This is a genomic window from Vibrio sp. Isolate33, assembly GCF_022397895.1.
Classification (GTDB): Bacteria; Pseudomonadota; Gammaproteobacteria; order Enterobacterales; family Vibrionaceae; genus Vibrio; species Vibrio pomeroyi.
Window position 1 is genome coordinate 1 of the sequence record NZ_JAKEUP010000011.1, and the last position, 56828, is coordinate 56828.

Sequence of the window (56828 nt, forward strand, 5' to 3'; positions counted from 1 at the left end):
AGTGGGTAGTTTAACCTTTCGGGGAGGACGCTCACCACTTTGTGGTTCATGACTGGGGTGAAGTCGTAACAAGGTAGCCCTAGGGGAACCTGGGGCTGGATCACCTCCTTATACGAAGATATTCACGATAAGTGTCCACACAGATTGATATGTTTAAACAGTTAAGAGTAACCTATGTCCCGTTCGTCTAGAGGCCTAGGACACCGCCCTTTCACGGCGGTAACAGGGGTTCGACTCCCCTACGGGATACCATCTTTAAGTACATTTATTTAAGTGTCTTTAAAAATGGTTCATTTATTGAATCAAGCTCTTTAACAATTTGGAAAGCTGACTGATTGATTACTTACGAGTAATTCAATCAAATTTAAAAGTTCTCAATGTTTATCTGCTCTTATTTAATAAGAACGGTATAAACACAACAAACACATTCAAGTGTCTTGTATTCGAATCAAACTTAGTTTGATTCACATTGAGTCCGGCAAACAGTCATTRAGAATTAACCCTTCTTAATGACAACCAAAAACCTTGGTTAGTTGCCATACACAAGACCCTTTCGGGTTGTATGGTTAAGTGACTAAGCGTACACGGTGGATGCCTTGGCAGTCAGAGGCGATGAAAGGCGTAATAACTTGCGATAAGCCCAGATTAGGTAGTAATAACCTTTGAGTCTGGGATTCCTGAATGGGGAAACCCNAGACCCTTTCGGGTTGTATGGTTAAGTGACTAAGCGTACACGGTGGATGCCTTGGCAGTCAGAGGCGATGAAAGGCGTAATAACTTGCGATAAGCCCAGATTAGGTAGTAATAACCTTTGAGTCTGGGATTCCTGAATGGGGAAACCCACTTACATAAGTAAGTATCCTGTTGTGAATACATAGCAACAGGAGGCAAACCGGGGGAACTGAAACATCTAAGTACCCCGAGGAAGAGAAATCAACCGAGATTCCGAAAGTAGCGGCGAGCGAAATTGGATTAGCCCTTAAGCTTTTAATGAGACAGATGAAGGCTCTGGAAAGTGCCGCAATAAAGGGTGATAGCCCCGTAATCGACATCTCATCATCAGTGAAAACGAGTAGGGCGGGACACGTGATATCCTGTCTGAATATGGGGGGACCATCCTCCAAGGCTAAATACTACTGACTGACCGATAGTGAACCAGTACCGTGAGGGAAAGGCGAAAAGAACCCCTGTGAGGGGAGTGAAATAGAACCTGAAACCGTGTACGTACAAGCAGTAGGAGCACCTTCGTGGTGTGACTGCGTACCTTTTGTATAATGGGTCAGCGACTTAATTTTAGTAGCAAGGTTAACCGTTTAGGGGAGCCGTAGGGAAACCGAGTCTTAACTGGGCGTACAGTTGCTAGGATTAGACCCGAAACCAGGTGATCTAGCCATGGGCAGGTTGAAGGTTGAGTAACATCAACTGGAGGACCGAACCGACTAATGTTGAAAAATTAGCGGATGACTTGTGGCTAGGGGTGAAAGGCCAATCAAACCTGGAGATAGCTGGTTCTCCCCGAAAGCTATTTAGGTAGCGCCTCGGACGAATACTACTGGGGGTAGAGCACTGTTAAGGCTAGGGGGTCATCCCGACTTACCAACCCTTTGCAAACTCCGAATACCAGTAAGTACTATCCGGGAGACACACGGCGGGTGCTAACGTCCGTCGTGGAGAGGGAAACAACCCAGACCGCCAGCTAAGGTCCCAAAGTATAGCTAAGTGGGAAACGATGTGGGAAGGCTCAGACAGCCAGGATGTTGGCTTAGAAGCAGCCATCATTTAAAGAAAGCGTAATAGCTCACTGGTCGAGTCGGCCTGCGCGGAAGATGTAACGGGGCTAAGCTATACACCGAAGCTGCGGCTACRTACCTTAGGGTATGTGGGGTAGGGGAGCGTTCTGTAAGCCGTTGAAGGTGGTCTGTAAGGGCTGCTGGAGGTATCAGAAGTGCGAATGCTGACATGAGTAACGATAAAGGGAGTGAAAAACTCCCTCGCCGGAAGACCAAGGGTTCCTGTCCAACGTTAATCGGGGCAGGGTAAGTCGACTCCTAAGGCGAGGCCGAAAGGCGTAGTCGATGGGAAACGGGTTAATATTCCCGTACTTCTTACAATTGCGATGGGGGGACGGAGAAGGCTAGGTGGGCCTGGCGACGGTTGTCCAGGTTCAAGTAYGTAGGCGGAARGTTTAGGTAAATCCGGACTTTCWTAACGCTGAGATACGATGTCGAGCTACTACGGTAGTGAAGTCATTGATGCCATGCTTCCAGGAAAAGCCTCTAAGCTTCAGATTGTAAGGAATCGTACCCCAAACCGACACAGGTGGTCGGGTAGAGAATACCAAGGCGCTTGAGAGAACTCGGGTGAAGGAACTAGGCAAAATGGTACCGTAACTTCGGGAGAAGGTACGCTCTTATCAGTGAAGTCCCTTGCGGATGGAGCAGACGAGAGTCGCAGATACCAGGTGGCTGCAACTGTTTATTAAAAACACAGCACTGTGCAAAATCGTAAGATGACGTATACGGTGTGACGCCTGCCCGGTGCCGGAAGGTTAATTGATGGGGTTAGACTTCGGTCGAAGCTCTTGATCGAAGCCCCGGTAAACGGCGGCCGTAACTATAACGGTCCTAAGGTAGCGAAATTCCTTGTCGGGTAAGTTCCGACCTGCACGAATGGCGTAATGATGGCCACGCTGTCTCCACCCGAGACTCAGTGAAATTGAAATCGCTGTGAAGATGCAGTGTACCCGCGGCTAGACGGAAAGACCCCGTGAACCTTTACTACAGCTTGGCACTGAACATTGAACCTACATGTGTAGGATAGGTGGGAGACTWTGAAACCGCGTCGCTAGATGTGGTGGAGTCGTCCTTGAAATACCACCCTTGTAGTTTTGATGTTCTAACGTTGGTCCCTGAATCGGGATTACGGACAGTGCCTGGTGGGTAGTTTGACTGGGGCGGTCTCCTCCCAAAGAGTAACGGAGGAGCACGAAGGTGGGCTAAACACGGTTGGACATCGTGTGGTTAGTGCAATGGCATAAGCCCGCTTGACTGCGAGAATGACAATTCGAGCAGGTGCGAAAGCAGGTCATAGTGATCCGGTGGTTCTGAATGGAAGGGCCATCGCTCAACGGATAAAAGGTACTCCGGGGATAACAGGCTGATACCGCCCAAGAGTTCATATCGACGGCGGTGTTTGGCACCTCGATGTCGGCTCATCACATCCTGGGGCTGAAGTCGGTCCCAAGGGTATGGCTGTTCGCCATTTAAAGTGGTACGCGAGCTGGGTTTAGAACGTCGTGAGACAGTTCGGTCCCTATCTGCCGTGGGCGTTGGAAAATTGAAGGGGGCTGCTCCTAGTACGAGAGGACCGGAGTGGACGAACCTCTGGTGTTCGGGTTGTCATGCCAATGGCATTGCCCGGTAGCTAAGTTCGGAATCGATAACCGCTGAAAGCATCTAAGCGGGAAGCGAGCCCTGAGATGAGTTTTCCCTGACGCTATAAGCGTCCTTAAGGGTTGTTCAAGACTAGAACGTTGATAGGCAGGGTGTGTAAGTGCTGCGAGGCATTGAGCTAACCTGTACTAATTGCCCGTGAGGCTTAACCATACAACACCCAAGGGGTTTTGTTTCCGAATTTTAAAATTTGCTTGGCGACCATAGCATTGTGGACCCACCTGATTCCATGCCGAACTCAGAAGTGAAACACAATAGCGCCGATGGTAGTGTGGGGCTTCCCCATGTGAGAGTAGGACATCGCCAGGCTCCAAATTTATTTTCACTTTTCAAAAGTGAAGACAAAAAGTTTTCAGAATCGTTTTAAATGATTCTTGAACTGCTGATATAGCTCAGCCCGGTAGAGCGCACCCTTGGTAAGGGTGAGGTCCCCAGTTCGAGTCTGGGTATCAGCACCATATTTAGTTGATTTGATTATTCAAGTTAACAACAGAATTTGTTTGACGACCATAGCATTGTGGACCCACCTGATTCCATGCCGAACTCAGAAGTGAAACACAATAGCGCCGATGGTAGTGTGGGGCTTCCCCATGTGAGAGTAGGACATCGTCAGGCTCAAATTGCTTTAAGCTGAATAGACACTGCGGAGTGGTAGTTCAGTTGGTTAGAATACCGGCCTGTCACGCCGGGGGTCGCGGGTTCGAGTCCCGTCCACTCCGCCACTTATTAGAAAGCCTAGTCTTATGACTAGGCTTTCGTCGTTTGGGGAATCGATATTTTGGTCTTCGACCAACGAGCCCCGGTCGCCTGCGACCCCAGCCACTTCGCCATTTATAGAGAAGCCCTGCTAGAAATAGCAGGGCTTTTTTACATTTGAATCATTGTATATTATCCCTTCGGTCGAAAGAGTCCCGCTCGTACGCGAGTCCAATCACTTGTTAGAAAGCCTAAGTATTATTACTAGGTTATCGTCGTGTCTGAGCGTAGATATTTTGAGTTTCTACCAACTAGCCCCTGCCTCATGGAACCCAGCCACAACTCCGCATATAAGAAGCCCATTAGACATGGCTGAGCCTTTTGCAGTTGAATAATGGCTTGTCTTTCTCTGGACTTACCTACATCAGTTATTAGCCTATCTTACTTTGGAAACACTTGTTGCACCTCGATCAGCATACGTCTTGATCTGTGAGTAATGTTTTCTTGCTGCATGAGTCGTTAGCTATTTACTCATCATAAAAAATCTCCGTTGAGAGTTATTAGGCTTTTTGTACCTAATCTAATTATTCCGACTCCGTTGTTATTTTGAGGCTCGACTATTTAGTCACGGTTCTGAAAGCTCATTCGTAGAATTAGAATTAGAATTAGAATTAGAATTAGAATTAGAATTAGAATTAGAATTAGAATTAAATTTAGAGCGCTTCGTGCATATAGGTTTGGCATTCGACCACTTAATCCTACAAAGATTTTCCATGCCATTACAAAGCTCTGTTGAGAATATAAACATTTCGTTAGAGGGTATACAGTTCGACTCCGTTCCGGCCAGACAGAGCTGAGTGGCTTAAGAGGTTTATATGGAGCAAGTCTCGGATGGTTAACTATTAGATACGTTTCAATGCTTACGTAGAAGTCTTGCGATCAAGAATAGTGTTATTAGAAAGCGCGAGGTTATAGATACTTGTAAACAAAGCTTCAGCCTACTTTTATCCTCCGCTTCACTCTGTTTGTCGCTCACAATCAAGATCTGTAATGATTAGCCAGAGGCTTACCTTGAAATATCACAACCTCTAGGCTGGTATTGAGTGTTGAAATAATCTCGGTATGCAGTTGTCCTAGTAAGTACTTATCAAAAGTACCTTTGCTGAAGTGCTAGAGGCTATCGTGCTGATACTCAATAGTCTTTGTCACTAATCAGCTTGGAGTGCTCTGAAAGTCTTTAGGCGCCTCATAGGTACACTTTAAAGAATGGCTATCAACGTCATAAATTTGTTTGTATGAATGTAGAGATCGCCATTGAATAAGAGGGACATTCAAGATTTGAGAACACAATTAATGTTGAATTAAGCCGACATAATATCTCTGACACTGACGTATATAGAGTTGTTTGAAATCTAATGATTACAGTGGCTTAAGAGGAATTTTTTGCTTGTCGGTGGAGGTGTATTTTTTCCTCAACACTGGCAGTGGATATGTGAGGTTGGTGACCAGTGTCTTTGAGTTATTCATTTTACTGCTTATTAGTTCAAGCTTTGTTCTGACTAATGCGACTAATATTAGATGGTAATTAACAAATCCCCCTAAGATCATGAATTGATAGTTTTGGTAACTAGACACATTCCTAAGCCTTAAAGGTAGCTCGATGAAATTAAGTTTTAACTTTGAAGATGCTAGCCAGATTTTTGTTGGGTCTTTTGCTTTGGCCGTGCCGATTTCTTTTTCTGAAGAGGCCTGGAAACTAGGGGAGACTTTACCCACAGCTAACTTATTATTACTGTTCTTGTTGTCTGCGGTATTCCTTGGCTTTTATACCTATGAGAGCGTATTTCAGAAAGATATTGTTGCTCGCCTGCCGGTCTTTATTTTTCGAATCGTTATTGCTTATGTGATGACAGCGTTGGTTGTTGCGCTGGTACTGACTTGTTTGGACAAACTGCCTTTACTAAGCGATCCAATTGTATCGATCAAAAGAGTGATTGTAATTTCCATGCCTGCATCTATGGGAGCGATTGTAGTGGATAGTTTCGATAAAGAGTGACTCTGTGTCATTTCAATTTGAACAACCGACAGAGCCTTCCTAGAGCCTATTTGATTCGCTCTAAAGCTTGTTTCATTCCTAGAGAATTAATCAACAGTAACGTAACTAACAAGTCCGTTATAACTGACTCTCTGTACAAATGGATAATCTGTCGTTACTGGATCTAAAACGGAATTAAAGAGTAAAGCGTGATGAGCTTTGAAGGGGATTTAAAACTGTTAGTTTTTGGATTGAATGAGGCATTAGAAAGATGAAAGGGAGTTATGGAAAAGTTAGGAACTTCAGATGCAAAAAAGCCGCATCAATGATGCGGCTTTCTTTAATTGGCTCCCCTTGCAAGACTTGAACTTGCGACATACGGATTAACAGTCCGCCGTTCTACCAACTGAACTAAAGGGGAATTGATTGTTTAGTCTCTAATCAAGAGAATGGTGCCGACTACCGGAATCGAACTGGTGACCTACTGATTACAAGTCAGTTGCTCTACCTACTGAGCTAAGTCGGCATCATGAATCAAAAAGCTTATGCTTGATGATTAACTTGGCTCCCCTTGCAAGACTTGAACTTGCGACATACGGATTAACAGTCCGCCGTTCTACCAACTGAACTAAAGGGGAATTATTCTTAAAGCTTTAAAGAAATGGTGCCGACTACCGGAATCGAACTGGTGACCTACTGATTACAAGTCAGTTGCTCTACCTACTGAGCTAAGTCGGCACATAATATTTCTTTGTGCTTTACTGTTGTTGTCTAAGACACCAACAAATAAATTGTGGTGCCCGGAGGCGGAATCGAACCACCGACACGAGGATTTTCAATCCTCTGCTCTACCGACTGAGCTATCCGGGCGACGAGGTGTATTAAACGTGTTTTCGCGTTCTGGGTCAACATTAAATTGCAAAAAAAGTATTGTTTGATGTTTTTCTATACTTAGTGGGTTGTTTTTGTTCATTTGGCACGAAAAACCTAGGTCTAGCATGCCTTAAAAGAGAGCAAAACTTAGGTTAACTACACTGAATGGGTGCCGAAATAAAAAAAGCACGTATGAAAACGTGCTTTTTTACTTAAGAATTTTATCGAGAGTTTAGTGTTTTACTTCAAACCTATTAACCCAAGCTTCTAATTCGTTAGAAAGAGAGGCGAGGGTTTGGGTACTGTTGTGACTTTCTGTCACGACATTACTCAGTTGGTTGCCACTTTCTTCGATCATGTTGATGCGCTTTGAAATGTCATCGCTCACCTGAGTCTGCTCAGCAGCAGCTGTCGCGATTTGATGACTCATCGAGGAAATAGACTCCAGAGCGATAACAATCTGTTGTAGCGCTTCAGAGGCGTTTTGAGACTCGGTTACGGTGCTTTCACTGGTTGCTGCACACACTTCCATGGTTTGAATAGCGTTACGAGAGCCTTCTTGAAGGTTATTAATCATCAATTGGATTTCTTTGGTGCTTGATTGCGTTCGACCTGCAAGGTTACGAACTTCGTCAGCAACAACCGCAAACCCACGACCTTGTTCGCCAGCTCGAGCTGCCTCAATAGCTGCATTCAGTGCCAATAGGTTAGTCTGTTCTGCAATGTCACCGATAACGTCGAGTACTTTGACAATGTTGTTTACATCGTTGTCTAGGTTAGCGACAGCTTCACTTGCCGTGCCTAGTTGGCCTGCTAGCCCTTGAATGTTGTCCACTGTGTTGTGAATAAGACGTTGAGTATGTTGGCTCTGTTTGTCTGCTTCGTCGGTATTACGCGCTGTATCGCCCGCTGAATCAGCAACATTGTTAGCAGAAGAGGCCATCTCCGTCATTGCTGTTGCGATCATCTCAGTAGATTGCTGCTGAGTTTCGGTTAGTTGAGCGATAGAACCGGCACGATCTTCTACGCGCTGTAATTCGCCTCTTAATGCCAACATAGAAGCATTTAGGTTTGATACTAGTTCAGCTAACGATTTACTCATTTGCTGCACAGCGTGATAGATACTGCCTTTTATCGCTTGAGTTTCGAAAGAGGTTTGAATACGACCTTCTGCGACGGCTTGTACCGCTTCTCTTACATCTTTAGGCTCGCCACCAAGAAGTGCTAGCATGCGTTTAATAGATACGATTAAGCTCGATAGAATAAGGCCTGCAATCACGACACAAAGGAATAGCTGCCATTGAGCGGTAGACCAAAAACGCGCGTTAACTTCGTTGAAGCCGATACCTGTGCCGACAACCCAACCCCAGTGCGGGGTTTTCTCTGCAATAGACAGTTTTTCTTCAATGGTTCCGTCTGGCAGCTTTTGCGTCCAGGTGTATTCAACGATCTGTCCAGTACGATTGCCAAGCACTCTTTGTATAAGCTGGCCAACGCTATTTCCATCACCGTCTTTAAAGTCATTGAAGCTGGTTCCATGCAGCTGTGGATCTAGCGGTGTCGCGACAAACGTCATGTTTTCATCTGCAACGTAGACGTATTCATTGTCTTTATAGATGTTGTTACGCAGTAGGCGAGTAGCAAGTTGTTTCGCTTGTGGCTCTTCTAGAGTGCCATCAATAGCCATTTTCTCGACTTCAGTAAGAATGCTGTATGCACTCTTAAATAGCTCTGTAACGCGAGCTTTGTTGTCCATGTTGCTAGCGACTCTCAAGGTCCATAAACCAGTAGCAGTCAGCGCTAGCAGGGCGATCAAGATGATGCCCGATAATAAGTAAGCTTGCGTTTTTAATTTCATATTTCCCCGCGCAGCGATTCAATAATAAGTATTAGGTATATTTCATCGAATCTTAATCTAAGTCGTGTAGGGCAGATATCAGAAAGATATCAAAACATGATGAAGATTAAATTTACGAATAAAAAAAAGTAACAGAACGAAAGCTTGTTTATTTTTGTGTGACTATGAACGAGTTTTAAAAGTGTTGGTTTGGTGAATTGGCGGAGTTTGGGGGGCGAGTTCGTGAGAAGTTAATTAAGAAGAAGATATTGTCGAGAGAGTGAAGAGGGGCTTTAAAGGGATTGTTAAGGTTAGATGCTGTGATCGAATAGATTTAGCCTTTGTTCAAACGAAAAAAAGCCAAGTCTTTCGACTTGGCTTTCTTGAATGTGGCTCCCCTTGCAAGACTTGAACTTGCGACATACGGATTAACAGTCCGCCGTTCTACCAACTGAACTAAAGGGGAATTACTTGTCTCAACATCAGGTCTATTAAGACCATTATTTGTTAAGTATCAAATAATGGTGCCTCGAGGCGGAATCGAACCACCGACACGCGGATTTTCAATCCGCTGCTCTACCGACTGAGCTATCGAGGCAAAAGAATGGTGCCGACTACCGGAGTCGAACTGGTGACCTACTGATTACAAGTCAGTTGCTCTACCNCACCGACACGCGGATTTTCAATCCGCTGCTCTACCGACTGAGCTATCGAGGCAAAAGAATGGTGCCGACTACCGGAGTCGAACTGGTGACCTACTGATTACAAGTCAGTTGCTCTACCTACTGAGCTAAGTCGGCACACTAAATTCTTTGCTTGAAGAGTAAACTCTTCGTTAGAACCTCATTAAAATGAAGCCCTTTAAAATGGCTCCCCCTGCGGGACTCGAACCTGCGACATACGGATTAACAGTCCGCCGTTCTACCAACTGAACTAAGGGGGAATTACTTGTCTCAACATCAGGTCTATTAAGACCATTATTTGTTAAGTACCAAATAATGGTGCCTCGAGGCGGAATCGAACCACCGACACGCGGATTTTCAATCCGCTGCTCTACCGACTGAGCTATCGAGGCAAAAGAATGGTGCCGACTACCGGAGTCGAACTGGTGACCTACTGATTACAAGTCAGTTGCTCTACCNCACCGACACGCGGATTTTCAATCCGCTGCTCTACCGACTGAGCTATCGAGGCAAAAGAATGGTGCCGACTACCGGAGTCGAACTGGTGACCTACTGATTACAAGTCAGTTGCTCTACCTACTGAGCTAAGTCGGCACACTAAATTCTTTATGCTTTTGTCCGTGTTGCTACTCCCTGTTAAAGAGTATTGACACCAACAAATCAAATTGTGGTGCCCGGAGGCGGAATCGAACCACCGACACGAGGATTTTCAATCCTCTGCTCTACCGACTGAGCTATCCGGGCAACGGAGCGCTATTAAACGGATTTTCTGCATAACCGTCAACACCTTTTTTGAAAATAATTAAAAAAAACGTTCGTTAGTTGTTTTTTTATTCAAAAGTGAGGCTTACGTTTTACCTTGGTTAAAATCTTTCTTGAATTTTGTTACTTTTTCTAGATATCGGCGCGACTCTTTATTTGGGTGCTTCTTGGTAAGTGCCCAGTACGCTTGGCTAGGTTGCAACGAGTTTAGGTCTCGCATTGCTCGCTTTCTGTCCTTACTGAAGGTATTGAGTACGCCACCAGTGCCGCCGTTGTATGCAGAAATCATGCTGTACTCAAGCGTTGTTGGGTGCTGCACGTCTTTTAAATAACGATTTTTAAGGATGTAAAAGTATGCCGTGCCAGCATCAATGTTGTTTTCTGGATTGAATAAATACTCAGGAGTGGGTTCTCCAGGCTTGTTCTTTACCAGCTTAAATACATCTCGCCCTGCCGTTTTTGGCACGACTTGCATAAGACCATATGCATTCGCCCAACTCACCGCATATGGGTTAAAACTACTTTCTGTTTTGATGATCGCGTAAATCAAGTCTTCAGGAATGTCATAACGCTGAGAAGCTCTGCGGACAATATCGGCATATTGATAACTACGCTGACTCGCGTGATCGGCCACCATTGGTATCTCAACGTAGTAGGCTTTTTTGAAGTCGACTTCTTTGGTTTTGAGGTTATTAGCGATCAAGTAATCTGCGAATTGGTTGGCGCGCCATGTCCATTGAATGGGCTTTTTCTCTTGGTCGACGACCTGATTGTAGAGAAAAGGTTTACCTTCTAACTTGATGCTTTTTGAAGAGAATAGGTCGACATGCGCCGGATCATCTGGCGTCAAAAGCGTCGTCATTATCGCGTTTTTGAGGTGTTTTTTAGGCTCAGTTGAGGACACAGTTTCTACTGTGATCAGGCCTTCGCTAAAGTTTACTTCTGAGCGGCTCAAGTAATTGTCTATGTATTTCACATAGTTACTCTTACCGGCCATTTTTACTTCACTGCTGCCCCAGCGCTTTTGGATATTGCCAGAAAAGCTATTAATCAAAGCATCCAGTGCACCGGTGTCTTTTTCAAACTGACCAGGTAGCTCTGCCAAGTTGCTTACAAATCGGTTGGTCGGTTCGTAATTCACATCATAAATGCTTTCGACAAATTCACGGCTGCAGCCTGTTAATAACATGGCTGTTAGGAAGTAACTTAGCTTTTTCATAGTTCCTCATACAAAAATGACATCGCAGCGTTAACCATGATGTCATTAAAATTTGCTTAAATAAATGTCTTATTCGCTTGGTGGAGTATAGCCATCAATTACGACATCTTTACCTTCGAAAAGGAAGTTAACCATCTCAGTTTCAAGAAGTTTACGATGCTCAGGATCCATCATATTTAGCTTCTTTTCATTGATCAGCATTGTTTGCTTGCTTTGCCATTGTCCCCAAGCTTCTTTAGAGATGTTGTCAAAGATACGCTTACCTAAGTCACCTGGGTAAAGTTGAAAATCTAAGCCTTCAGCATCTTTCTGGAGGCGAGCACAAAATACAGTGCGGCTCATAGTGGTTCCTCTTATCGCGTTCGTTGATTCAAACGTCGTCGTTCAGTTCAAAGGGTAGGCTCTCAATAAGCTGCTTCACAGGAGCGGCTAGGCCAATTTCTTCCGGTTTTGATAAGTTATACCAGAGACCTTTGGTCCCTTCCATTATCAAATCTGGTTGTTTATCTAATTTTACTAATACAGGTGTGATATCTAAGTGGTAGTGGCTGAAAGTGTGCCTAAACGCAATCATGGTCTTAATTGAATCGGTTTCAGTGTCTTTGATCGAGCGAAGATCTAACTGATGTTCGATCTCTGCGTTTTCATTTTGAGGGAAACAGAATAAGCCTCCCCAGATACCAGACTGAGGACGCTGTTCAAGCCACACTTGATTGTCGTGATAAAGAATCACAAACCATGTTTCTTTGACTGGTTTTTCTTTCTTAGGTTTCTTGCCCGGGAAGTCGAGTTGTCTATCAAGCTTCTTGGCTTCACACATGGTTTCAATTGGACACAGAGTACATTTAGGTTTGCTACGAGTACAAACCATTGCACCCATGTCCATCATCGCTTGATTGTACTTATCGACATCTTTCTTCGGAGTATGAGCTTCTGCATGCTCCCAAAGTTGGTTTTCAACCTTCTTTTGTCCTGGCCAACCTTCAACGGCAAAGCTTCTTGCAAGCGTTCGCTTCACATTGCCATCAAGAATTGCATGAGGAAGCTTATGAACCGAAGACAGCACTGCAGCTGCAGTCGAGCGACCGATTCCCGGTAACGCGTTCATCTCTTCGATAGACAGCGGAAACTCACCACCATACTGCTCAGCGACGATTTTGGCAGCTTTGTGCAGGTTGCGAGCTCGAGCGTAATAACCAAGCCCCGTCCATAAGTGGAGCACCTCATCTTGTTCGGCGTTCGCTAGGTCAATAACCGTCGGGAAACGTTCCAAGAAGCGTTGGTAGTATGGAATCACCGTAGAAACCTGAGTCTGCTGAAGCATGATTTCAGATAGCCAAACGGTGTAGGCTGTTTTGTTTTGTTGCCAAGGTAATTCTTTACGCCCGTAGGCGTCATACCACTTTAATATGGCGGTTGCGAAAGGAGTCACGACATGCTCTATGCTTTGCTATTATTAGAAGCGAAATTGCACCACACTTAACGTTGGATGTAAAACAGACAAATTGTGTGGGAATTTATCCACGGAAAGACTTGCACCGAAGGCAATTCTTTGGATAATCCCCGCTTTGATTAATCAATGTGCAGGCAAAAATCAATGAGTGAAGTGACCACTAACGAATATACTGAAGACGGCAAACTGGTTCGTAAGATCCGTAGTTTTGTTCGCCGCGAAGGCCGCTTAACAAAAGGCCAAGAAAACGCGATGAATGAATGTTGGCCAACAATGGGTATCGACTACAACCCAGAGCTTCTTAACTGGAAAGAAGTATTTGGCAACGATAACCCAGTTGTACTAGAGATTGGCTTCGGTATGGGTGCATCACTGGTTGAAATGGCAAAGAACGCACCTGAGAAAAACTTCTTAGGTATTGAAGTTCACAGCCCAGGTGTTGGTGCTTGTTTAGGTACAGCGCGTGATGCTGGCGTAACTAACCTGCGTGTAATGTGTCACGATGCAGTAGAAGTATTTGAACACATGATTCCAGATAGCAGCCTGCATACACTGCAACTGTTCTTCCCTGACCCATGGCACAAAGCTCGTCACCACAAACGTCGTATTGTTAAGGCTGAGTTTGCAGAAATGGTTCGCGGTAAGCTTCAACTTGATACTGGTATTTTCCACATGGCAACAGACTGGGAAAACTACGCAGAGCACATGATTGAAGTGATGAACGTTGCTCCAGGCTTCGAGAATATCGCTGAAGATGGTGATTACATTCCTCGCCCAGATGAGCGCCCGCTAACGAAATTTGAAGCTCGTGGCCACCGTCTTGGTCATGGCGTTTGGGATATTAAGTACAAGCGTACTAAGTAATTCTCAAGCACAACAAGTGAAGGTAAACCTGCTTTAGGTTAAACCTTACACTTTGTGGGATTGATTAAAGCCAACATTATTGTAATGTTGGCTTTTTTGTCCTTAGGCTTTTATTGAAATAAAAGCCTAAGGACAGAAAGTAATGTTAGACCCCTACAAAAATAACAATATAGAAGTAAGCACACATGAAACCAACTCAAGCTATTTTGGCCGAGATTTTAGACGAAGTTCGTCCCCTAATTGGTCAGGGAAAGGTTGCTGATTATATCCCTGCATTGGCTCGCGTATCGAACCAGAAACTGGCGATTGCGGTATACACAAACGAAGGTGAGGTGATTCAAGCGGGTGATGCAGAGGAGGCCTTTTCTGTGCAATCCATCTCTAAAGCCTTGAGCCTGACGTTAGCTATGGTGTTATACAAGCCTGAAGAGATTTGGCAACGCGTAGGCAAAGAGCCTTCAGGACAAGCCTTTAACTCTATGATTCAGCTTGAGATGGAGCATGGCATCCCCCGTAACCCGTTCATCAATGCGGGGGCAATTGTCGTTGCAGACCTACTACAAAGCCGCTTGTCTGCGCCTAGACACCGCTTGTTAGAGTTTGTGCGTCAGTTATCGGGTGATACTCATATTGTGTATGACAAGGTGGTAGCGGCTTCAGAAATGATGCACAGCGATCGTAATGCTGCCATTGCTTATTTGATGCGTTCATTTGGTAACTTTGAGAATGATGTTATCCCAGTTCTGAATAACTACTTCCATGCTTGTGCGCTTAAAATGACGTGTGTGGATTTGGCGAAAACCTTTAGCTATTTGGCGAACAAAGGTGTGTCGGTTCAGACTAAGAAAGAGATCATCACGCCTGTTCAAACTAAGCAGCTGAATGCTTTGCTTGCAACATGTGGTTTGTACGATGGGGCAGGTGAGTTTGCTTACCGTGTTGGTATGCCGGGCAAATCGGGTGTGGGTGGCGGTATTATTGCCATCGTTCCGGGTGAGATGACCATCGCGGTATGGTCTCCAGAGCTTGATCCTTCTGGTAACTCGCTCGCAGGTACTAAGGCTCTGGAGTTGCTTTCAGAGCGAATTGGTCGTTCTATTTTTTAAAAGCGCTTTTAAGTTGGGGTTCTATATTTGCAAGAGATCCCCAACTCACTCGTCCCTCGTTCTTGAGGATGACGGTGTTGTTTGTAACTTTCGATGCACTCGCCTCTAACTTTTTTTGGATAAGACTTGTTTGATGTCCGTCATTCCCGATAGCGACGAGGGAGTGTAATCGGGAATCTATTATTTGTAGGCGTGTAAATTAGAAAAGGGTTGACCCTAAAGCCAACCCTTACGCAATACTTCTCGAATCTCGAATCTCGAATCTCGAATCTCGAATCTCGAATCTCGAATCTCGAATCTCGAACTACTCGTCTTCTTCTGCCATAAAGGCTTCTAGCAGATCATTTAGGAATAGCTTTCCTTTTTCAGTGATCTGCCAGTGAGTGTCGGTTTCGTTCAAGTAACCTAGCTCTTTTGCCCACTCAATCGTTGACTGAACAGCCTCAAAACCAAGCCCTGTCGTATCGATGAAATCTTGTTTTGGACACGCTTCCATTAACCTAAAGCGGTTCATAAAGAACTCAAAAGGGCGGTCTTCATTCGACACTTCAAACTCATCAGATAGATAAGGCTTCACCATGTTCTGGTAAGCCGCTAAATAGCCTCTAGGGTGTTTAACCTTAGTCGTACGAATGATGCGTCCATCAGCAAAACTTAGCTTGCCATGAGAGCCACAGCCAATACCCAGGTAGTCACCAAAGCGCCAATAGTTAAGGTTATGCTGACACTGATATCCCGGCTTGCTGTAGCCTGAAATTTCGTACTGCACATAGCCTGCGTCTGCGAGCTTCTTATGACCCAAATCGAAAATATCCCAAAGATCATCATCGTCAGGTAGCTTTGGCGTTTTGTAATAGAACATGGTGTTAGGTTCTATTGTTAGCTGATACCAAGATAAGTGTGGAGGGTTAAGCTCGATCGCTTTGTCTAGATCCGCCAATGCTTGATCTATGCTTTGATCCGGCAAGCCGTGCATAAGATCGAGGTTAAAGCTGTTCAGACCGATTTTATGTGCGAGGTGAGCAGCGTTGACCGCTTCATCTTGACCATGGATACGCCCAAGTCTTTCCAGCTTCTCTTGCTCAAAGCTTTGCACACCAACCGAGATTCGATTCACCCCTGCTTTTTGGTAACCTGCAAAACGTTCAGCTTCAATGGTGCCTGGATTAGCTTCCATGGTGATTTCGATTTCTGGTTTGAACGGGATGCGTTGCTCAATACCTTGGAGTAATCGACCTATCCCTTCTGGAGAGAATAGGCTCGGAGTACCACCACCAATAAAGATTGAGTGCAATGGACGAGGTGCGCCATTGAGTTGGTACTTTTCGATATCAGTATCGAGATCCTCAAGTAGCGCATCGATGTACTCTTTTTCAGGAATCTCGGCTTTCAGAGCGTGTGAGTTGAAATCACAATACGGACACTTTTGTACACACCATGGGATGTGTACATAGAGACTAAGTGCTGGTGGTATAAGCGCTGTATCGTGCATTACAGAGCTTGCTCCTTGATTGCTTCGAATAGAGAAGTAAGGGCTTTACCGCGGTGTGAAAGCTGCTTTTTACGTGTAGATTCTAGCTCAGCAGATGCGCAGTTATCTTCTGGTACAAAGAATACAGGATCGTAGCCAAAGCCATTCTCACCGTGCTCTTCCGTCAGAATGCGACCTTCCCATTTACCGTGACACACTAATGGTGTTGGATCGTTTTCGTGACGCATTAACACCAACACACAGTGGAAACGAGCGGTACGCTTTTCAGTTTCCACACCTTGCATGGCATCAAGTAGCTTTTCAATGTTTTGCTTATCCGTCGCCCCTTCACCTGAGTAACGCGCTGAGTAGATGCCCGGAGCACCCTTAAGGAAATCAACCTCTAAACCTGAGTCGTCAGCGATCGCTGGCAGCCCTGTCTCTTTCGCAGCATGGCGAGCCTTGATGATGGCATTTTCAATGAAAGTTGTTCCTGTTTCAGCGACTTCTGAAACGTTAAACTCACTTTGCGCGACAACGTCAAAACCAAACTCAGACAGAATATCTGCCATCTCGCGAACTTTACCTTGGTTGCCTGTGGCTAAAACAATCTTACTCATGGTGATGTGGCTCTAATAAGTTAGTGAACAGAAAAGTGACGGTTGAAGTTACTCTTCTATATAGAATTTTTGTGTGAATCGCAGTGGGCCTGTGCCTTTCAAACCTGCGTTAACATCGATATTAAAAGTGATGTTTTCTTCGTGTGTTACAGGGAACTCAGCTAGGTAATAAATCGCATCACCTTCCTTTATTTCGCGGAAGTTAAGCGTGCGAGTGTTACCTACAAGGTTCTTCGCTGTTCCCGTGATTTTAGCCGTTGTTGCTGGCTTGCCAAGGGAAGCTTTGTCTAACACGCTGATGTTCAGAATCGCCGAGTAGCCATTTCGCTTAAGTTTATATTGCTTAGCGACTTGAGCTGTTAGAAATGTCGAGTTAAAAGCCGAGTAGTGAACCTCGACATCCTTAATGTTTTTAAATTGTCCTGCTGAGCTTGGTAGGGCAACAAGAGCGGTGAGTAGTGCTGTAATCCATAGACGCATAGTGACTCCAATAAATAGCAAAAAGCCATCATAGGATGGCTTTGACTTCAGTGGGGATTTGGCTTGGCGAGCATATTCGAACTTGTTTGTGCCGGCCGAGCTCTCCCTTTTCAATTTTAATTTGCCCTTTCGCGACCTTAAACTGTTTCGCTAGGTATTTCGCTAAGTGGGCATTGGCTTTGCCATCTACCGGTGGGGCAGTGATGGCAATTTTTAGTTCCTCACCGTGCAAGCCAACAATCTTATCTCGGCTTGCTTTGGGTTGGATATAGAGCCTAAGAAGAATATCGTCTTCCTCGGCCCAAACCGCTTTTGGCATCGTCAAAGTACCTGATGTTTGTACTTGAATTATAGCTGATACCAAATAGGACCAATCATGTCGCCCATTAGGAAGTTCGCAAACTGCAGAACAATAAACAGAACCAGTACGCTTAAGTCGAAGCCACCCATATCAGGTAGGATACGGCGGATAGGCATTAGCATTGGCTCAGTCAGTTGATGGAACACGTACTCGATTGGGCTACGGCCTTGGCTAACCCAGCTTAGGATTGCGCGGATTAGTAGAACCCAGAAGATCAAACCGCCTGCCGCTTTTAGCAAAGATAGTGCACCAAATATCAGGAAGCTGATATCGAATACAGCTGCGCCGCCAGAGATAATCAGGTTTAGAGCAACGAACTTAAGTACACATAGCACATAAGCAAAAACAACCGTCGCAAGATCAAGGCTGCCGATAGATGGGATAACTCGGCGTAGTGGGGCAACAACCGGTTGTGTCGCTTTTACGATGAATTGTGAGAATGGGTTGTAGAAATCTGCACGTGAAGCTTGTAGCCAGATACGCAAGATCACAACCATGATGTAAAGATCAAAAACGGTCGAGATCAGAAAGCTCATCGAGTTCATATTGTTTCCTTTTTCGGATTTACTTGCCGCTTAGATATCACCCGAGCGACAAAATGCTTAAAACAGTTTTTCCATCTCTTCAGCTCGAGCGACCGCCGCTTGCATGGCTTTGGCTACGATGTCTGATAGTTGATGTTCATTGAACGTGCGTAATGCTTCTGCGGTCGTTCCGCCTTTTGAAGTCACTTGTTCACGCAGTGTCGATAATTCAGTGTTTGGATTCGCTACCACCATCTCTGCCGCGCCTAATGCAGACTGCTGCACTAATTTACGAGCGGTTTCTTGATCGAAGCCTTGGTTGATTGCCTCAGCTTGCATCGATTCCATAAATAGGAAGAAGTAAGCTGGAGCACTTCCTGCTGCCGCAATGATGTTATTGATACCAGACTCTTGTTCAACCCAGCTCACTTCACCTACAGCTTGCATCAGCTGAGATGCGAAGTCTTTATCATTTTGGCTGACCGTTGAATCGGCATAAAGACCGCTCATGCCTTTACCAAGCAATGATGGCGTGTTTGGCATCACACGAACCAGGTTCAGTTGGCAGTCTAACATCTCATTGAGTCGATTCGCATTAATACCTGCGGCAATTGAGATTACCAGTTTGTTACTAAAGTCGATGCTTTGTAAGGGGTTACATACGTCAGCCATCATTTGTGGTTTCACTGATAACACAACAACGTCTGCTTGCTCGGCTGCGGCAATATTATCGCTGGTGGTATTGATGCCATATTCTTGCTCTAACGGCAGCCTTCTGGTATCTGAAGGCGCTGTCGCAGTAATCTTTTGCGCTGGGTAACCACTTGCTACTAAGCCCGCTACAATTGAGCGAACCATGTTTCCCGCCCCAATAAAGGCGATGTTCTTATGTTCCATATATAAAATCCTGAGCGTGTCGCTGCGCGATTCAAGCGAAGCGGTATCAATACTTATCGTCGATTTCTGGTTGCTAACCAATTGCTATTTTGCGTAATCACGAGCACCAAAGATGGCCGTTCCAATACGAACCATGGTACTGCCAGCCTCAACTGCTGCATCCATATCACCACTCATGCCCATAGACAGGGTATCGATGTCTGGATAATTCGCGGCGAGCTTATCTTTAAGCTCTGCCAGTTGAGAGAATGCATTAAGCTGAGATTGATAGTCAGAGACGTTTGCAGGAATTGACATCAATCCTCTTAAAGTGAGGTTAGGGAGCGACGAAATCAACTCCGCCAGTGCAAAAACTGTCTCTTCAGAAGTACCAGACTTGGACTCTTCGCCACTGGTGTTCACCTGGATAAGCACCTGTAGAGGTGGAAGTTCGCTTGGGCGTTGATCGTTAAGCCTTTGCGCAATCTTATCGCGATCGACGGAATGTACCCATTGGAAGCTTTCCGCAATTGGACGAGTTTTATTGGACTGAATTGGACCAATAAAGTGCCACTCTAAATTTAGGTTAGAATGTTGTTCTGAAAAGTGTTTTACTTTATCGACACCTTCTTGAACATAGTTTTCACCAAAGGCAACTTGGCCTCCGAGTGCGGCTTCTAGAATCGCATCAATAGGTTTAGTTTTGCTGACGGCTAAAAGTTGCACGGACTCTGGAGCTCGTCCGCACTTTTGCTCAGCACTACGAATCTGTGAGGTGATTTGTTCGATATTTTGTTGAATACTACTCATAGCTGACTTTACTTAAGGGAAAATAAATGGATATCACTGAGTTACTAGATTTTAGTGTAAAGCATAACGCGTCAGATCTACATCTTTCTGCGGGTGTATCTCCAATGGTACGTATAGATGGTGAAGTAAGGAAGCTTGGAATACCAGCTTTGAGTCATGCTGATGTGCATCGTTTAGTTTTTGAGATCATGAGCGATTCGCAGCGTGGTGAGTTTGAAGAAAAATTGGAAGTCGACTTCTCTTTTGAATTGCCCAATGTTGGTCGTTTCCGTGTGAATGCTTTTAACCAAGCTCGTGGTTGCTCAGCTGTCTTTCGAACTATCCCTGTAGAGATCCCAACTTTAGATCAGTTAGGTGCGCCTGAAATCTTTGAAAAGATTGCCAACTACGAAAAAGGTTTAGTGCTCGTTACTGGCCCAACGGGCTCTGGTAAATCGACGACGCTCGCGGCGATGGTGGATTACGTAAACCGTAACCACAATAAGCACATCCTGACGATCGAAGACCCAATTGAATTCGTTCATACCAACAATAAATGCCTTGTTAACCAGCGTGAAGTTCACCGTGATACTCACAGCTTTAAAGCGGCGCTGCGCAGTGCGCTACGTGAAGACCCTGACGTGATTCTTGTTGGTGAGCTTCGTGACCAAGAGACGATTAGCTTGGCGCTAACGGCTGCTGAAACCGGCCACTTGGTTTTTGGTACTCTGCATACCAGCTCTGCTGCTAAAACTATCGACCGTATTATCGATGTATTCCCGGGTAGCGACAAAGACATGGTGCGTTCAATGCTGTCTGAGTCGTTGCGTTCGGTTATTGCTCAGAAGCTGTTGAAGCGTGTTGGTGGCGGTCGTGTGGCTTGTCATGAAATAATGATGGCGACACCAGCTATTAGAAACTTGATTCGTGAAGACAAGGTTGCGCAGATGTATTCGATCATTCAAACGGGCGCAGCACATGGTATGCAGACCATGGAGCAAAATGCGAAGCAGCTAATGGCTCAAGGCTTGGTTGACTCGGAGGAGGTTGAGAGAAAGATCGAAATTGAAACCTCAATGTTTTAATCAAGGTGAACAAAATGGAATTGAATCAAATCCTTGAAGGAATGCTGTCTCAAAAAGCATCGGATCTTTATATCACCGTTGATGCGCCTATCCTGTTTCGTGTTGATGGTGAATTACGACCTCAAGGCGATAAGCTGAATGCGGCTCAGGTTGCTCAATTACTTGATGCGATGATGGATCAAGACCGACGTGATGAGTATCAGCAAACTCGTGAGGCAAATTTTGCCATTGTGCGTGAGTTTGGTCGCTTTCGTGTCAGTGCGTTCTTCCAACGAGAGCTACCTGGAGCGGTAATTCGACGCATCGAGACTAACATCCCAACCTTTGAGCAATTAAAGCTTCCTGATGTATTACAAGACCTTTCAATTGCTAAGCGCGGGCTGGTGCTGGTGGTTGGTGCGACTGGCTCTGGTAAATCGACCTCAATGGCTGCGATGACAGGCTATCGCAATACCAATCGTTCAGGTCATATCCTAACGGTTGAAGACCCGATTGAATTTGTCCATGAACATAAAAAATGTATCGTGACTCAGCGTGAGGTCGGGCTCGATACTGAGAGCTATGAAGTCGCACTTAAGAATTCTTTGCGCCAAGCACCAGATATGATCTTGATTGGCGAAATCCGTAGCCGTGAAACTATGGAATACGCGATGACCTTTGCTGAGACGGGTCACTTGTGTATGGCTACACTACACGCGAATAATGCCAACCAAGCGCTAGAACGTATTCTTCACTTGGTCCCAAAAGAGCAGAAAGAACAGTTCTTGTTTGACCTGTCGATGAATCTGCGTGGTGTGGTCGCTCAGCAATTAATCCGAGATAAGAATGGCAGCGGTCGACATGGTGTGTTTGAGATTCTACTCAACAGCCCACGAGTGTCTGATTTGATTCGTCGTGGTGAATTGCATGAGTTAAAAGCAACAATGGCGAAATCGAAAGAGATTGGGATGCAGACCTTTGACCAAGCTTTGTATGATTTAGTTGTAGCAGGCAAGATCAGCGAAGAGGATGCGTTCCACAGTGCTGACTCCGCTAACGACTTACGCTTGATGCTAAAAACCAGACGTGGCGATGATGACTACGGGACCGGTGCTTTAGCTGGTGTGAAGATCGATATGGGGTAGATTCAGTGCTTAGTGCTCAATCTTAGTACCAATAAAAAACCCGCTCGAAAGGCGGGTTTTTTGTGAAGCGAATAAATTAGTGGTTTGCAAAACTGTTGTTATCGTTCGAGTAACCGCGTTCTTTTTCTAATTTAATTTTAGTTGGATATTGCTCGCCAGTATAACCAGCTGAACCACCACCCATTGAACTACATGCTGTTATTGCTAGAGCGGCGAAGATTGCTAGAATAATTTTCATGTGAACTCCCACGTTCTTATTTTGAATTGCATCGACATTACGATGTGAAATTCGAGTGGGATCACAAGTTAGCTCACATTTCGCTCACTTATTTTTCGTTATGAATATTGTGCTTCAAACCAGCTTTCCAAAATAACCACAGCTGATTGATTATCAACGTTGCCTTTGCTTAGTGCTTTGTAGCCACCCATGTCAAAAAGATCAGCTCTTGCTTCGGCTGTCGATAACCTCTCATCATGCAGCTCAACGTCAACACCAAAGCGTCCTTTCAGGCGGTTAGCGAACTTCTTTGCTCTAGGTGTGATGGTTGCTAGATCTTTACCGTGAAGGTCGGTAGGAAGACCAACCACAATCAGATTCGGTTGCCATTCCTTAATTTGCTTTTCGATATCGTCCCAGTTTGGGATGCCATCTTTGGCTTTAAAGGCTTTCAGAGGGCTTGCTGTGCCTGTGATTTCTTGTCCAATCGCACTGCCGATACTTTTTGTACCGTAGTCAAATGCCATAATTGTTCGTGACATGGGGCTTCCAAATTAATCTGTGTTTGAGTGTTTATTTTATTGAGCTGAGTAGGGCTAGGCGTGGCCTGCATCTGCTGAAAGCTGAGCGGCATTAATACCTAACATTTGCACCGCGACTTTCCAGCGGTCCGAGATCGGTGTGTCGAAGATGACCTTTGGATCGGCTTCAACGGTTAGCCATGAGTTCTCGGTCAGTTCTATCTCCAGCTGGCCTGGCTCCCACCCAGAATAACCAAGTGCAACCAGATAATTGATCGGTTCATCTTCGGTTCCTAACACCATCAAGATATCTTTTGAGGTTGTTACCGAGATTTGGTCCGTCATGTTGATACTGGATTGATAGCTGCCTTTGGGCTTGTGCAAAATAAACCCGCGGTCTTCTGCTACAGGTCCACCATTTAATACGGGCTTATCAAGGCTTGCCTGGTTGGATTTTGGTTGTTCAGAATCAACCTCAACTTGTTTGAGCATGCTGCCGACAGTGACATCGATGGGAGCGTTGATCATCAAACCCATTGCACCTTCGTCATTGTGCTCACAAAGGTAGATCACCGAATTTTGAAAGTATGGGTCTTTCATTCCGGGCATAGCGACCAGAAAGTGGTTCGTTAAATTCATAGAGCCTCCTGCCAGTGTGTTCCCAGTAAAGGAAGAAGAGCGGCGTAAAGCCGCTCATTGATTCTGTGTCTAAATGTTTGCGAATAGCTAAGACTTTCTTAAGTTTAGGCTATTTAGCGTTAACACGACGCTCGATTGCATCCATTAATTTACCCGTAACTGAAATATCAAAAGCAGCTTCAATTTCACGGATACACGTTGGGCTCGTCACGTTAATCTCAGTCAGCTTGTCACCGATAACGTCAAGTCCCACGAAGATTAAGCCTTTCTCTTTTAGTGCTGGAGCAACCGCTCGTGCGATAGCCCAGTCGGTGTCACTTAGAGGGCGAGCTTCACCAGTACCACCAGCAGCTAGGTTGCCTCGAGTTTCCCCTTTAGCCGGAATACGCGCTAGGCAGTAAGGCATTGGTTCACCATCAACCACAAGAATACGCTTGTCACCGTTGCTGATGTCTGGAACAAAGGTTTGTGCCATAGCGTAGTTTTGACCGTGGTTAGTCAAGGTTTCAATGATCACTGATACGTTTGGATCGCCTTCCTTAACACGGAAGATCGATGCGCCACCCATGCCATCAAGTGGCTTAAGGATGACGTCACCGTGCTTTTCGCGGAACTCTTTAATCTTTTCAGCTTTACGAGTCACGATGGTGGTTGGTGTTAGCTCAGGGAACCAAGCTGTAAATAATTTCTCGTTACAGTCACGTAGGCTTTGTGGTTTGTTTACGATCAGTGCGCCGTTCTCTTCAGCACGCTCAAGAATGTAGGTCGCGTAGATGTACTCAGTATCAAACGGAGGATCTTTACGCATTAACACCGCATCTAAATCAGATAGGGCGATAGTCTGTTCAGACTTGAACTCGTACCAACCGTTTGGATCTTCTTTGAGTTCTACAACCTTTGTGTCAGCAATGGCTACGCCTTGATCTAAGTGTAGATCATCCATTTCCATGTAATGGATTTCGTAACCACGACGCTGAGCTTCAAGCATCATGGCAAAGCTAGAGTCTTTTTTGATGTTAATGGATGAAATTGGATCCATTACGATGCCAAGTTTGATCATTTTTTTCTCCTAGCCTAGATCGCCAAAACGGACTTGTAAGGCAGTAATTGCGGTTAGAGCTGCTGTCTCGGTACGAAGTACACGTGGGCCGAGTAGCGTCTCTTCAAATTTGTATTGTTCTGTCATGCCGATTTCTTCAGCTGACAAGCCACCTTCAGGACCGATCAATAGGCGTACCTTGCTGATAGGTTCTGGAAGGGTATTAATTGAGTATTTTGCGCGAGGGTGCAGGTTCAACTTTAATGCTTCACTCGGTTCGCTACACCACTCTTCAAGTTGCATGATTGGGCGAATGACTGGAACCGTGTTACGGCCACACTGTTCACACGCCGCGATCGCAATCTTTTGCCACTGCGCGAGTTTTTTCTCGAATCGCTTAGTATCTAGCTTAACGCCACAGCGCTCTGATATCAGAGGGGTAATGGTGTTCACACCAAGCTCAACTGATTTCTGAATCGTAAATTCCATTTTGTCGCCACGTGAAATCACTTGGCCTAAATGTAAGTCTAACGGAGATTCACTGCTGCGCTCGATTCGCTCAGTAACATTAACCGTCACGTTCTTCTTTGATACCTCAGCAATTGTCGCAGGGAATTCAGCGCCACTGCCATCAAATAGAAGAACCTCTTGACCTTCTTTCATGCGAAGGACACGACCAACATGACCCGCGGCATCTTCGCCTAAAGCGAGAGAACCTAACTGGTGAATGCGTTCTGGGTGATGGATACGAGGGATTCTCATGCTGGTAAACCTATAAATATGATCATTTGGGTATTTTGTCTCTGCCTAACATGGATGCTTTTAGTTGAAAAAACAAGGGTAGAGCAAGAGTTTCAGGGGCAATTCTGAAACTCTTGTTTGAGATGGTTAGGAATGTGGGTTATGCGAGTAGCGTTATTTACAAGCTGGGTAAACAAATGGGTTGTGATTACCTTGGATGGCATAGATACGCTCATCACGAGTACACTCCCACTCATCGACAGGGAACTGCTTGTTCCAAGCCACCATCAGGTTGGTTTGCTGCTTAGATAGTTTGAAACCATACTCTTGGCTCATGTAAAGATAAGTACGAGCGATAGAGCCTTTTGCTCTGTCTGGTGGCATCACCTTACGCTGTTTGAAGTTGACCTGCATTTCACACTGACCATAGCTGACCCCATCCATGCCATTCCACTGGCTGAAATTGTAGTTGGAGCGATCACCGTTAACCTCGCCAATGGCCGGAGTTAGGTTGTGAAGGTCGGCTTCCATGGATTTGAATACTTTGTCATTACGAGTGCAATTCTTGCGTCCACCGTCTTGCCAGCACTGACGCTGGTGGCCAAATTGCCAAGCTGGAACTACGTGTTCCCACTCAATTCGACTCGCCCGCTTTTGCTGCTTTCGTACTTGATAACCACAGCCATCAAGGTCTGGAATGCCTTTCTTTTTGTCTTTCCAAGTAATGTCACAGCCACAATAAAACGAAGTCGGGTGATCAAGGTAAATCTTCACCGCTTCTTTTTTTGCTTTGGAGAAGGAGCTTGGTGGAGCGGCGAAAACGTTTTGGGTTACCAGTAGGCCAAATACTACCGATAAGTAAAAAGACACCGATAGGCCAAATGCTTTTGGAGTGGTTTTATGCATAGAAAAAGACTGATAAAAGTATGATAAATATCAGTCTAGCACTCAAGTGATAGATTTCTCCATTACATTTCAATCATCTAATCGATGGAGTGCAATTTCCTGAAGAAAAACGAGTTGGTAACTCGACGGAACATGTGCCGAGTAATATGACGTTAGCTGAGTTGCGTGCCTGTAAAGGCCAAGGTTTGATTGCACTGTTGGCAGCGATAGCTTGATTGGTTACGCAATACCTTGTTGTGACGTCTAATCGAAAGTGGGTAAACCGTGCAGTCGCAGCGGTATTCAAAGGTCTTGCCTTGCACCGAGGTGATCTCAAAACTGTGGGTTGTTTTGGCTGGTACGTTGAATACCTTTTCCATCACGTATTTCCATTCATTCCCGTGAGGTCTCACTCGTCCAAATACTTGATGTGTGATCAGGTGTGCCAGTTCATGAGGCACCACCTCGTTAACGAAGGCATCCTCATTTTCGGCGAAGAGTACATGATTGAGCTTAATTTCATTGAGCTGAAGATAGGCCTTTCCCGCTGCCTTTCCTCTTAATTTGTAAGTGATGGTTGGGCATGGAAATTCGCGTGAGAAATGTTGATTAGCGATAGCTAGGCACTCGGCCAATTTCTTATTTGCTCGATGTTGTTGCGGGGTGTAAGACAAACGTTGTTAACTCCGAAAAAAGGCCTCAGCGTTTAAGCTAAGGCCTCATCATAACATTGCTCGTTACTCTGGCTATAATTTATAGGTGGTGATTCTTCTTGATGATTTCGTGGTAGGCATGCCACGTACCATAACCAAGTAGCGGCATGGTGACGATCATACCAATGCCGTAGGTCGCAAAGCCCACCAGAATACCGGCACAAATAATACTTGCCCACACCACCATCGCTGGGATGTTGGATTTCACTGCATTGAAGCTAGTGAAGATTGCACTCATTACATCTACGCGTCTCTCCATCATCAATGGAATAGAAAATGCTGAGATGCTGAAGATTAGGCTAGCGATAACAAATCCAATCACAGACCCCGTGATCAGGAAAGGCGCAAACTCTGCCAATGGCGCGCCTTGTACTGATGGGTACAAAGCATGCAATAGAGCGGCGATACGCATCCAGAATATCATCGCGACCATTAATACAATCGCAAAGGCCCACTGATGGGTTGAGTTGCGTGTGATGGCTTTCATGGAGTGCAGTAGGCTGGCGTTGTGCCCTTTTTCTCTTTCCCAAGCTGCGTCATACAGACCCAGAGCAAGGAAAGGTCCTATCAACATGTAAACAATCAAGCTTGGCATCACCACCAAGTGTGTTCCTTGCCATTGGACAAGTTGAACTATGGCGATTGCCGCTCCCATGAAGCACAGACCGTAAAATGCACTGATTAATGGCATTCTTACTAAGTCATGCAGAGCAAGCGACAACCAATGAAAGGGTGCGGAAATACTGATTTGGTTGCAAGGAATGGTGCGAGCGTAATCCTTATCGCTGACCTTGTGTTTTTTATCGTTCAGTTCGGATGGGTGCGCGGTACGAGGCATAGATCCCCCTAGTTAAATAACGTCCTAGTTATAATTCCATAAGGCTCATCGGTGTGGCTTGTGTGAGAGTTATGGTGTTGAGCTAAATTGCTCTTTGTCATCCCAGTTTTTGTTCTAGCGTGCATTTAACGAGCGTTATTAGACTGAATTGATTTAAGTTAAATGTGAGCTTGATCGCCTAGGAGTTACCTTAACTATTGACAGTAGTGTTAGAAAACACAAATTATCGGTGGCTTTTTATACTTAGTGGTTAACGGTAAAGAAGGGCGAGAAAGAAGGAAGTTGCGAGTGAAAGTTCGGTAAGTACATAAAAATAAAGCCCTTACTAAGCAGTAAGGGCTTTATAGAAACAAATCGCAGTGGCTAAATTATTTTAGGCCAGCGAAGTCAGCAAGGATTGCTGCTTTGTCAGTCGCTTCCCAAGGGAACTCTTCACGACCGAAGTGACCGTATGCTGCAGTCTGCTTGTAGATAGGTTGAAGAAGGTTCAGCATTTCTTGAAGACCGTATGGACGTAGGTCGAAGTTTTGACGAACCGCTTCAATGATGATTTCGTGAGCTACTTTCTCAGTACCAAACGTTTCAACCATGATAGATGTTGGATCTGCAACACCGATAGCGTAAGACAGTTGAATCTCACAACGGTCAGCCATGCCAGCAGCAACGATGTTTTTAGCAACGTAACGTGCTGCGTAAGCTGCAGAACGGTCAACTTTTGATGGATCTTTACCAGAGAATGCACCGCCACCGTGACGAGCTGCGCCGCCGTAGGTATCAACGATGATCTTACGACCAGTTAGACCACAGTCACCCATTGGGCCACCGATTACGAAACGGCCTGTTGGGTTGATGAAGAAGTTAGTGTCTTTGTTGATCCACTCTGAAGGTAGTACTGGCTTGATGATCTCTTCCATTACTGCTTCACGTAGATCCGGAGTTGTTACTGAATCACAGTGTTGAGTAGAAAGAACAACAGCATCGATACCAACAATTTTACCTTGGTCGTACTGGAATGTTACTTGAGATTTCGCATCTGGACGAAGGAAGTCAAGCTTACCGCTCTTACGTACTTCAGCTTGTTTCTTAACAAGAAGGTGAGAGTAAGTAATTGGAGCTGGCATTAGGATCGGTGTTTCGTTAGTCGCGTAACCAAACATGATGCCTTGGTCGCCAGCGCCTTGCTCTTTAGGGTCTGCTTTATCAACACCTTGGTTGATGTCTGGAGACTGCTTACCAATTGTGTTTAGAACGGCACAAGAGTCAGCGTCAAAGCCCATATCAGAATGAACGTAACCAATTTCACGTACTGTTTCACGAGTGATTTCTTCGATATCAACCCATGCAGACGTTGTTACTTCACCGCCAACCATAACCATGCCGGTTTTTACGTAAGTCTCACAAGCAACACGTGCTTTTGGATCTTGTTCCAAGATGGCATCAAGAACAGCATCAGAGATTTGGTCTGCAATTTTATCTGGATGGCCTTCTGAAACAGATTCAGAAGTGAATAGGTGCTTAGCCATGAGAGCTCCACTTTTAGGTTTTGGTGTAAATAGTTTTATGGCGTCGCAAGCTAGGAAGCGCCGCCATTAAATACAGTATATTTTGTAGGTGTTTCTACATCTAGACGGCTATTCTAAATTCCAGCGGTCGAATTACAAGCTCTTTTTTATGATATGTCATAACTAAACGTTTGCGTATCGTTTGAGATAAGCCGTTGCTAAGTGATGTAAATGATCGAAAATTGCGAAAAATGACCGTTAAAATGCCAGTAAAACGTTTGCAGTCGCTATAGTCGTTTGAGAGAATACCCGCGCTAATAAAAATGAAAATTTTAGCATCAATCTCTTTTTTAAATCGCTTATGTATCCAGGAGCAGACATGCCTTCTCGTAAAGATCTAGCCAATGCAATCCGCGCACTTAGCATGGACGGTGTTCAACAAGCAAATTCAGGCCACCCAGGCGCACCTATGGGCATGGCTGACATCGCTGAAGTTCTTTGGCGTGGCCACTTGAACCACAACCCAGCAAACCCAGAGTGGGCTGACCGCGACCGTTTTATCCTGTCTAACGGCCATGGTTCAATGCTGATTTACTCTCTGCTGCACCTTGCAGGTTACGAGCTTTCAATTGAAGACCTTAAAAACTTCCGTCAACTTCACTCTAAGACTCCGGGTCACCCAGAGTACGGTTACGCTCCTGGTATCGAGACAACTACTGGTCCTCTAGGTCAAGGCATTACTAACGCTGTTGGTATGGCAATGGCTGAGAAAGCACTGGCTGCACAGTTCAACAAAGAAGGCCACGACATCGTAGACCACTACACTTATGCATTCATGGGTGATGGCTGTCTGATGGAAGGTATTTCTCACGAAGCATGTTCTCTAGCGGGTACGCTAGGTCTTGGTAAGCTGGTTGCTTTCTGGGATGACAACGGCGAAGGCCACGACATCGTAGACCACTACACTTATGCATTCATGGGTGATGGCTGTCTGATGGAAGGTATTTCTCACGAAGCATGTTCTCTAGCGGGTACGCTAGGTCTTGGTAAGCTGGTTGCTTTCTGGGATGACAACGGCATCTCTATTGATGGTGAAGTTGAAGGTTGGTTCTCTGACGATACACCTAAGCGTTTTGAAGCATACGGCTGGCACGTAATCCCAGCGGTAGATGGTCACGACTCTGACGCTATCAATGCTGCGATTGAAGCGGCTAAAGCGGACCCTCGCCCAACGCTTATCTGTACTAAAACTATTATCGGTTTTGGTTCTCCAAACAAAGCAGGTACACACGACTGTCACGGTGCTCCACTAGGCGCTGATGAAATCACAGCAACTAAAGCTGCACTTGGTTGGGAACACGGTCCTTTCGAAATCCCAGCTGATATCGCAGCTGAGTGGAATGCGAAAGAAGCAGGCGCAGCAAAAGAAGCAGCGTGGAATGCTAAGTTTGACGCATACGCAGCGGCTTACCCAGAGCTAGCAGCAGAATTCAAACGTCGTACTAACGGTGAACTTCCAGCTGAGTGGGAAGAAAAAGCAAATGCAATCATTGCTGATCTTCAAGCTAACCCAGCAAACATCGCTTCACGTAAAGCATCTCAAAACGCACTAGAAGCGTTTGGTCAAATGCTTCCAGAATTCATGGGTGGCTCTGCTGACCTTGCGCCTTCTAACCTAACTATGTGGTCGGGTTCTAAGTCTCTTGAAGCAACTGACTTCTCTGGTAACTACATCCACTACGGTGTACGTGAATTCGGTATGACGGCTATCATGAACGGTATCGCTCTGCACGGTGGTTTCGTACCATACGGCGCAACGTTCCTAATGTTCATGGAATACGCTCGTAACGCAATGCGTATGGCTGCTCTGATGAAAGTTCAGAACATCCAAGTTTACACGCACGATTCTATCGGCCTAGGCGAAGATGGTCCGACTCACCAACCAGTTGAGCAAATCGCTTCTCTACGTCTGACTCCAAACATGAGCACATGGCGTCCATGTGACCAAGTTGAATCTGCAGTGGCTTGGAAACTGGCAATCGAACGTAAAGATGGCCCTACATCGCTAATCTTCTCTCGTCAAAACCTTGCGCAACAAGATCGTGACGCTGCACAAGTAGCTAACATAGCTAAGGGTGGTTACATCCTGAAAGATTGTGAAGGCAAGCCAGAGCTTATCCTTATCGCAACAGGTTCTGAAGTTGAGCTAGCGGTTAACGCTGCTGCTGAACTAACAGCTGAAGGCAAGAAAGTACGCGTAGTATCTATGCCTGCAACTACAGGTTCTGAAGTTGAGCTAGCGGTTAACGCTGCTGCTGAACTAACAGCTGAAGGCAAGAAAGTACGCGTAGTATCTATGCCTGCAACTGACGCGTTCGACAAGCAAGATGCTGAATACCGTGAGTCTGTACTTCCATCTGACGTTACTGCTCGTATCGCAGTAGAAGCTGGCATCGCTGACTTCTGGTACAAGTACGTTGGTTTCGGTGGCAAGATCATCGGTATGACAACGTTCGGCGAATCTGCACCAGCAGGCGAGCTATTCAAGATGTTCGGTTTCACTACTGAAAACGTAGTAAACACAGCGAAAGAGCTTCTAGCTTAATCATTGACTGATGGCCTTGTGCTAACAGTTAAATGAAAGAAAAAACCGAGCGCTGAGCTCGGTTTTTTGTATCTGGGATTTGTTTTCTCCTAGACTCATCTTTATACGCAGCAGATCAATCTGTCCTAAGTAGGCTGAGTTATTCAAGTAATGCCTTTTGGGTAGGATTCAGTTATCATCTGTTGCACGAAATTTTGGTTAGATGTACGGAACTATGCTAAAAGTCGCGATAAACGGATTTGGAAGAATAGGGCGTAATGTATTACGCGCTGTTTATGAAAGTGGCAAAAGCCAACAAATCAAAGTAGTAGCTGTCAATGAGCTTGCTCAGCCTGACGCTATGGCTCACCTATTGCAGTACGACACTAGTCACGGCCGCTTCGGTAAGAAGATCTCCAACGACCAAGAGCACATCTATGTCCATCACGGCATTGGTGCGGAAGATAAAGGTGAGTTTGATACGATTCGTATCTTGCATCTCGCTGATATCGAGTTGTTGCCTTGGCGTGATCTTGAGGTGGATATTGTACTCGACTGTACCGGTGTTTACGGTTGCCGTGCTGATGGCCTAGCGCACATTGCTGCTGGGGCGAAAAAGGTGTTGTTTTCACATCCTGGTGCGAACGACCTTGATAACACCATTATCTATGGTGTGAATCACGATACCATCGAGGCCGACCATCGAATCGTTTCCAACGGTTCATGCACCACCAACTGTATTGTTCCTATCATTAAGGTTCTTGATGACGCCTTTGGCATCGAGTCCGGTACCATCACAACGATTCACTCTTCAATGAATGATCAGCAAGTGATTGATGCGTACCACAGCGACCTTCGCCGTACTCGAGCTGCGAGCCAGTCCATCATTCCTGTCGATACCAAATTGCATAAAGGTATTGAAAGAATCTTCCCGAAATTTTCTAACAAGTTCGAAGCGATATCTGTGCGTGTACCAACGGTAAACGTAACAGCGATGGATTTAAGTGTCACAATTAATACAAATGTGAAAGTTAATGACGTAAATCAAACCATTGTTAATGCGTCCCAGTGTACATTACACAATATAGTTGACTATACTGAAGCGCCGCTCGTTTCCATCGACTTTAATCACGATCCTCATAGCGCAATCGTCGATGGTTCACAAACTCGAGTGAGCAACGGCCACTTAGTAAAAATGCTAGTGTGGTGTGACAATGAATGGGGCTTTGCGAACCGAATGCTGGATACGGTTCTCGCAATGCAAGCTTCTGAAGGCAAGAAGTAAGACCTAGAAGCAAATGTGCGGATTATTTATTTTTTAGCTTGAAATAAATGCTAAGTGTCCACATATTACTAGTAGTTAAAGCATTACCAGTTGAATAATTTATAGGCTTAGCAGGGTTGCTGAGTTTCCAAAACTTTATTTTTATTTAAATTTGAGAGGACAAATCATGTCTGTGATCAAGATGACTGACCTGGAACTTGCAGGTAAACGCGTATTTATCCGTGCTGACCTAAACGTACCAGTAAAAGACGGTAAAGTAACTTCAGATGCACGTATCCTAGCATCTCTACCAACTATCAAGCTTTGCCTAGAAGCTGGTGCAAAAGTAATGGTTACTTCTCACCTTGGTCGTCCTACTGAAGGCGAATACAACGAAGAGTTCTCTCTAGCTCCTGTAGTTAACTACCTAAACGACGCACTAGACTGCGAAGTTAAACTAGCTAAAGATTACCTAAACGGCCTAGAGCTAAACGCTGGTGAACTAGTTGTTCTTGAAAACGTTCGTTTCAACGAAGGTGAGAAGAAGAACGAAGAAGCACTTTCTAAGCAGTACGCTGCGCTATGTGACATCTTCGTGATGGACGCATTCGGTACAGCTCACCGTGCACAAGCATCTACTCACGGTGTTGGTACTCACGCTCCTGTAGCATGTGCAGGTCCTCTTCTTGCTGCTGAGCTTGAAGCTCTTGGCAAAGCAATGGATAACCCAGAGCGTCCGCTAGTTGCTATCGTTGGTGGTTCTAAAGTATCGACTAAGCTAACAGTTCTTGAGTCTCTATCTAAAATCGCTGACCAACTTGTTGTTGGTGGTGGTATCGCGAACACATTCATCGCAGCTGAAGGCCACAACGTAGGTAAGTCTCTATACGAAGCTGACCTAGTTGAAACTGCTCAGAAGCTAATGAAAGAGTGTGCTATTCCAGTAGCGACTGACGTTGCATGTGCTAAAGCATTCGACGAAAACGCAGAAGCTGAAATCAAGCACGTTTCTGAAGTACAAGACGACGACATGATCTTCGACCTTGGCCCAGATTCAACTGCTGCACTAGCTGAAATCATCGGCAACGCAAAAACTATCCTTTGGAACGGCCCTGTAGGCGTATTCGAATTCAAAAACTTCGAAGCGGGTACAGCTGGTATCTCTAAAGCAATCGCTGAGTCTGCAGGTTTCTCTGTAGCAGGTGGTGGTGACACGCTAGCAGCTATCGACAAGTTCGGTATCAAAGCTGACGTTTCTTACATCTCTACTGGCGGTGGCGCTTTCCTTGAGTTCGTTGAAGGTAAAGTACTTCCAGCAGTAGCAATGCTTGAAGAGCGTGCTAAAGCATAATTGATTTAGAAAGGCGAGATGCGAATCTCGCCTTTTAACGTTTGCTGCATATCACACTTTTTTGCTAGAATGGCATAAGTTGTGAGCAAACGATTGCAAGTTTTTGAACTTAAGTTTTTTAATCTTAAAACGATAGAATAAATAGGACTATTTCCATGTCTAAGATCTTCGATTTTGTAAAACCTGGTGTGATTTCTGGCGATGACGTACAGAAAGTATTTGAAGTAGCAAAAGAAAACAAATTTGCTCTTCCTGCTGTAAACGTTGTTGGTACTGACTCTGTAAACGCAGTACTAGAAGCAGCTGCTAAAGTTAAAGCTCCAGTAGTTGTTCAGTTCTCTAACGGTGGCGCTGCATTCTTCGCAGGTAAAGGCGTTAAACTTGAAGGTCAAGGCGCACAAGTTCTTGGCGCTGTAGCTGGTGCAAAATACGTACACGCTGTAGCTGAAGCTTACGGTGTTCCAGTTATTCTACATACTGACCACGCTGCTAAGAAACTTCTTCCATGGATCGACGGTCTACTAGACGCTGGTGAAGAGTTCTTCGCACAAACTGGTAAGCCTCTATTCTCTTCTCACATGCTAGACCTTTCTGAAGAGTCTCTAGAAGAGAACATCGAAACATGTGCTAAGTACCTAGAGCGCATGGCTAAAATGAACATGACAATCGAGATCGAACTTGGTTGTACTGGTGGTGAAGAAGACGGCGTAGATAACTCTGATATGGACGCATCTGAGCTTTACACTTCTCCAGAAGACGTAGCATACGCATACGAGAAACTAATGGCTGTTAGCCCACGTTTCACTATCGCTGCTTCTTTCGGTAACGTACACGGTGTTTACCAAGCTGGTAACGTTGTACTTACTCCAACTATCCTACGTGATTCTCAAGCATACTGTGCAGAGAAGTTCGGTATCGCACCTAACGCTCTAAACTTCGTATTCCACGGTGGTTCTGGTTCTTCTGAAGCAGAAATCCAAGAATCTATCGGCTACGGTGTTATCAAAATGAACATCGATACTGATACACAGTGGGCAACTTGGGACGGTATCCGTCAGTACTCTGCTGACAACTTCGATTTCCTACAAGGTCAAATCGGCAACCCAACTGGCGAAGCTGCTCCAAACAAGAAGTACTACGATCCACGCGTATGGCTACGTGCTGGTCAAGCTTCAATGGTTGCTCGTCTAGAGAAAGCATTTGCTGACCTTAACGCTGTAGACGTACTATAATTCTTTGAATTAAGTACTCTTTAAGTTTTAAAAACCCGCTCATTGAGCGGGTTTTTTTATGTCTGATAAAAACTTGTATTAATTATGTGAAAAACCTAGCGTGCGGTGAATAAATTTCGTAGTCTTTTAGTTATCGGTATTTGTGTTTATCAGTAAGTTTTATTATTTCAAAAGCTTACATAAATATGACTTTGCAATCTGTCAAAGATAGGATATCGTGCCGAAAAACTGGACTTGGTTCAGTTTATAAAAAAGGACTTGGCTTTAATTTACTTTTAACACAATGACTTAACAGAAATTAAACTGTTTTCTTTGTTGTTTGGTAGGTTTGGCTTAAGGCAGTTTAGCTCATAGCATATTACATAGAGGATGCACATTATGGCTGAGAGTTCTACAACGATTGAGACCCCGCTTGTGGATGGTCTTTCAAATGCAGAACAATGGTTAACGGATAACTCAGATTTATTTATTCAATACGGTGTAAACATTATTTCTGCGCTCGTTATTCTATTTATTGGTAACTTAATCGTTAAAGCAGTAGCGAATAGCGTGTCTAAGGTTCTTCAGAAGAAGAAAATGGACCGAGCGGTTGTCGAGTTTATCCATGGCTTAGTTCGTTACTTGTTATTTGTTATTGTTCTAATTGCAGCTCTTGGTCGCTTAGGTGTTCAAACAGCATCTGTCGTTGCTGTAATTGGTGCGGCTGGTTTAGCTATCGGTCTGGCTCTACAAGGCTCACTATCTAACTTTGCTGCTGGTGTACTTATCGTTGCATTCCGTCCATTCAAGTCTGGTGACTACGTGGAAATCGGTGGTGTAGCGGGTTCAGTTGATTCAATTCAAATCTTCCAAACTGTTCTAACAACACCTGACAACAAAATGGTTGTGGTACCAAACGGCAGCGTTATCGGTAGCCCAATCACGAACTACTCTCGTCATGACACACGTCGTATTGACCTAATGATCGGTGTTTCTTACGGTGCTGATCTACAAAAGACCAAAGAACTTCTGACTAAGATCTGTGAATCTGATGAGCGCGTGTTGAAAGAACCTGGCGTTCAAGTGGGTGTTCACACACTTGCTGACTCTTCAGTTAACTTCGTGGTTCGTCCATGGGTTAGCACTGCAGAGTACTGGAATGTTTACTTCGACCTGATGCAAGCAATCAAAGAAGGCTTGGATAAAGAAGGTATCGAAATTCCATTCCCACAAATGGATGTGCACATGAATAAAGTAGAAGCTTAATTCTTTAATCGGCTTTTACAGCGGTAAGCTTTTATAACGAAAGGCGGATAACTTAGGTTGTCCGCCTTTTTTGTTGTCTTCAATATCACGAATCCTGTTCGTTGTTATCACTGTTTAGCTTCTTTTCTTTGTATCTCCTTTTTTCGCGTTCTACTCGACGTTGGCCATAACGATGTTTTCAGCATCGCATATAAGGGCTTTCTTACTTCTTGTCCTCCCAAAATAGCCAATAAACATAAACCGCCAGGAATCAAAATCATCATCAATAGCGGTCGAAGTAGGTAAGAGAAGCAAAAGATCGTGGGCAGAAAAATCAGCACTTGTCCCAGTCGGTTTAATATATTCATCATCTCCGTATCTCCAAAGTTGAATTGAGCATGCTCATTTTTATAATTGAGCGCGCTCAATTTGTCAAATTAGAGCACTAAGAGTATGATCAAGCTTGATTTGAGAAGGGGGTATTTTCGTGAGTAAGAGAGAGATAACGAAGCAGAAAATCTTAGCGTCTGCTTGGGAGTTATTTGGGGAGAATGGTTATGACAACACCACAACTCGCCAGATCGCTCGTCACGCGGGTGTGGCAGATGGCACGGTGTTTAGTCATTTTGAAACCAAGCTGACGATTCTTCGAGAAGGAATGCTATCGCAGTTGGAAAAGATTGGTCAGGAGGTGTTAGCTGCTGAGCAAGACAAGCATGCTGTGGATGTCGGTATCTCGCTGATTGAACACTACTACCGCTATTATTTTGATAATGTTGAGTTAAGTCGAGCGTTACTCAAAGAGGTCATTTGGGATCTAGACTATTACCGCACCTTTGATCAGGCACTGTTTCAGACGGTTAATGTCGATGCATCTATTTCTGAAAAAATGCCATTGATTATGGATAGCTATTTCATGACCTTGATAAATCACTTGAGCCAACCGGAACCAAGCCTTGAAGCTGCGCTGAGTGAACTGAACAGTAAAATTCGAGTCATTCTAGCGTAACTCATGATATTAATGAGTTACTTACGGTGTGTCTGGCTTGGTCGGCAGTCTCTGTTCTTTAACTGATTACCAGTATAGCTCAATCAGTCCATTGGTAAGCACTGCAGCAATGGCGAACATCATGGTTGCTACTGCGATATCAATGCCTTTCTTAACATTCGGTTTAGATAGCGTTGGACCTAGCTTTGCTGCGCCCAGTGACAAAGAGTAAAACCAAACAAATGAAGCCAAGATGGTTCCCATAGCAAAAGCAATTCTGTCGTTACCTTCAAACTGTCCGCCAATCGAACCAAGAATCACCACGGTATCCAAATAGAGGTGTGGGTTTAATACAGTCACCGCCAAGGCGCCCAAAATAACGGTGCGCTTACCACGAGCCAGTATCTCTCCTTTTGACTCCTCGCTTGATGGCGCTTTAAAGGCACTGCGTAGTGATAACAAACCATACACGGTTAGAAAAGCGATGCCACCTAACGTGACCGAGGTGAGTAGCAATTCATTTTGCGACAGAATCGCACCGCCACCAAAGATACCCAATGAGATAAACAGAGTGTCGAGTAGGCTACAGATTGTCGCTGTGGTTAAATGGTGGTTGCGTTTTATCCCTTGATTTAGGACGTACGCATTCTGAGCGCCAATAGGGATAATCATGCTTGCCCCTAGACCAAAACCTTGTAATAAAACCCAAAAACTCATTTTAACCTCCACTTATTTAACGATATTTACGTGCTATATGGCGAAGATACTCCGACCTTATAAATAAGTATAATTAATGATATTAATCTATTATTAGAGTTGCTAATGTGGTGTCGAGTTAGCTTAAAAAGGAAGCAAATTGATGCGTGGATTGGATTATAAATGGATAGAAGCACTGGATGCAGTGGTGAAACAACGTAGCTTCGAAAGGGCTGCAGAGCAGTTATATATCTCCCAGTCAGCGGTGTCTCAACGCATCAAACAGCTAGAAAAGTGGTTAGCTCAGCCTGCTTTGGTGAGAGAAAACCCGCCTAGGCCAACTCCAGCTGGCAAAAAGTTATTGGGTTTGTATCGCAGGGTTCGTTTGTTAGAGCATGAGCTGGTGCCAGAGTTGATGAATGAAGATAGTGCGCAACCTTTATCAATATCTATTGCCACCAATGCCGATAGCTTAGCGACATGGCTGTTGCCCGCATTATCGGATGTGATGAAGTCTCGCCAAGTAGAGCTGAACCTCGCGATTCATGGTGAAGCGAGAACCATTGATAAGATAAAAAGTGGTGAGGTTGCTGGCGCGATCAGTCTAGAATCTCAAGCAATCCCCGGTTGCAGTGCTGACTATCTTGGCAGGATGGATTACGTGTGTGTAGCGAGCCCTGACTTTCATCAGCGATATTTCTCTGAAGGCGTAAACTACGCCACATTAAGCAAGGCACCGGCGGTTTCTTATGATCAATACGATGATCTGCATAAGAAGTTTCTGCATGACCATTTTAACGTACCAAGGGACAGCGTGATTAATCATACGGTCGGCAGCTCAGAAGCATTTGTGCGTTTGGCGTTGTCAGGTGTGGCCTATTGTTTGATCCCTCGGTTGCAGATCATCGATGAGCTAGAGTCCGGTGCGTTGATTGATATTACGCCCGGTTTTTTGTTGTCTTATCGCATCTATTGGCACCACTGGCAGCTAGAAAGTGGGGTACTCAAAGAGATATCTCAAGCGATATTAGGTTTTGCTCACAACCACTTACCTCAGTAAATTGTTGGTTTTTTCAGCGTCAAAGTTCTGTTAGAAGTTCTGCATCAGGATTGGCTAAACGGCAAATTGCTCTATGATGAAAGTACATTTGTTTAGCATAGGTCTACCTAATGAAGTTTGTACCAAAGATGTTAGCAACGTCTCTTACTCTTACTGCAGCGTTGAGTGCTGTGAGTTTTCCATCATTGGCTGACTCTCCATCCTTCCCGCATATTTCGACGACGGGCTACGGTGAAGTGATCGCAACACCAGATATGGCGACATTCTCTGTGAGAGTCGTGGAATCGACGATGACTGCTGAACAAGCTAAAAATACCGTTGATAAAGTAGTGACTGGCTTCCTCAATAAACTACACCAAGCTGGTGTTGAAGAGGCGAGCGTACACAGCTCTAACCTGTACCTATCTCCTCAATATCACTATCCAAAAGATGGCAAACCAGAATTGGTCGGCTACCGCGCTTCACGTAATGTGACCGTTCAAGTGAATGAGCTAGCTAATCTCAATGAGTACATGGATATTGCGATTGGAGAAGGTATTAATCAGATCGACAACATTCAGCTTCAAGTTCGTGATCAAGCTAAGTATCAAGAACAAGCGCGCTTAGAAGCCATCAAGGATGCGCGATCGAAAGCGAAATCATTAGCGAGTGGTTTTGAGCGTGAGCTAGGTGATGTTTGGCGTGTTGATTACAACGCACAATCTTCTCAGCCTGTGCTAATGCGTTCAATGGCTATGGATGCGAGAACAGAGTCGAACTCTTATGAAGATTCAACGATCACCATTCGTGATCGCGTTAATGTGATCTACCAGATCGAAGAGTAATGACATCGCTATAGAGGCTTTTGGATCATGATGATCTAATTACCTACGATAGGCCAAATACTAAAAAGGCTCTCATAATGAGAGCCTTTTTGTTTTTACTAATATCGAGTTCGATGATTAATGAAGTAGACGAGCACGGATTGTGCCTTCGATCTCTTTCAGTTTAAGCAGTGCTTCTTCTGAACGATCCGCTTCTACATCGATAACTACATAACCCATATCAGCCGCAGTCTGTAGGTACTGACCCGCGATGTTGATGCCTTCTTCAGCGAAGATGGTGTTAATCTGAGTTAGGATACCTGGGCGGTTTTCGTGAATGTGCAGTAAACGAGACGTGCCTGTGTGTAGTGGTAGAGATACCTCTGGGAAGTTAACACTTGATAGCGTAGAACCGTTATCTGAGTATTTCGCTAGCTTGCCAGCCACTTCAACACCGATGTTCTCTTGTGCTTCCTGAGTTGAACCACCTACGTGGGGCGTAAGAATCACGTTGTCGAACTGCATCAATGGAGACTCAAATGGGTCTGCATTGGTTTTTGGTTCAGTTGGGAAAACGTCGATCGCTGCACCTGCAAGGTGACCCGAATCTAGAGCGCCACACAGAGCTGGAATGTCTACCACTGTGCCACGTGCTGCGTTGATAAAGATAGAGCCAGGCTTCATGCGCTCGAACTCTTCTTTACCCATCATGTTCTTAGTTTCGTTGGTTTCAGGGACGTGCAAAGAGATCACATCACACTTATTCAACAGTTCCGTCATGGTGTGAACTTGCGTTGCGTTACCTAAAGACAGCTTGTTTTCGATGTCGTAGAAGTAAACGCGCATACCAAGGTTTTCCGCAATAATACCCAGTTGAGTACCAATGTGACCGTAACCAATAATACCTAAACGCTTACCACGAGCTTCGTAAGAGTTATCTGCACTCTTTTTCCAAATACCACGGTGCGCAAGAGCGTTCTTTTCTGGAATGCCACGCAGTAGCAATAGAACCTGACCAAGAACTAGCTCAGCAACACTTCGAGTGTTTGAGAACGGTGCGTTGAACACAGGGATGCCGCGCTTTGCTGCTGCTTGAAGGTTGACTTGGTTAGTACCAATACAGAAACAACCGACGGCAACCAGTTTTTCAGCCGCATCAATCACTTCTTGGGAGATGTTTGTGCGAGAACGGATACCAATGAAGTGAGCATCTTTAACTGCTTCAAGAAGTTCATCTTCCGGTAGCGAGCCTTTGTGGTACTCAATATTTGTGTAACCAGCAGCTTGCAGTACTTCTACAGAAGAAGGGTGAAGACCTTCTAGAAGTAGAATTTTTATTTTTTCTTTTTCCAGTGAAACTTTGGCCATTGTTCTCGTCCTTAAAATGGAAAGGTTGGGCAAATGCGGCGCACGTGCTACAAAATGGCTGAAAGGGGAACAAATTCACCACTTTGTTAGGAGACAAACGTTTTCCCTGTGCGTCTTCTGAACAATAAAGTAACAAAAAAAAAATGTTTTGGGTAAGAAAATTACGGAATAAGACATAATTTTACAGGTATAAAGCAAAAAAAACGGCGCCCTTGGGCACCGTATGTAATGAAGTAACAGAAAAACTCAATCTTCTATTATTTATTCTTCGATTTTTGCACCTTCTGGCGTGCCAGTGATAACCACATCAGCACCACGGTGAGCGAACAGACCAACCGTCACCACACCAGCGATACCATTGATGATATCTTCTAGTTGTTTTGGGTTTTCGATCGCCATGCCGTACACGTCTAGGATCATGTTGCCGTTATCGGTTGTGCAACCTTCGCGGTAAACTGGGTCACCACCAAGCTTTACTAGTTCACGTGCAACGTATGAACGCGCCATTGGAATCACTTCAACAGGCAGTGGGAATTTACCCAACACATCAACTGCTTTAGTGCCGTCAACAATACACACAAACTTATCAGAGATAGCCGCTACGATTTTTTCACGAGTCAGAGCAGCACCGCCGCCTTTGATCATGTCGCGAGTTGGGTTGATTTCATCTGCGCCATCAACATAGATGTCTAGCTTAGCGACATCGTTACACTCATACACTTTGATCTCTAGCTCTTCTAGTCGTTGGGTTGAAGCAACAGAGCTTGAAACCGCACCTTTGATTTTGTCTTTCATTGTGCCTAGTGCGTCGATGAAGTGATTTACTGTAGAGCCAGTACCTACACCTACAATGCTGCCTTCTTCAACATATTGAAGTGCTGCCCAGCCAGCTGCTTTTTTCATTTCATCTTGAGTCATGCCATTCTCCTGAATAAGGTCTTGCGCTTTGAATTAATCGTTTGCGTAATGATGAAGTTAACGTTTAGATATTGAGTTAACGTTTCTATATCGAGGTTAACGTTTGCGGCGCGATTATAGCGCTTTAATGGTCATTTTCCCATTGCCAAGTTTTACTCGGAGTCACGATTTTAGGTAAGGGAATGTCCCATTCTTCAATCGGTAAGGTATCGACATGTTGGCAATCGTGGGCCAAACCAATTGGAGTTGCGCCTTCGCCAGTCTCGAACCATTTCGCTAAGGTGCGATCGTAATATCCGCCACCCATTCCTAAGCGGTGACCATGAGAGTCAAAGCCGACAAGGGGCGTCAGGATGAGGTCGAGTTGCTGACAAGGTTTTACCAACATTTGATTCAGCTGGGGTTCTACAATGCCGTACTTATTTAAAACTGTAGAGGTGGTTGGAGAGTAGTGCAGAAATAACAGGTGTCCGGCAGAGAAGGGGTGCAATACTGGTAAATAAGTTTGCTTACCTTGCGACCATAACCATTCAATTAAAGGCTGGGTATCGAGCTCGCCATCAATCGAAATATAAAGAGCAATATGCTGAGCAGACTGAATCTCATCAAGCTGCGTGCACTGCTTAACTAGGTCTAAACCGGATTGAGTTTGTTGTTCGCCAGACAAGGCATTACGTTTGATACGGATCTGTTTGCGAAATTCGCTGCGTGTGAGCGTCTTCATAAGAAGGGATACCCCAAAGTGCCGTTGAGAATAGATGGCCCTTGAACCAGCGAGTTCAAGGCGGATCAGCAATGATTACCGTAGGCTTCTCGGCGGACCGAGCATGCTCAATAGCACTCAAGTACTAACCCTTAGGGATTGCTTATCGGCTCGGGGACGTGAATCCTCTGACAAACACTCCAGGGTAAATTTTGTGTACGCTATTGCTGTCCGTGCTTAACTTTACTGAGGACATCTGAAAGTGATGTCGTGAGCTGTTCCATTCGCTCGGTCAGTGCGTTTTGTTCATCATTTGCTTCAAACTTCTTGGTTTGTAATTCGTAGCAAATATTCAGAGCTGCGATAGTCAGCAGCTTCACTTCATTGGTTACCTTAGTACGTTCAGCCATCTCTTTCAATCGATTATCAAGATCGGCCGCCGCTGCAATCAATGACTCTTCTTGCCCAGGTGGACAATTTACTCGAGTCAGTTTTCCTAATATTTCAACGTCTACCGCTTGATTACTCATGATGGATGAACTCTTTAACGCGCTATTTTAAGGCTGTTGCCCTTCGCCATTTTTTGAGAAAGAAAAAGTGCAAGTACCGATGAGGAAGCAATCTCCTCTGAGGGAGAAACTATAGGTAAACCGCTATTAAGATTCAAGCTTTTCAGAGTGACTGTTTGTAAATGAGAGCTTGAGCACACAGTAATTCAGCAAATTGAACAATTGGTAGTCAGTCATCCTTCAATTGCTAGGGATCGATGCTTACCAGAATTGGGGTGAAGTGGTACGATTATACTATCGATATAAAGAATAACTGAGCGAGCTATCTGATGAGCGAAACTACTTTACCTGACTACCTAACGGTTGCGACTGAACTTCAATCGGCAAGTCTAGCCGTAACCCCTGCTGAGATGCATGGTTTATTAACGGGTATGTTAAGCGGAGGCTTAAACCTTGCAGATAAAAGCTGGCAACCACTTATCTTCGATTACACCAACGAAGGGATGGGCTGGCCAGATCGCGCGCTAACGTTAGCGGAAGCAACACTGAAAGTCACAACCAGCGAAATCACAGGCTCAGGCATGAAACTGTCCATGCTACTGCCAGACGAAGATGCAAGCGCGAGCGTGTTTGATCTTGCTGATGGTGTGTCTGATTGGATTAATCATTTCATCTCTGGTTTAGGTCTTGTCGGCGCTCAATTGAACAAAGCGTCTGAAGGCACTAAAGAAGCATTAGCTGATCTTGAAGAGATGGCGAAGCTAGGCATTGACGAAGAAGATGATCTGGAAGAGCAAGCACAACTTCTAGAACACGTTATTGAGCACGTAAAAGCGTGTGCATTAACGATTCATGCTGAATTTGGTGCACGCCCATCTGAAGATGCGGCGCCAACCATTCACTAATCGTTTGTCGGTTTGAGGTTATGATGGCTCAATATGATGTTGTAATTGCTGGTGGTGCAATGGCGGGGGCAACTTTAGCCCTAGCTCTGAATCACCTAAGTCAAGGTTCGTTGTCGATTGCGGTCGTTGAGCCTTATCAGGTTGATCATCAAGCTCACCCTGGGTTTGATTCTCGTTCGATCGCTTTGTCTTATGGCACGGTCCAGATCCTTGATTCATTGCACCTGTGGCAATCTATCGCTCCTGTCGCGACCCCGATTAAAGATATTCATGTATCAGATCGTGGGCATGCCGGAATGACGGATATCTATAGTGAAGAATTGGCTGTAGATGCACTTGGCTATGTGGTCGAATTAGCGGATGTAGGTCGAATCTATCAGCAGAAGCTGGAATCAGAGGCGGCAATTACGATGCTTTGCCCTGACTCAGTGGCGAAAATTGAACGCAGTGAATCACTGACGACTATTGACCTCAACAGTGGCCAAACCATAACGACTAAGTTACTGGTTGCGGCGGACGGTGCAATCTCAACCTGCTGCCAAGAACTCAATATCTCATTGAGTGAGCATGACTTTGAACAGGTTGCTGTGATTGCCAATATCGTGGCGAGCGAACCTCATCAAGGTCGAGCGTTTGAGCGTTTTACCCACCATGGGCCGGTTGCTCTATTGCCGATGAGCGATAACCGTTTATCTCTGGTTTGGTGTTTACCGCCTGAGCAAGCCGATAAAGTTATGGCTTTCAACGACGACGAATTCCTTGAACAGCTTCAGAGCGATTTTGGTTGGCGATTAGGTCGACTAGAAAAGGTTGGTAAGCGTGCAAGCTACCCACTGATTCTTCGTCATCGTAAGCAAAATATCTCTCATCGATTCGCGATTGTAGGCAATGCCGCTCAAACCCTTCACCCAATTGCTGGGCAAGGTTTTAACCTTGGTATTCGTGATGTGGCCTCTTTAGCGGAAGAATTGTGTACTCAGTTGGACGATGTCGGTCGTTACACTGGTCTTGTTAACTTTAGAAAACGTAGAGAACAAGACAGAGGCGCGACGATTACGCTGACATCAAGCCTCGTTCATCTGTTCTCAAACGATTTTTTGACTGCTCGTATCGGGCGTAATCTTGGGTTAGCCGTAATTGATAACCTTCCACCATTTAAAGGTCCACTTTTGCGTCATACGCTTGGCCTAGTAGAAAGATAAGGTAGATAAATAATGATGCAAAGTGTTGATATCGCGATTGTTGGTGGTGGCATGGTTGGCCTAGCGCTCGCGGCTGCATTGAAAGATAGCGATCTAAGAATTGCCGTGATTGAGGGTAAAGCGCCTAGCGAAGGTCTGAATGAATTACCGGATGTTCGTGTGTCGGCATTAAGCCGCTCTAGCGAGGTGATTCTGCGTAATCTAGACGCATGGCAAGGCATTGAACAAAGACGTGCTGCACCGTATCAAGCGATGGAAGTATGGGAACAAGATAGCTTTGCTCGTATTGAGTTTGACTCAACACGCTTGGCACAGCCTAATCTAGGTCATATTGTTGAGAATCGTGTGATTCAATTAGCGTTGCTTGAGCAGGTTAAGAAGCAAGACAACGTCAGCCTCTATATGCCTGCGACATGCAAAACAATGGCAATTGGCGAAAGTGAAGCATGGCTAACTCTAGACAACGGCCAAGCATTGACCGCTAAGTTAGTCGTCGGTGCGGATGGCGCAAATTCTTGGGTTCGTAAGCAGCAAGATATCCCATTAACACATTGGGATTACGGACACAGCGCAATTGTCGCGAACATCAAAACCACAGAACCGCACCACAGTGTTGCACGTCAAATATTCACACCTCAAGGTCCACTGGCATTCTTACCAATGCAACCGAGCAACATGAGCTCGATTGTTTGGTCGACTGAGCCGAATCGTGCCGAGAATCTCGTATCCATGTCGGATGCTGAATTCAATAAGCAGCTCACGGCAGAGTTCGATTCAAAGCTTGGATTGTGCGAAGTCGTCGGTGACCGTTTTGCTTTCCCACTGCGCATGCGATACGCACGAGACTTCGCTGTTGAGCGTGTGGCTTTGGTCGGTGATGCTGCCCATACCATTCACCCGCTAGCAGGGCAGGGCGTGAACCTTGGCTTACTAGATGCTGCAAGTTTAGCGCAAGAGCTGTTAAAGCTGTGGGCTGCTGGTGAAGACATTGGTACCAAGCGTAATCTACGTGGTTATGAGCGCTGGAGAAAAGCAGAAGCGGCGAAGATGATTGCTTCAATGCAGGGCTTTAAAGATCTGTTTGAAGGCGATAACCCGGCTAAGAAGCTGATTCGTGGCATCGGTATGAAGCTTGCGGGTCAATTGCCTGGTGCGAAAGATGAGATCATGAAGCGAGCACTTGGCCTTGCGGGCAACCTGCCTGATTTAGCAAAGCGCCCTGTGACTCATCGTTAGTCGTTTAATTTTCAGGTGATTAGTCACCTGAACTAACGCTTGAGCGCAGTTCTTAGCGTTATGGGAACGAAAAAAGGGTTGGCACATGCCAACCCTTTTTGTTTTGAATTCTTTAGATAATCAGATTATGCGTAAGCACAGCGCAGTTTCATGATTTCACTATTTATTTCTTTCACTGTTTTAAAGTGGCGCTTCTCTGCTCGATCTGGCAGGACTAGCTTGCCGTTATCAAACTCAAATTTCCCTACGCCGTAAATGTAGATTCGTCCTTTGAAAAGTCGACTTACATGTTTAGCAATCATACTCGGTGTATAGCGCTTAAACAGTCTCATTCTTAATTATCCTTATATTTACCTAGCCTGCACATTATAGAAAAACTCCGAGATAATAATTGTGATAAGCATGGAGTAATATGCAGTAGCGATGACGTTAATTAGATATTTGTGCTGTTCTAAGCACTTTCTACAGTAAATATCTATTTTTACGTGAGCTCCTCCCCAAAATAATACTGAGTCGTGAACTGCTGTGAACTTTCCTGTCCGGTATTAAGCAGTGGTAATGTTACAAGTATAAGAATAGGCGGGATTTTTTTGTTTGTGTAATCAAATTGTAAATTTTAGACATAAAAAAAGCCCGTCTAAAACGGGCGAATAGTCACAGATGCATTACACAAAAGTGGATACTGATGTTACTCAGTGGATTCACTTGTACTGATTTGCCTAAAGGCTAGCCAGTAAATTCACAATAACGCAGATTTTCCTTTATGACTACTTATGCTTTAATTTTGATTAACTATTTAATGTTGGCGTGTTTTTCTTATGACGAGCTTCACACTAAATATGTATCTAATGAAAACTTTGAAGAAGGTTTGCGATCAATTACGTCTTAGAGTGGCTCATCGACTGATCTCTGCAACGATTGGCGCGCATAACGCCATAAGATCCTCGAGATCAAGTGCAACGCCTGCCATTCGATCACCAGAGCTAATGGTCACGGTTGAGTTGTTCTGAATGGAAGGATCAAAAATGATCGGCATGTGCCTCTTTAGAGCAAGCGGACCGACACAACCAACCTTAAAGCCGGTGATGGATTCCACATCGGTGAGTGATACACAGGTCATTCTTCGGTAATTCAACACCGAGCGCACTTTCTTGGGGTCGACAGAGCGATCGCCAGCTGTACAGGCCAATGCATATTGGTTGCCCATATCCTTGAGCAGGATGCACTTGACCATTTGAGAGGCGTCGATGCCTCGTTCTTGCGCGGTTTCTTCGATGCTGGTGGTAGGTTTGTTTTGCATCAGCAGGCGATAGTCCACCTGCTGTTGATCCAGCCATTGTGTAATCAGTGTTTCCACGCGATTATTCGTCTTCTAGGCTGTAAGGCAGTGGCAGGATGTTCCATGTTTGATCAGGCTGTGCAGTCAATCGAAGTTGGACATCGTCATCAAGGTTGTTTGGCAATACCATCAAACCAATCGCTTGGTTATCAGCAAATTGATAGACGTTTAATAGTCGACCTGCACCACGCCAGTTCTCACCTACGCTGCGCTCTAGTTCAATAGGGTTCTCTAGAGACAATACGTCCGCAGTTGTGCCCGACACAATGCGCATCTCACGCTTGTTCATGCCGCGGTACTTAGCACGAGCAACCGTTTCTTGACCTGTGTAGCAGCCTTTTGAAAAGCTGATACCACCAATAGCTTGTAGGTTAAGCGCTTGAGGGATGTGTTCGTTTTGCTCTGCTTTCGATAGGTTAGGCTGAGCATCAAGAATTTCATGATACTGCCACAACGCTTCTGATACTTTCTCTGCAGCGCTGTTTGAGACTAAGGCTTCAGCGGCTTCTTCAGTCACAAGTAGAGCCCAGCGGTTATCTGATACTAGAACGGCTGTACCACCAGAGATAGCACGTACATTACCTTGGCTTTCTGAAATAGAATCAATGTATTGATTAGCAGACTTACCCATCACACCGATAACAACGTCAGACGTTTGCTCGATATCGACCTTAGAGAATACCGCGTACTTCTTGATTTCAACGAGCTCGACTTCAATCGCAGATTTAGGTTGCATGAGTGCGTAGCCACCGTTGTGATGGAACAAACGGAAGATACTCCATACCTTTCCTTTTGCATCACAGTGTGCGCCTAATGTGGATTCATCATTAGGAAGAGTCACGACGTCGCACGTTACTTGACCTTGCAGGTACGATTTTTTGTCATCGCCTACCATGGTAATTGCACTCCAATCTGACACGTGTGTCATCATCAGTTCTGGAAGCGAGTCATTTTGCGTATGAGCGTGCGGCTGAAATGTGTTTTTCCAATCCATTTTATCTTTCCTAAGAATTTTATTTGGCTCTATGTTAATCCTGTTCTGTTTCTTTGTCAGCCTAGGTTTTTTTGTGAGCTTAGATAGGGACTGTGACTCACATAGTAGTTGCAGAGCGTATGACTTGTTACACTCCGAGAAAGAAAAATTATAGGTGAGGATAGCCAATGTACACTGCAGAGCAGAAAGCACGAATTAAATGGGGTTGCCGTCGCGGCATGTTAGAACTTGATGTAGTCATCATGCCATTTTTCGAAGAGTGTTTTGATTCATTGCAAGAGCAGGAACAGCGCGAGTTTGTTTCTCTATTAGAGTGTGATGACCCAGATTTGTTTACTTGGGTGATGGGACACGGACGCAGTGAAAACCTAGGCCATGCATCAATGGTTGATAAAATTGTCGCACACAACCTCAGCAAGGTTCGTTAAGCTCAAGCTTAACCCTTCATATTCCGCATTATTCGCAAAAGGCACTGTTTTCGGGTGCCTTTTGTTTTTCATCGTCTTGTCTTCTATTCCACTTGTTGTCAGCCTTTATTGCTTGGCACTGCTGATTCATCTGTTTCAAACCAACCATCTGATTTTGAATAGTGCCCATGGCCGTTTTGATTATAAAGAGGATGGTGAGATTCGATTGAATGACCGACGCTATATTCTAAAATCCGTAGATAAGATCTGGGCGCAATTCTTTATTAAATTACAGTTTGAATGTGGGCACTCAGTCTTGTTGTGGCGGGATAGCTGTTGTGATCGTGAATATCGACATTTCTTGGCGAATCTGCAACGAACTGGTTAGAGAAATCAAAATATCAGGCTGAAAGCAATGACTGCAGATGAAAGAAAGGGAGCACTAGGCTCCCTTTTTTCGCATTTTATCTATCAATCTATCAAGATTAAGACTGGCTTTTCTCTGGTGTCAGAATGGTTGGGCCGCTGTCTTCAGCAAGCTCAGGGTAATCCAACGTGTAGTGAAGGCCGCGGCTCTCTTTACGTTGCATTGCACAGCGAACCATTAGTTCAGCGACTTGTAGCAAGTTACGCAGTTCTAACAGGTTGTTTGAAACCTTAAAGTTGCTGTAATACTCGTGAGTCTCTTGCTGCAACATCTGGATACGACGCATTGCGCGCTCAAGACGTTTATCAGTACGTACGATACCCATGTAATCCCACATGAATAGACGCAGCTCATGCCAGTTGTGCTGAATGATAACTTCTTCATCACTGTTAGTGACTTGGCTTTCATCCCATGCTGGTAGTTCTGCACACAGCTGAGATTGGTCGATATTCTCGACGATGTCTTTGGCTGCTGCCCATGCATAAACCACACACTCAAGCAGTGAGTTTGAAGCCATACGGTTCGCGCCGTGTAGGCCGGTGTAGCTCACTTCACCAATTGCATACAGATTTGCTAGGTCGGTTTGACCTTGCTTATTGACCATGACACCACCACAGGTGTAGTGGGCTGCAGGTACGATAGGAATCGGCTCTTTGGTCATGTCGATGCCCAAGTCCATCAAACGAGTGTGGATCATAGGGAAGTGCGCTGTAATGAATTCTTCAGGCTTGTGGCTGATGTCAACGTACATGCAATCAGCACCTAAGCGCTTCATTTCAAAGTCAATTGCACGAGCAACCACATCACGAGGAGCCAGTTCACCGCGCTCATCGAAGTCCTTCATGAAGCGAGAACCGTCTGGACGACGCAGGTACGCACCTTCACCACGCAATGCTTCCGTTAGTAGGAAGTTACGCGCTTCTGGGTGGAACAAGCAAGTTGGGTGGAATTGGTTGAACTCAAGGTTCGCCACACGACAACCTGCACGCCAAGCGATAGCAATACCATCACCTGAAGAGACATCTGGGTTAGACGTGTATTGGTAAACCTTTGAAGCGCCGCCAGTAGCTAACACTACAAATTTAGCGCGCACGGTTTCGACGTGTTCTTGGTTGCGGTTCCAAATGTAGGCACCGATAACTTTGTCTTTCGAACCACCAACCTTATCTTCAGTGATCAAATCCAACGCATTGTGGCGTTCGAAGATCTCGATGTTTGGGTGATTCTTTACATTATCTTGCAGTGAGGTTTGCATCGCCATGCCAGTGGCATCGGCAGCGTGCAGAATTCTGCGGTGGCTGTGTCCACCTTCACGAGTAAGGTGATACTTTGGCTGGCCTTCGGTGCTGTTCTCATCTTTATCAAATGGAACACCGCCATCAATTAGCCATTGCACACACTCTTTAGCATTTTCAGCAATGAATTGAACTGTATCTTCTTCACATAACCCAGCCCCAGCAATTTGAGTATCTTCTACATGAGACTCAATACTGTCCGACTCATCGAACACCGCGGCGATACCACCTTGTGCGTAATACGTCGATCCTTCGCTGCGTGGTCCTTTGCTTAATACAATTACTTTTGCATGTTCTGCTACGCGTAAGGCTAATGACAAGCCTGCCGCACCACTTCCTACCACTAATACATCACACTGATGTTCACGGTTTGCGTTCATAAAACTTATTAAATCCCGGGCTATAGTCGAGTTGTCCACTCTCAATTGACTTTGTCTTGTTTTAGGACTTGCGGTAAGACTGTTATAATCTCCCCAGAGTCATCCTAAAACGCTACGCAAAATCAATATATAGACAGCTATCTAGAAATATTTAATTGCTCAATACCATTGCTTTTGCTTAAGGTTTCCCCAAATTGATAGGGATAGCTATTTTTATTACATCACATTGTGAAACAATAATGGCAAATAATTTTAAGAAAGTTGGAACTTTCGGTATTTGGCTTAGTCACAATAGTGCTCTTGTAGACGGTGGTGTCAATACTACATTTCGCATAATTAGTACCCATATCTGTGAAGGTGAGGGTTATAACAATAGGAGTACCCGCTCGAATGAACGAGCAGCTAACCGATCAAGTGTTGATTGAGCGAGTTCAGAGTGGAGATAAGCAGGCATTTAACTTACTAGTGGTTAAGTATCAAAACAAAGTTTGTAATCTTATCTCTCGATACGTGAATAATTCCGGTGATGTACCTGATGTAGCACAAGAAGCTTTTATTAAAGCTTACCGCGCGATACCTAACTTTCGCGGCGAGAGTGCCTTCTATACATGGTTATACCGAATTGCCGTGAACACCGCTAAAAATCATATTGTTGCCCAGAGCCGCAGGCCGCCAGCAACAGATGTAGATGCAGAAGATGCTGAATATTACGAAACAGGCAGCGCGTTAAAAGAAATATCGAACCCTGAGAACTTAACGCTGTCAAAAGAATTGAAACAAGTCGTTTTTGGAGCGATTGAAGCGCTGCCAGAAGACTTAAAAACTGCAATGACGCTGCGTGAGCTTGAAGGTTTGAGCTACGAAGAGATTGCAGAAGTAATGGATTGCCCTGTAGGAACCGTACGTTCGCGTATTTTCCGAGCTCGTGAAGCAGTGGAAAAGAAAATTAAACCTCTTTTGCAACGCTAGAACTTGTAATAATTATGGTGAAAATAATGGCTGATAAAGAAAAGCTTTCGGCACTCATGGATGGTGAAACGATCGATAAAGCTCTCATTGTAGACCTTGAATCTGATCAAGAAAGCATGAATACCTGGCAGAGTTACCATTTAATTGGTGATGTAATGCGTGGGGATGCGCCAGAAACTCAAGATTGGAACATTGCTGACAGTGTGGCAGCGGCGCTTGAAGCTGAGCCTGCACATAGTGCAATGCCGAACCTGCACCAAGTGAATGTTGAACCTACTGTTGCTCCAATTGAAGAGCAGCCGAAACCTCAGCAAGCGAAGCGTCAGCTTCCTGCGTGGTTACAGCAGTTTGGACAAGTTGCCGTGGCAGCCTGTGTATCGCTAGCCGTTGTACTCGGTGTTCAGCAATATGGTGGCAGCGACCCTGCAGCACCTGAGCAATTGCCTGTACTACAGACGATTCCATTTGCGGGTTCTGCGGAACCAGTAAGCTTAACGCGCGACTCTGTTGAGAAGCCGGCATCTGAAGCTAACTTGCAAGAGCAACGTAAACGCGTTCATGCAATGTTAGAAGATTATGAGCTACAACTAAGATTAAACAGTGATGCATCTCCAATGCAAGATGCACATCTAGAATCGGACATTGAATGAAGAAAATCCTGGTCAGTGCACTGACACTGTTCAGCTTGATGTCTCCAGCAGCCTTTGCAGAGGAACCCACTGCAAAGGCCTTGTTGCATCAAATGAACGAGGCCAGTCAGCATCTAAATTACGAACTCTCCTACATATTGATAAAGAAGAGCAGTATTGAACCTCTGCTTTATCGTCATGCAGTTAACGACGACCAACAACTTGCACACCTTGTTTACCTAAGCGGCCCTGTTCGTGAGGTCATTCGACGTGGCAATGAAGTTAGCTACATAGAACCGGGTACAGAGCCATTTACCATTCAATCGGGCAGCATGGTTGCACCTGTCATTCCGATGATTAACCGAGATATCGACTCTCTTAACCAATACTACGACTTCGTAAAAGTTGGACGCTCTCGTGAAGCGGGCAGCACCACACAAGTATTGCGCGTCGTGCCGAAAGATGGCCTTCGTTACTCATACGTAGTTTGGGTCGACGAGAAAACGAACCTTCCTCTGCGTGCCGATCTCTTAGATCGTGACGGTGAAGTGCTTGAACAGTACCGCACTATTTCTTACGTGGTGAATGACAAGATCGCAGAAGCGATGGGTGGTTTAAACCAAGCGAAATTGCCGAAGGTTTTATCACTACCTGAAGGCTTGGTAAGTGATACCAACTGGCAAGCGTCTTGGGTGCCAGAAGGGTTTAAGTCGAAAGAGCTTAGCCGTTACCAAATGGCAGCGACCGAAAAAATGGTCGAGAGTCAGCTTTTCAGTGATGGATTGTTTAGCTTTTCGGTGTACATCGCCGATAAAGATGAACATTCATTGAAAGGGCAACTGGTACGCCAAGGACGCAGAACCTTACACAGCTTAGTGATTGGCGACCGAGAAATCTCCGTGGTTGGTGATATTCCGCCAGCAACGGCCAAGCGAATTGCTCAGTCAGTTACGTTCAATAATTCGGCACCAGCGCAATGATGACCGCGCTGGCGACCGTTAGCTCAGTCGAACAAAAAGGTAAGCAATATTTTGTTCAACTGAGCTGCGAACAACAAACCAGTTGCAGCAGCTGCTCTTCTCAAAAAAGCTGTGGAACCGGTATCGTCACCAAGGCTGTAGGCAATAAATCGTTGTTTTGGCAGCTTAAAACCAAAAGCCTTGTTAAAGCCGGACAAATCGTAGAGATCGGCTTCCCAGAAAAAAGCCTGCTTCAGTCGGCAGCTATCGTTTACCTCATCCCACTTTTCATGTTGATGATTGGTGCTGGCGTTGGACAACTCTTGTTACAACCCTTACTCCAAGGGGGCGAGGGGATTGTTATACTCTGTGCTGCACTATTTACTGCTGGTGGTATTGCCTTAGCGAAGCGGCTAGCCAAACCTATGGAAGACAAATCCAAGCAAGAAGTCGTCTTGATTCGAATCCTAGGTGAGTCTCTCGTCTAATTTATGATGCTTATTGCCCTTAAATTGGGTAGAATCTGCCAACTTGATTGAAATGCCGCCACCAATGCTGATGCTAGATTGGAAGCATAGCGGCTTTCTTATTATCCCTATTCAAAGAGTTTAGTCACACCAAGCCTATGAAGCACATTCGTAATTTTTCGATTATCGCCCACATCGACCACGGTAAGTCGACCCTTTCTGACCGCTTAATCCAAGTTTGTGGAGGATTAAGTGAACGTGAGATGGCAGCTCAAGTCCTCGATTCTATGGATATAGAACGCGAGCGTGGTATTACAATTAAAGCGCAGAGTGTGACTTTAGATTACAAAGCTAAAGATGGTGAGACTTACCAACTTAACTTTATCGACACTCCTGGACACGTAGACTTCTCGTACGAAGTATCTCGTTCTCTAGCGGCTTGTGAAGGCGCACTACTTGTAGTGGATGCTGGTCAAGGTGTTGAAGCACAAACTCTAGCAAACTGTTACACAGCAATCGAAATGGAACTGGAAGTGGTGCCAATCTTGAACAAGATTGACCTACCAGCTGCGGAACCTGAGCGTGTTGCTGAAGAGATCGAAGAGATCGTTGGCATCGATGCGATGGAAGCGACTCGCTGTTCTGCGAAAACAGGTTTAGGTGTTGATGATGTTCTAGAAAACATCGTAACGGCTATCCCACCACCGGAAGGTGATCCTGAAGCGCCTCTACAAGCGTTGATCATTGACTCTTGGTTCGATAACTACCTTGGCGTTGTTTCTTTGGTTCGTATCAAGAACGGTACATTGAAGAAGAACGACAAGATTCGCGTAATGTCGACAGACCAAGTTTGGGGTGTTGACCGTCTAGGTATCTTCACACCTAAGCAAATCGACACCACTGAGCTAAATACTGGCGAAGTAGGTTGGGTTGTTTGTGGTATTAAAGACATCCTAGGTGCACCGGTTGGTGATACGTTGACGCTTGCTAAAGGCGGCAGCACTGAACGTCTACCTGGTTTCCAAAAAGTGAAGCCTCAGGTATACGCAGGCCTGTTCCCTGTTTCATCTGATGACTACGAAAACTTCCGTGATGCACTAGGCAAACTAAGCCTGAACGATGCGTCATTGTTCTTCGAACCAGAAAGTTCGGCAGCACTTGGTTTTGGTTTCCGTTGTGGCTTCTTAGGAATGCTTCACATGGAGATCATCCAAGAGCGTCTAGAGCGTGAATACGACCTAGACCTAATCACAACTGCTCCAACAGTAGTGTATGAAGTCGTAAAAACAGATAAAACGGTTCTTTACGTTGATAGCCCGGCTAAACTGCCAGCGGTTAATGACCTAGAAGAAATTCGTGAGCCAATTGCACGCTGTAATATTTTGGTACCTTCGGACTACCTAGGTAACGTAATCACACTGTGTGTTGAGAAGCGTGGCGTACAAGTAGACATGGTTTACCACGGTAACCAAGTTGCTGTGACATACGATCTTCCTATGGCAGAAGTAGTTCTA

At 45.1% G+C, this 56828-nt stretch carries 52 protein-coding genes, 17 tRNA genes, 4 rRNA genes and 1 other RNA gene (1 of these 74 running past the window's edge); 30 read left to right on the plus strand and 44 right to left on the minus strand.

Translation table 11 applies throughout. The features are described 5' to 3' along the window. The 8 genes from L1D37_RS15335 to L1D37_RS15370 all read left to right on the plus strand — a co-directional run. Positions 1-111, plus strand: a 16S ribosomal RNA gene (locus tag L1D37_RS15335); the annotation flags it as partial. A gap of 65 nt (positions 112-176) precedes the next feature. Then, positions 177-252, plus strand: a tRNA-Glu gene (locus L1D37_RS15340). A gap of 461 nt (positions 253-713) precedes the next feature. Then, positions 714-3605, plus strand: a 23S ribosomal RNA gene (locus L1D37_RS15345). 40 nt (positions 3606-3645) lie between these two features. Then, positions 3646-3761: ribosomal RNA gene (gene rrf, locus L1D37_RS15350) — 5S ribosomal RNA — on the plus strand. Between the two features lie 72 nt (positions 3762-3833). Continuing rightward, positions 3834-3910 (plus strand) — tRNA-Thr (locus L1D37_RS15355). Positions 3911-3951: 41 nt separating this feature from the next. Next, positions 3952-4067: ribosomal RNA gene (gene rrf / locus L1D37_RS15360) — 5S ribosomal RNA — on the plus strand. Between the two features lie 30 nt (positions 4068-4097). Next, a tRNA-Asp gene (locus L1D37_RS15365) sits at positions 4098-4174 on the plus strand. A gap of 1634 nt (positions 4175-5808) precedes the next feature. Continuing rightward, a complete protein-coding gene (locus L1D37_RS15370; protein WP_017079303.1) occupies positions 5809-6204 on the plus strand; it encodes a DUF2391 family protein in 396 nt (131 codons plus the stop codon). Positions 6205-6528: 324 nt separating this feature from the next. On the opposite strand, the gene L1D37_RS15375 is transcribed toward L1D37_RS15370, so the two are convergent. From L1D37_RS15375 to mutY, 18 genes are all read right to left on the minus strand, one after another. After that, positions 6529-6604 (minus strand) — tRNA-Asn (locus tag L1D37_RS15375). Positions 6605-6633: 29 nt separating this feature from the next. Beyond that, positions 6634-6709 (minus strand) — tRNA-Thr (locus L1D37_RS15380). 36 nt (positions 6710-6745) lie between these two features. Continuing rightward, positions 6746-6821: transfer RNA gene (locus L1D37_RS15385), tRNA-Asn, on the minus strand. Between the two features lie 24 nt (positions 6822-6845). Then, positions 6846-6921: transfer RNA gene (locus L1D37_RS15390), tRNA-Thr, on the minus strand. 56 nt (positions 6922-6977) lie between these two features. Next, positions 6978-7053, minus strand: a tRNA-Phe gene (locus L1D37_RS15395). A 235-nt stretch (positions 7054-7288) separates the two neighbouring features. Next, the gene (locus L1D37_RS15400) at positions 7289-8914 is read right to left on the minus strand and encodes a methyl-accepting chemotaxis protein (RefSeq protein ID WP_239848394.1); all 1626 of its coding nucleotides are present in this window, start codon (positions 8912-8914) and stop codon (positions 7289-7291) included. Between the two features lie 369 nt (positions 8915-9283). Further along, positions 9284-9359, minus strand: a tRNA-Asn gene (locus L1D37_RS15405). A gap of 56 nt (positions 9360-9415) precedes the next feature. Then, positions 9416-9491 (minus strand) — tRNA-Phe (locus tag L1D37_RS15410). A gap of 7 nt (positions 9492-9498) precedes the next feature. Beyond that, positions 9499-9602, minus strand: a tRNA-Thr gene (locus L1D37_RS15415). Positions 9603-9617: 15 nt separating this feature from the next. Beyond that, positions 9618-9693, minus strand: a tRNA-Thr gene (locus L1D37_RS15420). A 67-nt stretch (positions 9694-9760) separates the two neighbouring features. Further along, a tRNA-Asn gene (locus tag L1D37_RS15425) sits at positions 9761-9836 on the minus strand. Between the two features lie 56 nt (positions 9837-9892). After that, positions 9893-9968, minus strand: a tRNA-Phe gene (locus L1D37_RS15430). A gap of 7 nt (positions 9969-9975) precedes the next feature. Continuing rightward, positions 9976-10079 (minus strand) — tRNA-Thr (locus L1D37_RS15435). Positions 10080-10094: 15 nt separating this feature from the next. Continuing rightward, positions 10095-10170: transfer RNA gene (locus L1D37_RS15440), tRNA-Thr, on the minus strand. A 74-nt stretch (positions 10171-10244) separates the two neighbouring features. Then, a tRNA-Phe gene (locus L1D37_RS15445) sits at positions 10245-10320 on the minus strand. A 103-nt stretch (positions 10321-10423) separates the two neighbouring features. Then, positions 10424-11557, minus strand: coding sequence for a membrane-bound lytic murein transglycosylase MltC (gene mltC / locus L1D37_RS15450; RefSeq protein ID WP_176680471.1), 1134 nt, complete (start codon positions 11555-11557; stop codon positions 10424-10426). A 69-nt stretch (positions 11558-11626) separates the two neighbouring features. After that, positions 11627-11899, minus strand: a complete 273-nt coding sequence (locus L1D37_RS15455; protein WP_004735465.1) for an oxidative damage protection protein — start codon at positions 11897-11899, stop codon at positions 11627-11629. A 28-nt stretch (positions 11900-11927) separates the two neighbouring features. Beyond that, entirely contained in the window at positions 11928-12989 is a 1062-nt protein-coding gene (gene mutY, locus L1D37_RS15460; protein WP_239848395.1) for an A/G-specific adenine glycosylase, read from the minus strand. Positions 12990-13154: 165 nt separating this feature from the next. Here mutY and trmB point away from each other — a divergent pair, with 165 nt between their 5' ends. Together trmB and glsB are read left to right on the plus strand one after the other, a co-directional pair. Beyond that, the gene (trmB, locus tag L1D37_RS15465) at positions 13155-13874 is read left to right on the plus strand and encodes a tRNA (guanosine(46)-N7)-methyltransferase TrmB (RefSeq protein WP_010435641.1); all 720 of its coding nucleotides are present in this window, start codon (positions 13155-13157) and stop codon (positions 13872-13874) included. A gap of 185 nt (positions 13875-14059) precedes the next feature. Continuing rightward, positions 14060-14980, plus strand: a complete 921-nt coding sequence (glsB, locus tag L1D37_RS15470; RefSeq protein ID WP_017629544.1) for a glutaminase B — start codon at positions 14060-14062, stop codon at positions 14978-14980. 304 nt (positions 14981-15284) lie between these two features. Here glsB and hemW read toward each other — a convergent pair whose 3' ends face one another. The 7 genes from hemW to L1D37_RS15505 all read right to left on the minus strand — a co-directional run bounded on the left by hemW (position 15285) and on the right by L1D37_RS15505 (position 20122). After that, on the minus strand, positions 15285-16472 hold the full coding sequence (gene hemW / locus L1D37_RS15475) for a radical SAM family heme chaperone HemW (RefSeq protein ID WP_239848396.1): 1188 nt from the start codon (positions 16470-16472) through the stop codon (positions 15285-15287). Beyond that, the gene (locus L1D37_RS15480; RefSeq protein ID WP_239848397.1) at positions 16472-17071 is read right to left on the minus strand and encodes an XTP/dITP diphosphatase; all 600 of its coding nucleotides are present in this window, start codon (positions 17069-17071) and stop codon (positions 16472-16474) included. The genes hemW and L1D37_RS15480 overlap by 1 nt, the downstream gene beginning before the upstream one ends. 48 nt (positions 17072-17119) lie before the next feature. Further along, complete coding sequence (locus L1D37_RS15485) at positions 17120-17551, minus strand: DUF4426 domain-containing protein (protein WP_016768173.1); 432 nt, start codon at positions 17549-17551, stop codon at positions 17120-17122. Between the two features lie 28 nt (positions 17552-17579). After that, positions 17580-17870, minus strand: a complete 291-nt coding sequence (yggU, locus tag L1D37_RS15490; protein WP_009847703.1) for a DUF167 family protein YggU — start codon at positions 17868-17870, stop codon at positions 17580-17582. 29 nt (positions 17871-17899) lie between these two features. Beyond that, positions 17900-18457, minus strand: coding sequence for a YggT family protein (locus tag L1D37_RS15495; RefSeq protein WP_010435653.1), 558 nt, complete (start codon positions 18455-18457; stop codon positions 17900-17902). Between the two features lie 57 nt (positions 18458-18514). Further along, entirely contained in the window at positions 18515-19333 is an 819-nt protein-coding gene (gene proC, locus L1D37_RS15500) for a pyrroline-5-carboxylate reductase (RefSeq protein WP_239848398.1), read from the minus strand. 84 nt (positions 19334-19417) lie between these two features. Continuing rightward, positions 19418-20122 (minus strand): YggS family pyridoxal phosphate-dependent enzyme, encoded by a 705-nt coding sequence (locus L1D37_RS15505; protein WP_239848399.1) that lies wholly within the window; start codon positions 20120-20122, stop codon positions 19418-19420. A gap of 26 nt (positions 20123-20148) precedes the next feature. Between L1D37_RS15505 and L1D37_RS15510 the strand changes: the two genes are divergently transcribed. Further along, entirely contained in the window at positions 20149-21186 is a 1038-nt protein-coding gene (locus L1D37_RS15510; RefSeq protein ID WP_017629549.1) for a type IV pilus twitching motility protein PilT, read from the plus strand. Between the two features lie 14 nt (positions 21187-21200). Next, positions 21201-22310: a PilT/PilU family type 4a pilus ATPase gene (locus L1D37_RS15515; RefSeq protein ID WP_239848400.1), complete on the plus strand. Its 1110-nt coding sequence runs from the start codon at positions 21201-21203 to the stop codon at positions 22308-22310. Positions 22311-22386: 76 nt separating this feature from the next. Here L1D37_RS15515 and L1D37_RS15520 read toward each other — a convergent pair whose 3' ends face one another. The 9 genes from L1D37_RS15520 to metK form a co-directional block, all read right to left on the minus strand. Further along, positions 22387-22548: a hypothetical protein gene (locus tag L1D37_RS15520; RefSeq protein WP_176680464.1), complete on the minus strand. Its 162-nt coding sequence runs from the start codon at positions 22546-22548 to the stop codon at positions 22387-22389. Positions 22549-22646: 98 nt separating this feature from the next. Beyond that, positions 22647-23069, minus strand: a complete 423-nt coding sequence (gene ruvX / locus L1D37_RS15525) for a Holliday junction resolvase RuvX (RefSeq protein WP_048659417.1) — start codon at positions 23067-23069, stop codon at positions 22647-22649. A gap of 54 nt (positions 23070-23123) precedes the next feature. Then, on the minus strand, positions 23124-23687 hold the full coding sequence (locus L1D37_RS15530; protein ID WP_017629552.1) for a YqgE/AlgH family protein: 564 nt from the start codon (positions 23685-23687) through the stop codon (positions 23124-23126). 109 nt (positions 23688-23796) lie between these two features. Beyond that, positions 23797-24747, minus strand: coding sequence for a glutathione synthase (gene gshB / locus L1D37_RS15535; RefSeq protein WP_239848401.1), 951 nt, complete (start codon positions 24745-24747; stop codon positions 23797-23799). A 9-nt stretch (positions 24748-24756) separates the two neighbouring features. Then, positions 24757-25488, minus strand: a complete 732-nt coding sequence (gene rsmE, locus L1D37_RS15540; RefSeq protein ID WP_210443101.1) for a 16S rRNA (uracil(1498)-N(3))-methyltransferase — start codon at positions 25486-25488, stop codon at positions 24757-24759. Positions 25489-25641: 153 nt separating this feature from the next. Further along, positions 25642-26373 carry an endonuclease gene (locus L1D37_RS15545; RefSeq protein ID WP_239848402.1) on the minus strand — a complete coding sequence of 244 codons (732 nt, stop codon included), beginning with the start codon at positions 26371-26373 and terminating at the stop codon, positions 25642-25644. 152 nt (positions 26374-26525) lie between these two features. Next, positions 26526-27026 (minus strand): SprT family zinc-dependent metalloprotease, encoded by a 501-nt coding sequence (locus L1D37_RS15550; protein WP_239848403.1) that lies wholly within the window; start codon positions 27024-27026, stop codon positions 26526-26528. 79 nt (positions 27027-27105) lie between these two features. Then, entirely contained in the window at positions 27106-27903 is a 798-nt protein-coding gene (locus L1D37_RS15555) for a DUF2189 domain-containing protein (protein WP_017069586.1), read from the minus strand. 368 nt (positions 27904-28271) lie between these two features. Then, positions 28272-29426, minus strand: coding sequence for a methionine adenosyltransferase (gene metK / locus L1D37_RS15560; RefSeq protein ID WP_017629557.1), 1155 nt, complete (start codon positions 29424-29426; stop codon positions 28272-28274). A 358-nt stretch (positions 29427-29784) separates the two neighbouring features. Here metK and L1D37_RS15565 point away from each other — a divergent pair, with 358 nt between their 5' ends. From L1D37_RS15565 to L1D37_RS15590, 6 genes are all read left to right on the plus strand, one after another. Further along, positions 29785-32010: a transketolase gene (locus tag L1D37_RS15565; protein ID WP_275665524.1), complete on the plus strand. Its 2226-nt coding sequence runs from the start codon at positions 29785-29787 to the stop codon at positions 32008-32010. A gap of 214 nt (positions 32011-32224) precedes the next feature. Continuing rightward, complete coding sequence (epd, locus tag L1D37_RS15570; RefSeq protein ID WP_128644326.1) at positions 32225-33274, plus strand: erythrose-4-phosphate dehydrogenase; 1050 nt, start codon at positions 32225-32227, stop codon at positions 33272-33274. 166 nt (positions 33275-33440) lie between these two features. After that, complete coding sequence (locus tag L1D37_RS15575; protein ID WP_017068708.1) at positions 33441-34604, plus strand: phosphoglycerate kinase; 1164 nt, start codon at positions 33441-33443, stop codon at positions 34602-34604. Positions 34605-34759: 155 nt separating this feature from the next. After that, positions 34760-35836: a class II fructose-bisphosphate aldolase gene (gene fbaA, locus L1D37_RS15580; protein WP_010435694.1), complete on the plus strand. Its 1077-nt coding sequence runs from the start codon at positions 34760-34762 to the stop codon at positions 35834-35836. A gap of 378 nt (positions 35837-36214) precedes the next feature. Beyond that, positions 36215-37081: a small-conductance mechanosensitive channel MscS gene (gene mscS / locus L1D37_RS15585; RefSeq protein WP_017629560.1), complete on the plus strand. Its 867-nt coding sequence runs from the start codon at positions 36215-36217 to the stop codon at positions 37079-37081. Positions 37082-37547: 466 nt separating this feature from the next. Then, the gene (locus tag L1D37_RS15590; RefSeq protein WP_239848404.1) at positions 37548-38069 is read left to right on the plus strand and encodes a TetR/AcrR family transcriptional regulator; all 522 of its coding nucleotides are present in this window, start codon (positions 37548-37550) and stop codon (positions 38067-38069) included. Positions 38070-38135: 66 nt separating this feature from the next. On the opposite strand, the gene L1D37_RS15595 is transcribed toward L1D37_RS15590, so the two are convergent. Then, a complete protein-coding gene (locus tag L1D37_RS15595) occupies positions 38136-38765 on the minus strand; it encodes a LysE/ArgO family amino acid transporter (RefSeq protein WP_239848405.1) in 630 nt (209 codons plus the stop codon). Positions 38766-38907: 142 nt separating this feature from the next. Between L1D37_RS15595 and L1D37_RS15600 the strand changes: the two genes are divergently transcribed. Beyond that, positions 38908-39804 carry a LysR family transcriptional regulator ArgP gene (locus tag L1D37_RS15600; protein ID WP_029405713.1) on the plus strand — a complete coding sequence of 299 codons (897 nt, stop codon included), beginning with the start codon at positions 38908-38910 and terminating at the stop codon, positions 39802-39804. A 110-nt stretch (positions 39805-39914) separates the two neighbouring features. Beyond that, positions 39915-40628, plus strand: coding sequence for an oxidative stress defense protein (locus L1D37_RS15605; RefSeq protein WP_239848406.1), 714 nt, complete (start codon positions 39915-39917; stop codon positions 40626-40628). 117 nt (positions 40629-40745) lie between these two features. On the opposite strand, the gene serA is transcribed toward L1D37_RS15605, so the two are convergent. From serA to zapA, 5 genes are all read right to left on the minus strand, one after another. Then, a complete protein-coding gene (serA, locus tag L1D37_RS15610) occupies positions 40746-41975 on the minus strand; it encodes a phosphoglycerate dehydrogenase (RefSeq protein WP_123301095.1) in 1230 nt (409 codons plus the stop codon). A 261-nt stretch (positions 41976-42236) separates the two neighbouring features. Then, entirely contained in the window at positions 42237-42893 is a 657-nt protein-coding gene (rpiA, locus tag L1D37_RS15615; protein WP_017629565.1) for a ribose-5-phosphate isomerase RpiA, read from the minus strand. A gap of 124 nt (positions 42894-43017) precedes the next feature. Then, a complete protein-coding gene (locus tag L1D37_RS15620) occupies positions 43018-43617 on the minus strand; it encodes a 5-formyltetrahydrofolate cyclo-ligase (protein WP_239848407.1) in 600 nt (199 codons plus the stop codon). Positions 43618-43623: 6 nt separating this feature from the next. Continuing rightward, positions 43624-43806: non-coding RNA, 6S RNA (ssrS, locus tag L1D37_RS15625), on the minus strand. Between the two features lie 11 nt (positions 43807-43817). Beyond that, positions 43818-44126, minus strand: a complete 309-nt coding sequence (gene zapA, locus L1D37_RS15630) for a cell division protein ZapA (RefSeq protein WP_004735366.1) — start codon at positions 44124-44126, stop codon at positions 43818-43820. A gap of 308 nt (positions 44127-44434) precedes the next feature. Between zapA and L1D37_RS15635 the strand changes: the two genes are divergently transcribed. The 3 genes from L1D37_RS15635 to L1D37_RS15645 are packed head-to-tail and all read left to right on the plus strand — an operon-like array spanning position 44435 to position 47448. Further along, the gene (locus L1D37_RS15635; protein WP_239848408.1) at positions 44435-45010 is read left to right on the plus strand and encodes a YecA family protein; all 576 of its coding nucleotides are present in this window, start codon (positions 44435-44437) and stop codon (positions 45008-45010) included. A gap of 23 nt (positions 45011-45033) precedes the next feature. Next, a complete protein-coding gene (gene ubiH, locus L1D37_RS15640) occupies positions 45034-46212 on the plus strand; it encodes a 2-octaprenyl-6-methoxyphenyl hydroxylase (protein WP_239848409.1) in 1179 nt (392 codons plus the stop codon). 12 nt (positions 46213-46224) lie between these two features. After that, positions 46225-47448, plus strand: a complete 1224-nt coding sequence (locus L1D37_RS15645) for an FAD-dependent 2-octaprenylphenol hydroxylase (RefSeq protein ID WP_239848410.1) — start codon at positions 46225-46227, stop codon at positions 47446-47448. Positions 47449-47573: 125 nt separating this feature from the next. Here L1D37_RS15645 and L1D37_RS15650 read toward each other — a convergent pair whose 3' ends face one another. The 3 genes from L1D37_RS15650 to ygfZ all read right to left on the minus strand — a co-directional run bounded on the left by L1D37_RS15650 (position 47574) and on the right by ygfZ (position 49781). Then, positions 47574-47780: a DUF1107 domain-containing protein gene (locus tag L1D37_RS15650; protein WP_076678804.1), complete on the minus strand. Its 207-nt coding sequence runs from the start codon at positions 47778-47780 to the stop codon at positions 47574-47576. Between the two features lie 563 nt (positions 47781-48343). Next, on the minus strand, positions 48344-48805 hold the full coding sequence (locus L1D37_RS15655) for a YbaK/EbsC family protein (RefSeq protein WP_239848411.1): 462 nt from the start codon (positions 48803-48805) through the stop codon (positions 48344-48346). Positions 48806-48809: 4 nt separating this feature from the next. Continuing rightward, positions 48810-49781, minus strand: coding sequence for a tRNA-modifying protein YgfZ (gene ygfZ, locus L1D37_RS15660; protein WP_239848412.1), 972 nt, complete (start codon positions 49779-49781; stop codon positions 48810-48812). A 167-nt stretch (positions 49782-49948) separates the two neighbouring features. On the opposite strand from ygfZ, the gene L1D37_RS15665 reads away from it, so the two are divergent. Both L1D37_RS15665 and L1D37_RS24065 read left to right on the plus strand, forming a co-directional pair. After that, positions 49949-50209 carry a succinate dehydrogenase assembly factor 2 gene (locus L1D37_RS15665; RefSeq protein ID WP_004735374.1) on the plus strand — a complete coding sequence of 87 codons (261 nt, stop codon included), beginning with the start codon at positions 49949-49951 and terminating at the stop codon, positions 50207-50209. After that, positions 50157-50576: a protein YgfX gene (locus L1D37_RS24065; RefSeq protein ID WP_345779443.1), complete on the plus strand. Its 420-nt coding sequence runs from the start codon at positions 50157-50159 to the stop codon at positions 50574-50576. The genes L1D37_RS15665 and L1D37_RS24065 overlap by 53 nt, the downstream gene beginning before the upstream one ends. 97 nt (positions 50577-50673) lie before the next feature. Here L1D37_RS24065 and nadB read toward each other — a convergent pair whose 3' ends face one another. Further along, positions 50674-52290 (minus strand): L-aspartate oxidase, encoded by a 1617-nt coding sequence (nadB, locus tag L1D37_RS15670; protein WP_176680453.1) that lies wholly within the window; start codon positions 52288-52290, stop codon positions 50674-50676. Between the two features lie 390 nt (positions 52291-52680). Between nadB and rpoE the strand changes: the two genes are divergently transcribed. The 5 genes from rpoE to lepA form a co-directional block, all read left to right on the plus strand. Further along, entirely contained in the window at positions 52681-53259 is a 579-nt protein-coding gene (gene rpoE, locus L1D37_RS15675; protein ID WP_008223963.1) for an RNA polymerase sigma factor RpoE, read from the plus strand. Between the two features lie 26 nt (positions 53260-53285). Then, positions 53286-53909 carry an RseA family anti-sigma factor gene (locus L1D37_RS15680; RefSeq protein ID WP_017629574.1) on the plus strand — a complete coding sequence of 208 codons (624 nt, stop codon included), beginning with the start codon at positions 53286-53288 and terminating at the stop codon, positions 53907-53909. Continuing rightward, positions 53906-54868 carry a sigma-E factor regulatory protein RseB gene (gene rseB, locus L1D37_RS15685; protein WP_239848413.1) on the plus strand — a complete coding sequence of 321 codons (963 nt, stop codon included), beginning with the start codon at positions 53906-53908 and terminating at the stop codon, positions 54866-54868. The genes L1D37_RS15680 and rseB overlap by 4 nt, the downstream gene beginning before the upstream one ends. Continuing rightward, a complete protein-coding gene (locus L1D37_RS15690; protein ID WP_176680450.1) occupies positions 54865-55335 on the plus strand; it encodes a SoxR reducing system RseC family protein in 471 nt (156 codons plus the stop codon). The genes rseB and L1D37_RS15690 overlap by 4 nt, the downstream gene beginning before the upstream one ends. Before the next feature lie 137 nt (positions 55336-55472). Next, positions 55473-56828, plus strand: partial view of a translation elongation factor 4 gene (gene lepA, locus L1D37_RS15695; RefSeq protein ID WP_017629577.1) — the 5' portion only. The gene runs 438 nt beyond the window's last position; only the first 1356 of its 1794 coding nucleotides appear in the window; the start codon lies at positions 55473-55475; its stop codon lies off the right edge, out of view.

Coding starts and splice junctions, on each gene's coding strand:
- rsmE (WP_210443101.1), bottom strand. CDS start 25,488: ATGAGAATCCCTCGTATCCATCACCCAGAACGCATTCACCAGTTAGGT.
- L1D37_RS15370 (WP_017079303.1), top strand. CDS start 5,809: ATGAAATTAAGTTTTAACTTTGAAGATGCTAGCCAGATTTTTGTTGGG.
- trmB (WP_010435641.1), top strand. CDS start 13,155: ATGAGTGAAGTGACCACTAACGAATATACTGAAGACGGCAAACTGGTT.
- L1D37_RS15485 (WP_016768173.1), bottom strand. CDS start 17,551: ATGCGTCTATGGATTACAGCACTACTCACCGCTCTTGTTGCCCTACCA.
- rpiA (WP_017629565.1), bottom strand. CDS start 42,893: ATGACTCAAGATGAAATGAAAAAAGCAGCTGGCTGGGCAGCACTTCAA.
- L1D37_RS15595 (WP_239848405.1), bottom strand. CDS start 38,765: ATGAGTTTTTGGGTTTTATTACAAGGTTTTGGTCTAGGGGCAAGCATG.
- proC (WP_239848398.1), bottom strand. CDS start 19,333: ATGGAACATAAGAACATCGCCTTTATTGGGGCGGGAAACATGGTTCGC.
- yggU (WP_009847703.1), bottom strand. CDS start 17,870: ATGCCAAAAGCGGTTTGGGCCGAGGAAGACGATATTCTTCTTAGGCTC.
- L1D37_RS15455 (WP_004735465.1), bottom strand. CDS start 11,899: ATGAGCCGCACTGTATTTTGTGCTCGCCTCCAGAAAGATGCTGAAGGC.
- L1D37_RS15565 (WP_275665524.1), top strand. CDS start 29,785: ATGCCTTCTCGTAAAGATCTAGCCAATGCAATCCGCGCACTTAGCATG.
- ruvX (WP_048659417.1), bottom strand. CDS start 23,069: ATGTCACGAACAATTATGGCATTTGACTACGGTACAAAAAGTATCGGC.
- L1D37_RS15645 (WP_239848410.1), top strand. CDS start 46,225: ATGATGCAAAGTGTTGATATCGCGATTGTTGGTGGTGGCATGGTTGGC.
- L1D37_RS15690 (WP_176680450.1), top strand. CDS start 54,865: ATGATGACCGCGCTGGCGACCGTTAGCTCAGTCGAACAAAAAGGTAAG.
- hemW (WP_239848396.1), bottom strand. CDS start 16,472: ATGCACGATACAGCGCTTATACCACCAGCACTTAGTCTCTATGTACAC.
- zapA (WP_004735366.1), bottom strand. CDS start 44,126: ATGAGTAATCAAGCGGTAGACGTTGAAATATTAGGAAAACTGACTCGA.
- ygfZ (WP_239848412.1), bottom strand. CDS start 49,781: ATGGATTGGAAAAACACATTTCAGCCGCACGCTCATACGCAAAATGAC.
- L1D37_RS15635 (WP_239848408.1), top strand. CDS start 44,435: ATGAGCGAAACTACTTTACCTGACTACCTAACGGTTGCGACTGAACTT.
- gshB (WP_239848401.1), bottom strand. CDS start 24,747: ATGATCAAACTTGGCATCGTAATGGATCCAATTTCATCCATTAACATC.
- L1D37_RS15620 (WP_239848407.1), bottom strand. CDS start 43,617: ATGAAGACGCTCACACGCAGCGAATTTCGCAAACAGATCCGTATCAAA.
- L1D37_RS15495 (WP_010435653.1), bottom strand. CDS start 18,457: ATGAACTCGATGAGCTTTCTGATCTCGACCGTTTTTGATCTTTACATC.
- epd (WP_128644326.1), top strand. CDS start 32,225: ATGCTAAAAGTCGCGATAAACGGATTTGGAAGAATAGGGCGTAATGTA.
- L1D37_RS15520 (WP_176680464.1), bottom strand. CDS start 22,548: ATGAAAATTATTCTAGCAATCTTCGCCGCTCTAGCAATAACAGCATGT.
- L1D37_RS15515 (WP_239848400.1), top strand. CDS start 21,201: ATGGAATTGAATCAAATCCTTGAAGGAATGCTGTCTCAAAAAGCATCG.
- L1D37_RS15600 (WP_029405713.1), top strand. CDS start 38,908: ATGCGTGGATTGGATTATAAATGGATAGAAGCACTGGATGCAGTGGTG.
- L1D37_RS15505 (WP_239848399.1), bottom strand. CDS start 20,122: ATGAGTAGTATTCAACAAAATATCGAACAAATCACCTCACAGATTCGT.
- L1D37_RS15680 (WP_017629574.1), top strand. CDS start 53,286: ATGGCTGATAAAGAAAAGCTTTCGGCACTCATGGATGGTGAAACGATC.
- fbaA (WP_010435694.1), top strand. CDS start 34,760: ATGTCTAAGATCTTCGATTTTGTAAAACCTGGTGTGATTTCTGGCGAT.
- L1D37_RS15665 (WP_004735374.1), top strand. CDS start 49,949: ATGTACACTGCAGAGCAGAAAGCACGAATTAAATGGGGTTGCCGTCGC.
- L1D37_RS15605 (WP_239848406.1), top strand. CDS start 39,915: ATGAAGTTTGTACCAAAGATGTTAGCAACGTCTCTTACTCTTACTGCA.
- rseB (WP_239848413.1), top strand. CDS start 53,906: ATGAAGAAAATCCTGGTCAGTGCACTGACACTGTTCAGCTTGATGTCT.
- ubiH (WP_239848409.1), top strand. CDS start 45,034: ATGGCTCAATATGATGTTGTAATTGCTGGTGGTGCAATGGCGGGGGCA.
- nadB (WP_176680453.1), bottom strand. CDS start 52,290: ATGAACGCAAACCGTGAACATCAGTGTGATGTATTAGTGGTAGGAAGT.
- L1D37_RS15400 (WP_239848394.1), bottom strand. CDS start 8,914: ATGAAATTAAAAACGCAAGCTTACTTATTATCGGGCATCATCTTGATC.
- rpoE (WP_008223963.1), top strand. CDS start 52,681: ATGAACGAGCAGCTAACCGATCAAGTGTTGATTGAGCGAGTTCAGAGT.
- L1D37_RS24065 (WP_345779443.1), top strand. CDS start 50,157: ATGCATCAATGGTTGATAAAATTGTCGCACACAACCTCAGCAAGGTTC.
- serA (WP_123301095.1), bottom strand. CDS start 41,975: ATGGCCAAAGTTTCACTGGAAAAAGAAAAAATAAAAATTCTACTTCTA.
- L1D37_RS15510 (WP_017629549.1), top strand. CDS start 20,149: ATGGATATCACTGAGTTACTAGATTTTAGTGTAAAGCATAACGCGTCA.
- L1D37_RS15575 (WP_017068708.1), top strand. CDS start 33,441: ATGTCTGTGATCAAGATGACTGACCTGGAACTTGCAGGTAAACGCGTA.
- L1D37_RS15650 (WP_076678804.1), bottom strand. CDS start 47,780: ATGAGACTGTTTAAGCGCTATACACCGAGTATGATTGCTAAACATGTA.
- L1D37_RS15555 (WP_017069586.1), bottom strand. CDS start 27,903: ATGCCTCGTACCGCGCACCCATCCGAACTGAACGATAAAAAACACAAG.
- mscS (WP_017629560.1), top strand. CDS start 36,215: ATGGCTGAGAGTTCTACAACGATTGAGACCCCGCTTGTGGATGGTCTT.
- L1D37_RS15545 (WP_239848402.1), bottom strand. CDS start 26,373: ATGCATAAAACCACTCCAAAAGCATTTGGCCTATCGGTGTCTTTTTAC.
- glsB (WP_017629544.1), top strand. CDS start 14,060: ATGAAACCAACTCAAGCTATTTTGGCCGAGATTTTAGACGAAGTTCGT.
- L1D37_RS15530 (WP_017629552.1), bottom strand. CDS start 23,687: ATGAATTTAACGAACCACTTTCTGGTCGCTATGCCCGGAATGAAAGAC.
- metK (WP_017629557.1), bottom strand. CDS start 29,426: ATGGCTAAGCACCTATTCACTTCTGAATCTGTTTCAGAAGGCCATCCA.
- L1D37_RS15480 (WP_239848397.1), bottom strand. CDS start 17,071: ATGAGTAAGATTGTTTTAGCCACAGGCAACCAAGGTAAAGTTCGCGAG.
- mltC (WP_176680471.1), bottom strand. CDS start 11,557: ATGAAAAAGCTAAGTTACTTCCTAACAGCCATGTTATTAACAGGCTGC.